Annotated in this window: 70 protein-coding genes (2 of these 70 only partly in view); 34 read left to right on the top strand and 36 right to left on the bottom strand. The window is 67.0% G+C overall.

Going from position 1 to position 53,930, the window contains the following annotated elements:
• The 26 genes from K8P10_RS09975 to K8P10_RS09850 all read right to left on the bottom strand — a co-directional run.
• Positions 1 to 385, bottom strand: partial view of a phage major capsid protein gene (locus K8P10_RS09975; protein ID WP_224778776.1) — the 5' end (the start) only. 839 nt of this gene lie to the left of the window's left edge; 385 of the gene's 1,224 nt are visible here — the first part of the coding sequence; it begins with the start codon at positions 383 to 385; the stop codon falls past the left edge of the window.
• Positions 386 to 443: 58 nt separating this feature from the next.
• A complete protein-coding gene (locus tag K8P10_RS09970; RefSeq protein WP_224778775.1) occupies positions 444 to 1,031 on the bottom strand; it encodes an HK97 family phage prohead protease in 588 nt (195 codons plus the stop codon).
• Positions 1,028 to 2,983 (bottom strand): phage portal protein, encoded by a 1,956-nt coding sequence (locus K8P10_RS09965; RefSeq protein WP_224778774.1) that lies wholly within the window; start codon positions 2,981 to 2,983, stop codon positions 1,028 to 1,030. The genes K8P10_RS09970 and K8P10_RS09965 overlap by 4 nt, the downstream gene beginning before the upstream one ends.
• Positions 2,976 to 4,409, bottom strand: coding sequence for a hypothetical protein (locus K8P10_RS09960; RefSeq protein ID WP_224778773.1), 1,434 nt, complete (start codon positions 4,407 to 4,409; stop codon positions 2,976 to 2,978). The genes K8P10_RS09965 and K8P10_RS09960 overlap by 8 nt, the downstream gene beginning before the upstream one ends.
• Positions 4,410 to 4,467: 58 nt before the next feature.
• Complete coding sequence (locus tag K8P10_RS09955) at positions 4,468 to 4,968, bottom strand: hypothetical protein (protein WP_224778772.1); 501 nt, start codon at positions 4,966 to 4,968, stop codon at positions 4,468 to 4,470.
• A gap of 120 nt (positions 4,969 to 5,088) precedes the next feature.
• Positions 5,089 to 5,385 carry an HNH endonuclease gene (locus tag K8P10_RS09950; protein WP_224778771.1) on the bottom strand — a complete coding sequence of 99 codons (297 nt, stop codon included), beginning with the start codon at positions 5,383 to 5,385 and terminating at the stop codon, positions 5,089 to 5,091.
• 3 nt (positions 5,386 to 5,388) lie between these two features.
• The gene (locus K8P10_RS09945; RefSeq protein WP_224778770.1) at positions 5,389 to 5,625 is read right to left on the bottom strand and encodes a hypothetical protein; all 237 of its coding nucleotides are present in this window, start codon (positions 5,623 to 5,625) and stop codon (positions 5,389 to 5,391) included.
• Positions 5,626 to 5,835: 210 nt separating this feature from the next.
• Positions 5,836 to 6,393 (bottom strand): hypothetical protein, encoded by a 558-nt coding sequence (locus tag K8P10_RS09940; protein ID WP_224778769.1) that lies wholly within the window; start codon positions 6,391 to 6,393, stop codon positions 5,836 to 5,838.
• A 9-nt stretch (positions 6,394 to 6,402) separates the two neighbouring features.
• On the bottom strand, positions 6,403 to 6,636 hold the full coding sequence (locus K8P10_RS09935; RefSeq protein WP_224778768.1) for a hypothetical protein: 234 nt from the start codon (positions 6,634 to 6,636) through the stop codon (positions 6,403 to 6,405).
• A 2-nt stretch (positions 6,637 to 6,638) separates the two neighbouring features.
• Positions 6,639 to 7,244, bottom strand: coding sequence for a hypothetical protein (locus tag K8P10_RS09930; protein ID WP_224778767.1), 606 nt, complete (start codon positions 7,242 to 7,244; stop codon positions 6,639 to 6,641).
• Positions 7,245 to 7,289: 45 nt separating this feature from the next.
• Entirely contained in the window at positions 7,290 to 7,580 is a 291-nt protein-coding gene (locus K8P10_RS09925; protein WP_224778766.1) for a hypothetical protein, read from the bottom strand.
• Complete coding sequence (locus K8P10_RS09920) at positions 7,552 to 7,962, bottom strand: hypothetical protein (protein WP_224778765.1); 411 nt, start codon at positions 7,960 to 7,962, stop codon at positions 7,552 to 7,554. The genes K8P10_RS09925 and K8P10_RS09920 overlap by 29 nt, the downstream gene beginning before the upstream one ends.
• A complete protein-coding gene (locus K8P10_RS09915) occupies positions 7,955 to 8,437 on the bottom strand; it encodes a hypothetical protein (RefSeq protein WP_224778764.1) in 483 nt (160 codons plus the stop codon). Before K8P10_RS09915 ends, K8P10_RS09920 begins: the two co-directional genes overlap by 8 nt.
• Positions 8,434 to 8,916, bottom strand: a complete 483-nt coding sequence (locus K8P10_RS09910) for a hypothetical protein (RefSeq protein WP_224778763.1) — start codon at positions 8,914 to 8,916, stop codon at positions 8,434 to 8,436. Before K8P10_RS09910 ends, K8P10_RS09915 begins: the two co-directional genes overlap by 4 nt.
• Positions 8,916 to 10,028 (bottom strand): hypothetical protein, encoded by a 1,113-nt coding sequence (locus K8P10_RS09905; RefSeq protein WP_224778762.1) that lies wholly within the window; start codon positions 10,026 to 10,028, stop codon positions 8,916 to 8,918. The genes K8P10_RS09910 and K8P10_RS09905 overlap by 1 nt, the downstream gene beginning before the upstream one ends.
• A gap of 43 nt (positions 10,029 to 10,071) precedes the next feature.
• Complete coding sequence (locus K8P10_RS09900) at positions 10,072 to 10,335, bottom strand: hypothetical protein (protein ID WP_224778761.1); 264 nt, start codon at positions 10,333 to 10,335, stop codon at positions 10,072 to 10,074.
• The gene (locus tag K8P10_RS09895; protein ID WP_224778760.1) at positions 10,332 to 10,583 is read right to left on the bottom strand and encodes a hypothetical protein; all 252 of its coding nucleotides are present in this window, start codon (positions 10,581 to 10,583) and stop codon (positions 10,332 to 10,334) included. The genes K8P10_RS09900 and K8P10_RS09895 overlap by 4 nt, the downstream gene beginning before the upstream one ends.
• A complete protein-coding gene (locus K8P10_RS09890) occupies positions 10,580 to 12,196 on the bottom strand; it encodes a DNA cytosine methyltransferase (RefSeq protein WP_224778759.1) in 1,617 nt (538 codons plus the stop codon). Before K8P10_RS09890 ends, K8P10_RS09895 begins: the two co-directional genes overlap by 4 nt.
• Positions 12,189 to 12,425 (bottom strand): hypothetical protein, encoded by a 237-nt coding sequence (locus K8P10_RS09885; RefSeq protein WP_224778758.1) that lies wholly within the window; start codon positions 12,423 to 12,425, stop codon positions 12,189 to 12,191. The genes K8P10_RS09890 and K8P10_RS09885 overlap by 8 nt, the downstream gene beginning before the upstream one ends.
• Entirely contained in the window at positions 12,422 to 12,766 is a 345-nt protein-coding gene (locus tag K8P10_RS09880; protein WP_224778757.1) for a hypothetical protein, read from the bottom strand. Before K8P10_RS09880 ends, K8P10_RS09885 begins: the two co-directional genes overlap by 4 nt.
• A gap of 205 nt (positions 12,767 to 12,971) precedes the next feature.
• Positions 12,972 to 13,346: a hypothetical protein gene (locus tag K8P10_RS09875; RefSeq protein WP_224778756.1), complete on the bottom strand. Its 375-nt coding sequence runs from the start codon at positions 13,344 to 13,346 to the stop codon at positions 12,972 to 12,974.
• Entirely contained in the window at positions 13,343 to 13,819 is a 477-nt protein-coding gene (locus K8P10_RS09870; protein ID WP_224778755.1) for a hypothetical protein, read from the bottom strand. Before K8P10_RS09870 ends, K8P10_RS09875 begins: the two co-directional genes overlap by 4 nt.
• Before the next feature lie 190 nt (positions 13,820 to 14,009).
• Positions 14,010 to 14,339: a hypothetical protein gene (locus K8P10_RS09865; RefSeq protein ID WP_224778754.1), complete on the bottom strand. Its 330-nt coding sequence runs from the start codon at positions 14,337 to 14,339 to the stop codon at positions 14,010 to 14,012.
• Positions 14,336 to 14,653, bottom strand: coding sequence for a hypothetical protein (locus K8P10_RS09860; RefSeq protein ID WP_224778753.1), 318 nt, complete (start codon positions 14,651 to 14,653; stop codon positions 14,336 to 14,338). The genes K8P10_RS09865 and K8P10_RS09860 overlap by 4 nt, the downstream gene beginning before the upstream one ends.
• 28 nt (positions 14,654 to 14,681) lie before the next feature.
• Positions 14,682 to 15,296, bottom strand: a complete 615-nt coding sequence (locus K8P10_RS09855) for a hypothetical protein (protein ID WP_224778752.1) — start codon at positions 15,294 to 15,296, stop codon at positions 14,682 to 14,684.
• Between the two features lie 408 nt (positions 15,297 to 15,704).
• Positions 15,705 to 15,932, bottom strand: a complete 228-nt coding sequence (locus K8P10_RS09850; RefSeq protein WP_224778751.1) for a hypothetical protein — start codon at positions 15,930 to 15,932, stop codon at positions 15,705 to 15,707.
• Positions 15,933 to 16,053: 121 nt separating this feature from the next.
• Between K8P10_RS09850 and K8P10_RS09845 the strand changes: the two genes are divergently transcribed.
• Positions 16,054 to 16,659, top strand: coding sequence for a hypothetical protein (locus K8P10_RS09845; protein WP_224778750.1), 606 nt, complete (start codon positions 16,054 to 16,056; stop codon positions 16,657 to 16,659).
• Here K8P10_RS09845 and K8P10_RS15470 read toward each other — a convergent pair.
• Entirely contained in the window at positions 16,654 to 16,896 is a 243-nt protein-coding gene (locus K8P10_RS15470) for a helix-turn-helix domain-containing protein (RefSeq protein ID WP_224781263.1), read from the bottom strand. The genes K8P10_RS09845 and K8P10_RS15470 overlap by 6 nt on opposite strands.
• A 109-nt stretch (positions 16,897 to 17,005) precedes the next feature.
• Between K8P10_RS15470 and K8P10_RS09835 the strand changes: the two genes are divergently transcribed.
• Together K8P10_RS09835 and K8P10_RS09830 are read left to right on the top strand one after the other, a co-directional pair.
• On the top strand, positions 17,006 to 17,302 hold the full coding sequence (locus K8P10_RS09835; protein ID WP_224778749.1) for a helix-turn-helix domain-containing protein: 297 nt from the start codon (positions 17,006 to 17,008) through the stop codon (positions 17,300 to 17,302).
• 187 nt (positions 17,303 to 17,489) lie between these two features.
• The gene (locus tag K8P10_RS09830; RefSeq protein WP_224778748.1) at positions 17,490 to 17,987 is read left to right on the top strand and encodes a hypothetical protein; all 498 of its coding nucleotides are present in this window, start codon (positions 17,490 to 17,492) and stop codon (positions 17,985 to 17,987) included.
• A 10-nt stretch (positions 17,988 to 17,997) separates the two neighbouring features.
• Here the strand turns inward: K8P10_RS09830 and K8P10_RS09825 are convergent, their stop codons facing one another.
• Genes K8P10_RS09825 through pepN form a run of 3 tightly spaced genes read right to left on the bottom strand, consistent with a single transcriptional unit; the run spans position 17,998 to position 21,926 of the window.
• Positions 17,998 to 18,435: a globin gene (locus K8P10_RS09825; RefSeq protein ID WP_370631848.1), complete on the bottom strand. Its 438-nt coding sequence runs from the start codon at positions 18,433 to 18,435 to the stop codon at positions 17,998 to 18,000.
• Positions 18,432 to 19,346 carry a mechanosensitive ion channel family protein gene (locus K8P10_RS09820; protein ID WP_224778747.1) on the bottom strand — a complete coding sequence of 305 codons (915 nt, stop codon included), beginning with the start codon at positions 19,344 to 19,346 and terminating at the stop codon, positions 18,432 to 18,434. Before K8P10_RS09820 ends, K8P10_RS09825 begins: the two co-directional genes overlap by 4 nt.
• Positions 19,347 to 21,926: an aminopeptidase N gene (gene pepN / locus K8P10_RS09815; protein ID WP_224778746.1), complete on the bottom strand. Its 2,580-nt coding sequence runs from the start codon at positions 21,924 to 21,926 to the stop codon at positions 19,347 to 19,349.
• Positions 21,927 to 22,050: 124 nt separating this feature from the next.
• On the opposite strand from pepN, the gene K8P10_RS09810 reads away from it, so the two are divergent.
• The 12 genes from K8P10_RS09810 (at position 22,051) to K8P10_RS09760 (ending at position 29,963) form a co-directional block, all read left to right on the top strand.
• Entirely contained in the window at positions 22,051 to 23,019 is a 969-nt protein-coding gene (locus K8P10_RS09810) for an aldo/keto reductase (protein WP_224778745.1), read from the top strand.
• Positions 23,020 to 23,052: 33 nt separating this feature from the next.
• Positions 23,053 to 23,655, top strand: coding sequence for a DsbA family protein (locus tag K8P10_RS09805; protein ID WP_224778744.1), 603 nt, complete (start codon positions 23,053 to 23,055; stop codon positions 23,653 to 23,655).
• Positions 23,656 to 23,681: 26 nt separating this feature from the next.
• On the top strand, positions 23,682 to 24,173 hold the full coding sequence (locus K8P10_RS09800; RefSeq protein ID WP_224778743.1) for a ribose-5-phosphate isomerase: 492 nt from the start codon (positions 23,682 to 23,684) through the stop codon (positions 24,171 to 24,173).
• Positions 24,173 to 25,168, top strand: coding sequence for an Fpg/Nei family DNA glycosylase (locus K8P10_RS09795; protein ID WP_224778742.1), 996 nt, complete (start codon positions 24,173 to 24,175; stop codon positions 25,166 to 25,168). The genes K8P10_RS09800 and K8P10_RS09795 overlap by 1 nt, the downstream gene beginning before the upstream one ends.
• A gap of 38 nt (positions 25,169 to 25,206) precedes the next feature.
• The gene (locus K8P10_RS15465) at positions 25,207 to 25,434 is read left to right on the top strand and encodes a dihydrofolate reductase family protein (protein WP_370631847.1); all 228 of its coding nucleotides are present in this window, start codon (positions 25,207 to 25,209) and stop codon (positions 25,432 to 25,434) included.
• Positions 25,431 to 25,748: a dihydrofolate reductase family protein gene (locus K8P10_RS15460; protein WP_370631846.1), complete on the top strand. Its 318-nt coding sequence runs from the start codon at positions 25,431 to 25,433 to the stop codon at positions 25,746 to 25,748. Before K8P10_RS15465 ends, K8P10_RS15460 begins: the two co-directional genes overlap by 4 nt.
• 124 nt (positions 25,749 to 25,872) lie before the next feature.
• Entirely contained in the window at positions 25,873 to 26,220 is a 348-nt protein-coding gene (rplS, locus tag K8P10_RS09785; protein WP_224778741.1) for a 50S ribosomal protein L19, read from the top strand.
• 139 nt (positions 26,221 to 26,359) lie between these two features.
• Positions 26,360 to 27,055 carry a signal peptidase I gene (lepB, locus tag K8P10_RS09780; RefSeq protein WP_224778740.1) on the top strand — a complete coding sequence of 232 codons (696 nt, stop codon included), beginning with the start codon at positions 26,360 to 26,362 and terminating at the stop codon, positions 27,053 to 27,055.
• Positions 27,045 to 27,722, top strand: coding sequence for a ribonuclease HII (locus K8P10_RS09775; RefSeq protein ID WP_224778739.1), 678 nt, complete (start codon positions 27,045 to 27,047; stop codon positions 27,720 to 27,722). The genes lepB and K8P10_RS09775 overlap by 11 nt, the downstream gene beginning before the upstream one ends.
• Positions 27,719 to 28,561 (top strand): glutamate racemase, encoded by an 843-nt coding sequence (gene murI, locus K8P10_RS09770; RefSeq protein ID WP_224778738.1) that lies wholly within the window; start codon positions 27,719 to 27,721, stop codon positions 28,559 to 28,561. Before K8P10_RS09775 ends, murI begins: the two co-directional genes overlap by 4 nt.
• Positions 28,562 to 28,605: 44 nt before the next feature.
• Entirely contained in the window at positions 28,606 to 29,364 is a 759-nt protein-coding gene (gene rph, locus K8P10_RS09765; protein WP_224778737.1) for a ribonuclease PH, read from the top strand.
• Positions 29,361 to 29,963 (top strand): non-canonical purine NTP pyrophosphatase, encoded by a 603-nt coding sequence (locus K8P10_RS09760; protein WP_224778736.1) that lies wholly within the window; start codon positions 29,361 to 29,363, stop codon positions 29,961 to 29,963. The genes rph and K8P10_RS09760 overlap by 4 nt, the downstream gene beginning before the upstream one ends.
• A 72-nt stretch (positions 29,964 to 30,035) precedes the next feature.
• Here K8P10_RS09760 and K8P10_RS09755 read toward each other — a convergent pair whose 3' ends face one another.
• Positions 30,036 to 30,293 carry a hypothetical protein gene (locus K8P10_RS09755; RefSeq protein ID WP_224778735.1) on the bottom strand — a complete coding sequence of 86 codons (258 nt, stop codon included), beginning with the start codon at positions 30,291 to 30,293 and terminating at the stop codon, positions 30,036 to 30,038.
• Positions 30,294 to 30,473: 180 nt separating this feature from the next.
• On the opposite strand from K8P10_RS09755, the gene K8P10_RS09750 reads away from it, so the two are divergent.
• The 9 genes from K8P10_RS09750 (at position 30,474) to K8P10_RS09710 (ending at position 39,418) form a co-directional block, all read left to right on the top strand.
• Positions 30,474 to 32,954: a LuxR C-terminal-related transcriptional regulator gene (locus tag K8P10_RS09750; protein ID WP_224778734.1), complete on the top strand. Its 2,481-nt coding sequence runs from the start codon at positions 30,474 to 30,476 to the stop codon at positions 32,952 to 32,954.
• Positions 32,955 to 33,170: 216 nt separating this feature from the next.
• Positions 33,171 to 33,914: a hypothetical protein gene (locus K8P10_RS09745; protein WP_224778733.1), complete on the top strand. Its 744-nt coding sequence runs from the start codon at positions 33,171 to 33,173 to the stop codon at positions 33,912 to 33,914.
• A gap of 31 nt (positions 33,915 to 33,945) precedes the next feature.
• The gene (locus K8P10_RS09740; protein WP_224778732.1) at positions 33,946 to 34,524 is read left to right on the top strand and encodes a hypothetical protein; all 579 of its coding nucleotides are present in this window, start codon (positions 33,946 to 33,948) and stop codon (positions 34,522 to 34,524) included.
• The gene (locus K8P10_RS09735; RefSeq protein ID WP_224778731.1) at positions 34,521 to 35,171 is read left to right on the top strand and encodes a hypothetical protein; all 651 of its coding nucleotides are present in this window, start codon (positions 34,521 to 34,523) and stop codon (positions 35,169 to 35,171) included. The genes K8P10_RS09740 and K8P10_RS09735 overlap by 4 nt, the downstream gene beginning before the upstream one ends.
• A 95-nt stretch (positions 35,172 to 35,266) precedes the next feature.
• Positions 35,267 to 35,776 carry a hypothetical protein gene (locus K8P10_RS09730; protein WP_224778730.1) on the top strand — a complete coding sequence of 170 codons (510 nt, stop codon included), beginning with the start codon at positions 35,267 to 35,269 and terminating at the stop codon, positions 35,774 to 35,776.
• Positions 35,773 to 36,480 carry a hypothetical protein gene (locus K8P10_RS09725; RefSeq protein WP_224778729.1) on the top strand — a complete coding sequence of 236 codons (708 nt, stop codon included), beginning with the start codon at positions 35,773 to 35,775 and terminating at the stop codon, positions 36,478 to 36,480. Before K8P10_RS09730 ends, K8P10_RS09725 begins: the two co-directional genes overlap by 4 nt.
• Entirely contained in the window at positions 36,477 to 38,177 is a 1,701-nt protein-coding gene (locus tag K8P10_RS09720; RefSeq protein WP_224778728.1) for a hypothetical protein, read from the top strand. Before K8P10_RS09725 ends, K8P10_RS09720 begins: the two co-directional genes overlap by 4 nt.
• A 29-nt stretch (positions 38,178 to 38,206) precedes the next feature.
• Positions 38,207 to 38,728 carry a signal peptidase I gene (locus K8P10_RS09715; RefSeq protein WP_224778727.1) on the top strand — a complete coding sequence of 174 codons (522 nt, stop codon included), beginning with the start codon at positions 38,207 to 38,209 and terminating at the stop codon, positions 38,726 to 38,728.
• Positions 38,729 to 38,761: 33 nt separating this feature from the next.
• Positions 38,762 to 39,418: an MBL fold metallo-hydrolase gene (locus K8P10_RS09710; RefSeq protein WP_224778726.1), complete on the top strand. Its 657-nt coding sequence runs from the start codon at positions 38,762 to 38,764 to the stop codon at positions 39,416 to 39,418.
• Positions 39,419 to 39,436: 18 nt separating this feature from the next.
• On the opposite strand, the gene K8P10_RS09705 is transcribed toward K8P10_RS09710, so the two are convergent.
• On the bottom strand, positions 39,437 to 39,763 hold the full coding sequence (locus K8P10_RS09705) for a putative quinol monooxygenase (protein ID WP_224778725.1): 327 nt from the start codon (positions 39,761 to 39,763) through the stop codon (positions 39,437 to 39,439).
• A 232-nt stretch (positions 39,764 to 39,995) separates the two neighbouring features.
• Between K8P10_RS09705 and K8P10_RS09700 the strand changes: the two genes are divergently transcribed.
• From K8P10_RS09700 to K8P10_RS09680, 5 genes are read left to right on the top strand one after another with little or no spacing between them, the layout of a single operon-like run.
• Positions 39,996 to 41,006, top strand: coding sequence for a hypothetical protein (locus K8P10_RS09700; protein WP_224778724.1), 1,011 nt, complete (start codon positions 39,996 to 39,998; stop codon positions 41,004 to 41,006).
• Between the two features lie 12 nt (positions 41,007 to 41,018).
• A complete protein-coding gene (locus K8P10_RS09695) occupies positions 41,019 to 42,455 on the top strand; it encodes a hypothetical protein (protein WP_224778723.1) in 1,437 nt (478 codons plus the stop codon).
• A 56-nt stretch (positions 42,456 to 42,511) separates the two neighbouring features.
• Positions 42,512 to 43,204 carry an ABC transporter ATP-binding protein gene (locus tag K8P10_RS09690; protein WP_224781261.1) on the top strand — a complete coding sequence of 231 codons (693 nt, stop codon included), beginning with the start codon at positions 42,512 to 42,514 and terminating at the stop codon, positions 43,202 to 43,204.
• On the top strand, positions 43,201 to 44,430 hold the full coding sequence (locus K8P10_RS09685) for an ABC transporter permease (protein ID WP_224778722.1): 1,230 nt from the start codon (positions 43,201 to 43,203) through the stop codon (positions 44,428 to 44,430). Before K8P10_RS09690 ends, K8P10_RS09685 begins: the two co-directional genes overlap by 4 nt.
• A 20-nt stretch (positions 44,431 to 44,450) precedes the next feature.
• Positions 44,451 to 45,647 (top strand): MFS transporter, encoded by a 1,197-nt coding sequence (locus tag K8P10_RS09680; protein ID WP_224778721.1) that lies wholly within the window; start codon positions 44,451 to 44,453, stop codon positions 45,645 to 45,647.
• On the opposite strand, the gene K8P10_RS09675 is transcribed toward K8P10_RS09680, so the two are convergent.
• Entirely contained in the window at positions 45,644 to 47,563 is a 1,920-nt protein-coding gene (locus tag K8P10_RS09675; protein ID WP_224778720.1) for a transcription antiterminator, read from the bottom strand. The genes K8P10_RS09680 and K8P10_RS09675 overlap by 4 nt on opposite strands.
• 117 nt (positions 47,564 to 47,680) lie before the next feature.
• Between K8P10_RS09675 and K8P10_RS09670 the strand changes: the two genes are divergently transcribed.
• From K8P10_RS09670 to K8P10_RS09655, 4 genes are read left to right on the top strand one after another with little or no spacing between them, the layout of a single operon-like run.
• Positions 47,681 to 47,998, top strand: a complete 318-nt coding sequence (locus K8P10_RS09670) for a PTS sugar transporter subunit IIB (protein ID WP_224778719.1) — start codon at positions 47,681 to 47,683, stop codon at positions 47,996 to 47,998.
• 43 nt (positions 47,999 to 48,041) lie between these two features.
• Positions 48,042 to 49,625 (top strand): PTS mannitol transporter subunit IICB, encoded by a 1,584-nt coding sequence (locus tag K8P10_RS09665; RefSeq protein ID WP_224778718.1) that lies wholly within the window; start codon positions 48,042 to 48,044, stop codon positions 49,623 to 49,625.
• On the top strand, positions 49,622 to 50,053 hold the full coding sequence (locus tag K8P10_RS09660; protein ID WP_224778717.1) for a PTS sugar transporter subunit IIA: 432 nt from the start codon (positions 49,622 to 49,624) through the stop codon (positions 50,051 to 50,053). The genes K8P10_RS09665 and K8P10_RS09660 overlap by 4 nt, the downstream gene beginning before the upstream one ends.
• Positions 50,053 to 51,198, top strand: coding sequence for a mannitol-1-phosphate 5-dehydrogenase (locus K8P10_RS09655; protein WP_224778716.1), 1,146 nt, complete (start codon positions 50,053 to 50,055; stop codon positions 51,196 to 51,198). Before K8P10_RS09660 ends, K8P10_RS09655 begins: the two co-directional genes overlap by 1 nt.
• Here the strand turns inward: K8P10_RS09655 and K8P10_RS09650 are convergent.
• Genes K8P10_RS09650 through K8P10_RS09640 form a run of 3 tightly spaced genes read right to left on the bottom strand, consistent with a single transcriptional unit; the run spans position 51,180 to position 53,364 of the window.
• Positions 51,180 to 51,806, bottom strand: coding sequence for a hypothetical protein (locus K8P10_RS09650; RefSeq protein ID WP_224778715.1), 627 nt, complete (start codon positions 51,804 to 51,806; stop codon positions 51,180 to 51,182). The two genes, K8P10_RS09655 and K8P10_RS09650, sit on opposite strands and share 19 nt — an antisense overlap.
• Positions 51,803 to 52,603: an endonuclease/exonuclease/phosphatase family protein gene (locus K8P10_RS09645; protein WP_224778714.1), complete on the bottom strand. Its 801-nt coding sequence runs from the start codon at positions 52,601 to 52,603 to the stop codon at positions 51,803 to 51,805. The genes K8P10_RS09650 and K8P10_RS09645 overlap by 4 nt, the downstream gene beginning before the upstream one ends.
• Positions 52,600 to 53,364, bottom strand: coding sequence for a glycosyltransferase family A protein (locus K8P10_RS09640; RefSeq protein WP_224778713.1), 765 nt, complete (start codon positions 53,362 to 53,364; stop codon positions 52,600 to 52,602). The genes K8P10_RS09645 and K8P10_RS09640 overlap by 4 nt, the downstream gene beginning before the upstream one ends.
• Positions 53,365 to 53,465: 101 nt before the next feature.
• On the opposite strand from K8P10_RS09640, the gene K8P10_RS09635 reads away from it, so the two are divergent.
• Positions 53,466 to 53,930, top strand: partial view of an aminoglycoside 3'-phosphotransferase gene (locus K8P10_RS09635; protein WP_224778712.1) — the 5' portion only. 270 nt of this gene lie beyond the right edge of the window; only the first 465 of its 735 coding nucleotides appear in the window; its start codon is at positions 53,466 to 53,468; its stop codon lies off the right edge, out of view.

Here is a 53,930-nt window from a genome sequence, read left to right as displayed (position 1 = left end):
TGATCTCCTGTTCGAGATCCTCGGGGACGAGGATCTCGCCGGCCGCGTTCTGCACGAGTGCGCGCTGCTCCGGGGCGAGCGCGCCGCCGCGGACGAACTGCATGAATGCCGATCGGCGCTCCTGCGAGCGCTGCTCGTCACCGCTACCGCCGGCTCGCTGCGCGGAGCCGTCGATCGCCTGGCCGAGCTCGGCGTTGCGGCGCTCCTCGCCCTCGAGCCGGTTGATGCGCTCCGTGTAGTCGCGGAACTCGGTCTCGCCCCGTTCGTACGACTGCCGCTCTTCGGCGGTGAGGTTGCGGTTTTCGTTCTCCGCGGCCTCGGTGATCGCCCGCAGCGCCTCGACGGTGCGTGCACGCTGCGTGCGCAGCTCAACAGAGTTAGCCATCTGGCCACTCCTTCCTTGTTGTGGTGAACCCGCACCGTCGGCACGGGGGTCTTGCGCGTCAGAGCTCGGCGAGAAGCTCGAGCTCCCTGACGCGGTGCTGATCGAGCGCGAGCGGTCGCCCGCGCTCCTGGTCAAGTCGCTTCCGCGCGAGCGATCGCAACTCCGCCGATGTCTCGGCGTAAGCGGGGAATGTCACCGGGGACACGTCGCCGCCGTCGAGGTCGAACTCGCGAACCTCGTGAAGCGAGCCGGACCACGAATCGTTCGTGATCCAGAACCCGAACGACATCTGGTTGAGATCGCCGCGCTCGACGAGCACCGCCAGATCGCGCGCGTAGCTCACATCTGCCATGTCGGCATCGACGAGCACGCCCTCGTCGTCCTCCGTGAGACGGAGGGTTCCGGACGCGGTGCGCCCGAGCAGCATGTTGGCGTCGTGGTTCAGGAGGAGACGCACGTCGGGGTTGCGCTGCAGCGTGCGCGTCGCAGCCCCGGGGCGGATCACCTCCTGCCAGCCGCCGAAGTCTTCCGACAGGGAGTCGTAGACGACGGCGCGACCAGTGAAGTGCAGGCGCGCCTCGGAGTCGTTCGCGGATCGGATCTCAGGGTTGGCGAGATTGAATGCTCGCCGTTCGAATGTTCTCAAGTCAGGTCCTCCTCGTACTCGAACATCACGGAGCAAGTGCAGCCGGCGACCTCATCGACCCCGCCGGAGGGGTCGCACGGCCACATGCAGCCGTTCGAGAACGGCTCGTCGATCGAGACCGTCTCGCGAGCCATGGCGGCGTGCGAGGGTCTCGGGTTACTGGAATTGACTACCCACGTCTTCATGCGAGCGCCGTTCTGCGCGGCGCCCTCGTGGCGACCGAATCCGCCGATGGCATTCACCACGGTCGCGGCGACGAGCGCAGTCTCGGCGGCGCGTCCCTCGAAAAACGTGCGGAGCGCATCGAGCACGGAGGTCTCACCGAGGTCGGACAACACCCGCTCGAGCGATTCGAACAACGAGACGTTGTAGGAATGCGCTTGGCGGCGCGCGGCGGCGAGTACCCAGTTGGTCGTCTTGCCGCTCGCGAATGTGCCGCCTACCTGCGACGCCGCGCGCTCTCCGAACTCGCTGACGATGCCCGCGAACACGGGTTGCAACTGCTCGGCGAGCAGCTCCTCCCACACGTCGCCGTCGATCTGCGCCAGGGATCGGAGGTTCCGCTCGGCGGCGAGCGCCGCGGCTACCTCGTCCCGGAACTCGTCGAGGTAGCCGACGAGGACGGTCGTGATCCGGGCGGACCACGTGGGCGACTCCTCGGCGGGTGCTGCTCGGCGTTCGATCGCTGCGCGGTATTCGGTGGGTGCGAGCGTGGGGATCTGCGCGGGGGAATTGCCAGCGCGTTGCACGGTGGTCTGTCCGGCAGGGATCATATTGATCGGCTCGAGGTAGACATCGCCGCCCTCGATCGGGTCTTTGTCCTCGAGTGCGCGGATGTCGTTCGCGGAGAGGTAGCCCCACTGTCGCCCGGTGGCGTACGACTGCGCCTGTGTCGCGGTGTCGCCCCGCATCCGACCCTTCGTGTCGAACTTGATCTGCATGTCGTCGTCCGCGAACAGGCTCGCGGTGACGAGCTCGAGCCGCCGGATCGGCGGGAGGAGACCGTCCTGCACGAACTCGATCGACTGGTGTTCGATGTTCGAGAAGGTGGCGTGCTCGAGGTCGCCGATCTTGTGCGGCGGAACTCCATAGATCGATGCGATGTCGGATCTGGTGAGCTTGTAGATGTCGAGGAACGCCGCGTCAGCGGGGGAGAGCGAGACTCGCTCGAGCTTCGCGCCCCCCTCGAACACTGCGAGGTTGTGAGACTTGTCGAACCCCTGGTGACGGTCCTCGAGCTGATCGAGAAGCCGGTCGTATTGCTCTTCGGTGAGGTTGCCCTGCGTCGTGACGACTGTCTCCGGCGTCGCGTCGCGCTCAAAGAACCCGCCGACGTACGCGGTGGCGGCGTGGGAGATCCCGATCGTCTGACGGGCTACCCCGATGGGGGAGAGACCCTCAGTGCCGAGCCCGAACCACCGGTAGTGCAGCACCTCGAGGTGCGTCGCGACGTACCCAGGTTCGACGGGGAGCCAGCAGTCGCGCTGGTCGTGCGAGAGCTTGTAGGCAAGGACTCCGGTGGGCGTGCGCAGGACCTTCACCATCGTCGGGGGGATCGGCCACAGGGCTTGAACGTCCCCGTTGCCGTCGCGCTGCACGTACGCGTACGCGTTGCCCCGGAGCAGCATCCAGGCGGTCAGGAGTCGCCAGAACTCCCCGGCGTCCATGGTGGGGTTCGGTGCGATAGTGATCAGTCGAGCTGTCCGAGCGTGCGCTCCCGAGGGTGCTCGGCGGCTTCGGCCCTGTTTCTTCACGACCGAGACCGGGAGACAGGCGATCGCCTCCGAGACGAGGCGCACCGCGGAGTAAACCGCGTTCACCTGCAGCGCGAGCTCCGGCGTGACCGTGACGCCGGCGAGAGTGCGCGATCCGCCGAGAGACGGCATCCGACGGCGGGAGCGCTTCTCACTCGGCGTCACGAGCGCGCGGAATGCGTTGCTGACCCTACCCACGTGACCTCCTCCTGAGTGTGCGTACCCGGGGCACCGAATTGGCCGGCGGGTTGTTGAGCAACCAGTACGCGCCCGCGACCGCTGAGATCGGAGACGCGTCACCTGGCGAGTTCTTGCGATCGATCACGTGCCCGTCCCCGAGTTGCTTCGTCACTGCGCTGCCAGCGGCGACATCGAGGAGCGGCTGCTCGCGATGGAAGACCTTCCCCAGGTTCACGCCGTCGAGAAGTTGACCGGTAGCTCGTCCGAGATCCGGGCCGCCCCATTCCGTGACATTGAGACGGGCCTTGTCGAATGCGCCGACCAGTGACGAGACCGGAGCGCCTTTCGTCTGGAAGGTGATCCCCGCCGGGGTGAACGTTCTTTCGTCGGCGGTGAGCCACGGAACGATCCAGTCTGTGCCGGGGCGCGACGCCATGATGCCGACGTGGGCGTTGCCGTCCTCACGCCAGGCCGCGAACCCGATGTGCGCGAGTTGCCGGTTGTGGGACACCTCGATGCAGATGTACACCTCGGCACCCTCGGCACGCCGAGACAGGATGTCGAGCCCGTCCTGCCACTTGCCCGGCTGGAACGGCCCCATCGACGCGGCGTCGATGAACAGGTTCCCGACCTCGGATTGGAAGACCGGCGCCGGGTCCGTTGACCACGCGTTCTTGATCGCGTCCTCGGTGATGAGGTAGCCCATCGACGGGTTCGAGTAGGCCCATGCCTCCGGGGTATCGAGCGGCATCCCGTCCGGAGGCGACCACCAGAACAGGCCGACGCGCGTAGTCGGATCGGCGAGGTGCTTGATGGCTTCGTCGTGCAGGTGCTTCTGCACGATCGACGTGACATCGCCCGTGTTCGACGCGGCGATGAGCTGCGGTCGCGGCCGCGCCAACGTCGTTTTCGAGAGCGCCGACCACGCGGCCCATGTCTTGTGCTTGAGGATCTCGTCCACGAACACAAGGTCGAACGTCAGGCCGCGGCCGCCGTTCTCAGCAGAATCCACCCAGTAGCGTTGACCGTTGGTGAGTTCGAACCACAGCTCGCCGCCGACCCGTGACTCGCGCTCAAGTTCTTGTTTGAGCCGCGGGATCACCGAGATGATTTTCATGGCGTGCTCGTATGGCTTCTTGGCCGTCGCGAGTTTCTGCGCAACTCCGATCGCGATGCAGTCGGCGTCGATGTACATGCGCCAGAGGATCAGCAGAGCGGAGAGGAACGTCTTACCGTTCTGCCGAGCGACCCACAGCAGGACCGTCGTGAAACGGAAACTGTTGTCGGGCATGAGTTCGAGCGCATGGATCAGGAACCACCGCTGCCACGGGAGCAGCGGGGGCGCGTACTTCTCGAACTGGGTTCCCTTGAGCTGCGAGTGCAGCCATTCGGCGAACTGGATCGCGGAGAACCCGGCCGAGGTTTTGGGAGTGAGTGGTCGCATTGGCCGGGTGTAGACCCGGGGGCACTCGTGACCGTAGACCCGTTTCGCCGGCGGGCGACTACGCTTTCCGGCGCTGCCGCGAGCGCTTCGGTTTGTCGTCTTCCGCGGGGCCTTCCGGATCGTGGGGTTCGCCACCCGGCACCTCCCCGAGATAGAACGCCTTGCGCATCTCATCGAGTTCGTCGCGTTCCACTGGCCTCGCTGCCTCGAGGATGCGATCGAGCACCTCGAGGTACTTGGTCGTGATCGACGCCCGCTGCGGGACGTTGAACATGCCGTCGAGATCCGTCGCGAGTCTGTAGAGCACCGGCACGAGCGGTTTCACTCGCGCGGGCACCTCGAGATCCGCGATGAGTGCGCGAGCGGCCGCGGCATTCGAGGTGGACTCGTCCGGCGTCTCTGGCGCGTCTTCGGGCGCCTCGTTTGTCCGCGGAGTGTCCGCGGCCCCGAGACCGATCCGGGGGATCTTGTCGCCGGTCTCCGTGCCATGTTCTCCCGCGCGCTTCTGCCGCTTTCGCTCGCGGTCGCGCCGGCGTCGTTCCTCGTCCGAGATCGGCACGATCGCACCTCCTCGTGGACATGTCCGCGGACATCGCCGTCCAAGGGGGGAGAGATCACTGCCGGTGGGGTGCCGGCCGGTCGGGCGTAGAGATTGAGACCCCCCTCCCCATGGGGAGAGTCACCAGACCTCGGAAGGATCACCGAGTCCGGGGCGTTCGTCGCCTGAGCTCTTGTTCTCGTTGCACCGCTTGTGGGAAGGCTGCCCGTTGGATGGCACGTCCGCCAACTCCGGGTGCGAGACGATCGATTTCTTATGGTCGTATGCGAAGGCTTCGGGGTCTCGCCAGTTGAGTGTGGTGTCGATCGGCTGACCGCATAGCGCGCACGGCAGGTTGTGCTCGGCGGTCTTGCGCTTGAGGTTCGCGCGGTTCCTGCGGTGCGCCGCGGTAGTGCGGCCGGGAATGCCAGCCGCCACCGGTTATTCCTTCGGCTTCGTGGCGTCAGCCTTCGACGGCGCGCGACGCGTCGCGGTGCGCTTGGTCTCCTGCTTCTCCGTGGTCCGCTCTTCGCCGGGCTCGTCTCGAACAGCGAGCGGTCCGTCTACGCGGTAGCTTCCAGCGTGCGGTCCGTCTCCGATCGTGAACCCCGTCGTTCCACTCGGCAGGTTCACCGTGTGGCCCGAGCTGTCTACCAGCGCTACTCGTGTGTGCTTCATCGTTCGCCGTTCTCTCGTCGGATACGCGAAAGGCCGGCCCGCTGAGCGGTACCGGCCTAAGTATTCAGGACACACATTAGGGGGGTGCGATGGAGCAGTGTCAAGATGCGGGCAAACTTTCCATTCTGAGGTGGTGCGATGAGCCCTTGTCAAACACTCGCCAAAGCACGAGAGCCCCGCACGGCGTCGTGCGGGGCTCTCTGGTCTTGACTATTCGGTCGCGAACTCGACGGGTTCCTCAGCCGGGGGTGCGTATACGTAGAAGACGCCGGTGGTGTCGGCGTCGATCTCGTACAGTGCGTCGCCAGTGATCTCGCCGCCCGTGGTGAGTTCTTCGTACGTCAGCTTGTTCTCGCCGGGCGTCGTGCCGAACGTGGTCCACAGCGAGGAGACTGAACCAGCGCTGTCTGGGATGTAGTCGACCTCGACCTCGGAGTTATCGCCGATCCCCTCGCCAAGGTACTTCATCGTCACGTTGAGGATGGCGAAGTGCCCGCCCTCCATCGGGACATCCGTCTCGCCGGAGGCTGCGAACACTTCGTCGTCGGCGTTCGGGTTCCACGAGTTGATCGTGATCTCCCAGTCGCCGACCTTCTGCGCGGTGCCGAGCGCGACGACATCAGCCTCGGCCGGCTCCTCGGGCGTTGCCGTGACTTCCTCGACGACCTCCTGCTCCGGCTCGACGGTGGCCTCGGGGGCTTCATCGCCCGAAGCACACCCGGTCAACAGCAACACAGCCGCAGCAGCGGCAACCATCAGTTTTCGCATAGCTTTACCCTACTCTGCGCCGGGTTTCGTCAAACCCTCGGGGCGTCGTTGCTGATGAATCGGCCACCTCCGGAGTCGCTCGCGGTACTCGGCGAGCAGCACCTCCTCGGCGACAACGCGGCGGGGAGGTATGGCATCATCCCAGCTCATCGCCATGCCCTCCCGCCGCCACCGCTTGATCGTCGATTCATCGCGGCGGACACGGCGCGCAGCGCCCGCATACGTGTACCGGGTCTCGGCCACGGTCATCCCCGTTTCGCGCGATCACCGCAGGAGTCGCACACGTACCCGGTAATCGTGTCATCTACCCATTCAGGCATCATCGTCCGCTCGTAGCAGGTCGCGCACGGCCAAGGACGATAAGCCTTGAAGCGATAACCCACCTCGTGCGGAATCCGACCGAACAGCGACTCGATGCGATCGACGAGCTCATCAACCGGATCCACATAGTTCGGTCCGAGCGCGAGCGACCACGCATGACGGATGAGCCATTGTGACACCTCGAGGGCGTCGTCGTAGATGCGCTGCTCGTCGCTCGTCGCGAACCCGCGAACCCTCGCCACCGATCCGACTCGATCGATCCACTGGCGACGGAGCAGCGCCGGCGCAGTCTCTCCACTGCGCTCGGCGAACTCCTCGACGAGGGAGCACACCATTGCCCACAGTTCATCCGCTTCGTCGAGAGGGTCGATGTTCAGCGGGGCGGCCGCAACGTCTTTGGACCCAGATACCCGCCCTTCGGCTCTCGGTTGCAGGCCGGGAACTACTTCTCTTCGGAGGTGCCCGATGATGGCGGGCACCTTGGCCAGGTTCTCGATCAACCAGTCGGGCCGATCCAGTGCGCTCTGCATAGATTCTCTCCTCGGCGGCGAGCGCCGCGGTCGTGGTGGGTTGGGTTATTCGGTGATGACGATGAGGTCGATGGGTTTGTTGAAGTCCACGGTCATCATGTGTGGGCCTGCGTTGCGAGCGACAGCTATGCCTGAGAGGTACGGTTGGGGGGCGTGGCCACTGTGCGTGCTCTGTGTGTGGATGGTGGCGCCGGGGTTGACGTAGCCGATGATGCGAACGTTCCGGAGCCTGATGACGGATGCGTCTGCGGGCAGATCGTCGATGCGTTGCTCGGCGTCGCCGTCGATGAGGGTGACGATGGTTCCCTCAACGGAAGGCTGGATGCTGTGGTGCACCGTTCATCCCTCCCATCGAGATCGCGCCCGTGAAGCCGGGATAGCTCATCGCCTCCCGCTTGCATGCGCCGCAGAGACGGACGCCGCCGCAGCGCTGCACCGGAACCGTCGGTCGTGCACCCACGACCGTCACACCCGGGATCGGGTGCCCGTGCGAGGTCCACGGCCCCGACTCCTCCGGCTGAGGATCCGCATCATCCGGTGCCGGCGTCGATCGCGCCGCGGCGGCCGCGAGAGTCCGGCGGAGATCCTCCGATCGCTCGAGCTGCTTCTCGCAAAGCAGCGCGGTCTCCTTCCACGCTCGCGCCTCAGCGATCGCATTCTCCTTCGCGCGGCGCTCCCGCTCGAGCTGCGCCTGCACTTCACTCTTCGTGCTACTCACCTTCGTGTCTCCTCTCATCTTCGATCCAGAACTGCGGACGTGCCGTCGCAGGGTCCAACCTCATCGGTGGCGCCGGGAGCGGGCCGCCGTTGTCGTACCGGGGAGGGCGGTGTGTGCCCGGATGATGCACACCCACGCCCGGCGCCGAGCATTGCGTCCGCTCGAACGCTGCCACTTGATCGGTGAGGATCCGCAACAGCCCGTCACCCCGCACCACAGGCGCCAGCCGACCGCCCACGATGCGCAGCGCGACAGGGCGATCCGGGAGGCCCGCCCAATCCCGACGCCGGATCCGCCGATCCAGCGCACGCGAATGCTCACATTCCCGCAGATCTGCGTGCGTCTTCACACAGTGTTCCGAATGCAGCACGAACACGCGACGTTCCGCCCGCACCAGGCGGCCGATATGCATCACCTCGTGACGATTCGCCCCGACGATCTGCTCGATCTCGCTACGTGGCACCAACTCGCTCATGAGATTCCGCCTCTCGCAGGTTTCGGTAGCTGCGTGAAGTGGAGGTGCGGGCCGGGGGCAGGTACAGTCCCGATCTGCGTCATCTGGCCCGGTGGAAGGCTGCCGTCAGTCTGTCCATCAGGCGGCCAGGCAGACATGCCGTATCGCCCGCGAAGCTCGTCGAGTTCACGATGAGCGCGAGCCGTATACCAGTCACCCAGCGCTGCGGCGAGCGCGGTCGCGTCATTGCCATAGCGAGACCAGAGCACCTCGAGTGCTTCCTCGTCGGTGATGTCTGACGCGTGACCAGCACGAATGCATGCCAGCACGCGTGTGTATCTGCGTTCGGCATCGATCGCTAGCTTGAAGCCTTCACCGAGAGCGTTTATCGCTGCGGCGGCGACACTCGCAGTGCGGGCTAGTGCCGTCCCGATCTCTCGATATTTCGAAGCAATGCTCGCCTCCACCGACTCGCTCACTTCTCTCTCTTCCTGAACCACTAGAACAACCTCCGTGCTTCCTCACAGTTGAATGAACCGTGCTCCATCTGGTGCAGATCCTCGGAAGTGACGGTCGCCTTCGCTGCGATCCTCACGATCACCTGCACGAGCTCATCCGAGACCGAGACCGCGGCGAGCATGGTCGCCTGTGCCAATCGTTCGCGGATCGCCGAGTCGTCGAGACCGAGACCGCGGAGCTTCTGCACCGCCTCCGCAGCGATGTGCGCCGAGGCCGGGGCCGCGAGAGCATCGAACACCTCTGAGGCCACAGACCAGAACTCGCACCTAGGCGACCCGCACTCGTCCATTGCGAGCATGTTGCCGGTCTCGGAGTGATGCCGCGCGTGGAGATCACTCAGCATGTCGTCCTTCGTCCAGTGCTCGGGCCAAGCATCGCGATCGGCACTCGGTGCGGGCGGGGCGGCGAGAGCGGCGCGCACGTTCTTTACCGGCACACGCACCCACTTCCGCAATTCCTCGTCCGCGAGGTCGCACTCGGCGATCAGCTTCTCGCGGTCGGTGCTCGGAGCGGGCTCAGGCTCGCAGCCCGCGTGATGCTCGCCGCTTGGGAGGTCGAAGCACCAACACTTCGTCTCGCTCGGTGCGGGCGTGGTGCCTGTTACCGTTGCCGCATGACCCTCGGACTCGGACTCAGCATCCTCGGCCTCGCTCTCGCGGTCGCGGTGCTCGTCAGTGTCTTCCGGGACCGTCGCCGGCGCTGACGGAGGGGCCGCAGCAGCGAGAGCCATGGTCATTCGGTGTCTGTGCACAGCCTCAGACAAGGCGTCCGCGTCCAATCCGTCTCTACGTTCCTCGACCGTGGCATAGAGGTGGCCGCATTCAGGGCAGACGTACTCTCTGAACTCGTCCCCTCGGCACCCAGCATGGGCCTCATACGCGATCAGCGCCCGTTCGACCTGCACGTCGGTGGGTGCGCCCTCGACGAGCAGACCAGCCGCACGGAGAGCGGCACGAAACGTACCCCGCGCCCAAACCTTGTCCCCGTACTCACCCCAAGGCTCGTCGCGGTAGTTGCCGTGGATGATGCGGGCTCCGGCGTCGATCTGCTCGGGTGTGTTCCCGCTCTGGTCGCGGGTCTCATCGGTGGTCATGAGTCCTTCATCTCCATTCGTTTCGCGCGAGCCGCGAGGATCTTCACGGCGTACTTATCGAGCCACTCCCACGCCTGCGCATACGTGGCCGCATACGTGAACGGGCGAGCGAGAAGTACGCCGTCATCTGGAACGAGGTCATGTCGCCATCGCCGATGTGTTCGGGCTGGCAGAGCACCGGCACACCATCAGTCATCTCGAGCAGCAGCGCTGCGGCCTGGTGCCCGGTCATCTGGAACCCGGTCACGCCCGCCCTCGGGAACTCCTCGCTTCGCTTCAGCACGTATCGCATCCCCTGTTCATTCACTGCGCGCCCCTCTCCTGGAATCTCTTCTGTGCTGCCTGCTTCGTCACACCCAGCGCCCGGCCAATGTCAGACCACGACGACCCCGACGCGCGCATACCCTGGACGCCGGCTTTGATCGCCTCGTCGACCTCCGCCGAGATCTCCACCAGCGCCTGCAACTCCGGCTCGTCACCCTCAGCTACGCGACGACCGGCGGCGCGCACCATCCGGCGCAACATCGCCATGAACTCGGGGGTTTCGACGCTCATGCCGCGCTCACCGCCTCTCGCGATTCAGCGTCAGCTCCGAGTTGACCCTCTGCGGCGAGCGCGGCGGTGTCGTGGGGTTGGGTCTGTGAGACGGCGAGGAGTGTCCGGTACGCGGCGAGTGCCTGGGGTGGGACGACACCGTTACCGAGGATGCGGAGGATCGCCTCTCTCGTCTTCCGGGCGGTCAGGTGGTCTCCGTAGTCGATGTCGGTGACCCATCCCTCAGCGAGGCACATCATCCACTCGACGAACCTGGGGGCGAGTTCCGGGTTGCCCTTCGTATTCGGCTGAGTAGGCGCTGCAGGGGTGCGGCCGAGCATGAGCGCGTGGCGTTCGACCGCCGCCTCATACTTCCCCCACTGGGCGACTCTCTGCGCCTCAATCGCGATACCGCCGAGGAGGAGTTCATCCTGACGGTCCCCGCTGCGGCTGCGCTGCCCGCCTGTCGCGATCGCGGCCGACGGAGTGGGGAGCAGATCGAATGCGACAACATCCGAGAGGGCCACGGAGTGCCCACCCTCTCGACGCTTCTCCGGATCCTGCACGCCGCCCCTTGCGCCCTCGTATGCGTAAGGGGTTGGCAGGAGAGCGACGGCGGTCGTGAGATCGTGCCCGCCTGACTGGTCCCGGCCCTGGCGCGCGTAGTCCGGGCCAGAGGTCGCGAGCTTCGCCTCCGGAGTCGGGAGCAAGTGACGCTCGTTCTGCTTCGTGCCGAACTCCGTTCGAATGACGGCATCGGTCAGGGTCACATGTGACGCGTGGTTGCCACCGGATCCGGTGTGGTCACTGGCGGTCGGCGTCGGGAGCTCCTGGACCGCGATCGCGAGAGGCATCCCCATTCCGTTCCCGTTGATGCCGCGCGCCTTCACGCGCTCGCGACGAGCACGCCAAGTCTCTATGCCCTCCCCATCGTTCGCAGCCGACGCGTCGGGAGTGGGGAACAGTGCCCCCTCGGCGACCGCCTGCGGCAACGTGACCGAACGAATCGCACCATCCCGCATGACTCCTGCGGTCGGCAACTTCTCCGTCCACGGCAGGCGATCCCCGAACAGGTCCTCGTCAGCCTCGAGCCACCCATCAGCACCCGCCACGGCGAGCACGCGACCCGACGCCGGTGCAGCATGCTCGACCGGCTGCGCGTAAATGAACAGGCGCTCTCGACGATGGCAGGCGCCCACGGCCGAAGCCGACAGGATCCGCCAAGCGACCGCGTAGCCCATGCCGTCGAGATCGTGCAGCACTTGATCGAACCCGAGAGAGAGGTGACCGCGCACGTTCTCGAGCAGCACGTGACGGGGCCGCATGACCTGGATACCCTCAGCGATCGACGGCCATAGGTGGCGCTCGTCGTCCTCTCCCTTGCGCGCGCCGGCGAGGGAGAACGGCTGACATGGGTACCCGGCCGTGAGCACGTCGATCGGTGCCATGATCCACCACGGGATCCGCTTCACGTCTCGCACGTTCGGTACACCCGGGAACCGCTGCTCGATCACCATGGAGGGTGCATCGTCGAACTCGGCACACCAGACCATGCGCGAGTTCAGGAGCGCCTCAGCGGCGAGGTCGAGCCCGCCCGCACCGGTGCAGAGTGACGCCGCTCTGAGATCAGCCACGATCCACCGCCAGACCCTCCGCCGCGATCTCGGAGAGCGTCGAACGCTCGCCGACTGTGAGGTGCTGCGCGTCGCACTCGGCGATGTGCTCCGGCGATGCTGCGGTGCCCATGAGAGGACGCCATCCCGAACGCTCCTCGAGCTCACTCTCTGCTTCGCGGATCGACTCACCGACCATCAGGATCGCGCCGCCCCGGGCATCGGGGTTGGCGAACACGAACGCCTTCATCGTTTCCCCAACTTCGTAATGCCGATTGCGCGGCGTTGATCTTCTCGGTACAGATCCCGTTCCCGCTTCTCGTCCTGACGTTTCGCCTGAACCCACGCCTTTCGCGCGCGCTTCGGAGGTCGGCGATCGAACAGGATCCGGAACAGTCGAGGCGGAATCGGACCCATCCCGAACCTGAACGTGTAAGTGCCGCCCACCGGGAACGGCTGACGCCACGCCTGTTCCACGGGCGGATCCCCGAAGTCGATTCCCGTGTGGAAGCCGATCGGTGTGAAGGCGCTCGCATCCGTGGGGTCTGAGCCGACTGGTGCGTAGAACACTGTCGCTTCGTCCGTAGTCATCAGCTCGTCTCCGTCCTGCGGCGAGCGCCGCGGCGTTGTGTGGTGGGGGTGGGGTTGGGGTGGCGTCGTGGGTGCCAGGTGTGTCCGCAGGTGCAGCGGTGGGGGCCGGTGTGGGCTTGCCCTTGGGTGCAGGTGTGGAAGTAGGCGCGGCCGGTGCCGTTGCCGCGGCATCGGCCGCGGTCGGTGCGTGTGCAGGTGGTGGCCATTAGCGGCCGCCGAGGTTGTCTTGGCATCCGCATGATCCGTCACAGTCGCCGCCGTGCTCGTGGGGGCGGATGACGCCGCACGATGTGTCGTCACAGAGGGGGGTTTCCTCTTCGACAGTCGCCGTGCGGATCACTTCCCCTTCGATGCTGACGATGCTGATGTGGGTAGCGAAGGCGTCGAGGCTGGCGATGTTAATGAGGTCGTTGTAGAGGAGCGTCTCCGCGATGTTGGTGGCGAGGTTCATCTCTTCCGGGGTCCTCGCCATCTCTCCCTCGACGAGGTTCGCGATACGCGAGCGGTGCTTAATCCACTCGCGCGCAGTGAACCGAGGCTGCTCCTCTTGGAATGAGCCCGTGGTCTCGTTCTCGCTCATAGGTGCCTCGACGCCTCCAAACGGGACTTGATCCGCAGCTCTTCGAACGCGTCGAGCGCGGCGGCGATCTGCTCTGGCTCGTAGTCCGGAGGCCCGCACGGTTCGAGTTGACCGTCTACCGTCTGCAGGAACCAGCCATAGGCCATGCCGAACGCGTCGATCCGGAAGATCGGGGTAGTCGCCGGATCCGCCCACGACGGCACCGCATACCCCAGCACCGTCGCCTGCAGGATGTTCGTGTGCACCCAGTTGTGCTCCTGCGTCGTCCCCGTGCCGAGGAGGCCCACCAGATTCGCCGGTGAGTCGTCACCGCCTCGGCTGCGGAACTTCCGATGATGGTGAGACCAGCCGAACCCCGACTGCTTCGGCACGTCCGACAGTGCAGACCGATCACGGTCCCGCATATCGACCGCCTCGCGCGCATCCTGATAGCGCCACGCGCTCGGGTCGAGCATCTGCTCCGAGGTCATCATGCTCTCGGCCTCCTCTTCTGATCGAGCTGCGACAGAACGCGCTCCAACTTCGTAATCCACGGCTTCCGCACGGACGACTTCAACGACACGAGTTCGATGTCGTCGCCAGCCAGCGCGCGCACGCGCCACTGAGACCCATCGGTCAGAGTGAGTACGTCGTCGCGACGAGGCCGGCGGATCTGCAGCACGCTCACGGCTTCCCCCTACTCGCCAGGTTCCCGATCATCGCGGCGATCAACTTCGATGCGGCGATGACCTCTCGTGCGAGCGCGAGCTCCTGCTCGAGACTCACAGCGATCGACCGTGCGCTCTCGAGCTGTCGCCGGAGTTCGGCGATGTCGGTCTCCTCCGACACTTCGGACCACTCCGGACGGCTCAGCCCGAGAGAGACCATCCCCTCGACCACTTCGGCCGGCGCCTTATTCGACTCCGCCGCGATCTCCCGCAGTCGAGAGAACTCTGCATGCGGAATCGCCACCTGCAGGATCCTGTACGAGAGGAGCGGACCCTCGGCGGTCATTTCTTCGCCTCGTTCTTGTCGTCGCCGCGGAGGTTGTCGAGACCCTGGTCGATCCACTCTCCGATCGTCGCCACGCCTGGCGGCAGGGGAGCGATCTCTCCCGACTCGAGATTGATCGAGAACCCGCCGGCGGTCTCACCGGCTGCGAGCTTCTGCTCAACCATCGGCCGGATCCGCTCGCGGAGCATGGCGTCGATCTGCACCTGTGCCTGTCGTTCCCGGCGGCGAGCGCGGCGCGCGGCTCTGAGGTTCGCGACGGCCGCCGCCGCTGCGAGGGCGGTTACCGCTCCCGTCATTACCTGCATTGCTTCCATCGGCTCTACTTCCTCTCTCCATGGCTGTTCACGTGCACTCGATACGTCCGTCGTCGGTCACGTACTCCTCCGGGTCCGCCCGGTCGTCCGTTCGCTCTCCGCCGAGCTCGGGAAGCGGCACGCGCCGTGCGGCTTCCTGCCAGATCTCGTGTGCCATCCGTGCAGTTCCGCAGGGACCGCACTTCTTCTCCGTGCCGAACGGTTGATGTCGAGAGCAGAACGGGGAAGGGGGGAGCGGTCCGTCTTCGTGAGAGGTTCGTGAAGGTTCCCCCTCGGTGCTCGCCCCGCCCGCGCGCTCCCGCTCGCTCGCGCTCTCGCCCGCCCACACTCGCCCTCTCTCTACAGCCATGAAGGTTTCGTGAGAGCCTCGTGAAGGCTTCGTGAAGCCGTCGGGGGGTGGGAATCGCGACGGCTTCGGGTGCTGCACCGGCGGCCACATCCTGATCTGAAACAGGGTGATTTTCTCCGCGACGTACAGCCGCAACCATTTCGCCTCGTCGAGCATCAGTAGGTGCTCCTGCATCCGCTCCGAGGTCATCGACTCGTCGTGCTCGTACAGCTCGCCGACCATCAACCGCGGACGTACCTGCTCGCGACCCTCGTCGTCCGCGTACATCCTCAGGCCGCTCGCCGTGAGTCGCACCTCCGGAGGGAGCGAACCGATCTCCGGATCGGTGAAGTCGTTTGCGGGCAGCAATCGCTGCCGATTCATCGGCATAGGGGGCCACTCCTCGGAAGAACGCCGCCAGGGCGTCCCACATTTGATCGTTCGTCTCTACTCGGAAGCACTCGCTGAACCCTCGGCCGCCCGGGAGCAACCACTCCGCCTCTCGCTCGTCATTGAATGCGGGGAGGAACCTCTCGCGCAGCGCGCGCAGCGCGCCTGTCTCTGCGGCGCGGATCTGGTCAGGCCGAAGGATGAGCAGACGCGCACCCCGGCGGATGAGCGATCGCACTCGCTTCATGCGGTGCGCGCGCCCCACCTTGAGCACACCGAGGTCCTTCCACCACACGACATAAGTGATCGCGAGCGGGTTGATCTCCTCGCCGCTCATCGGCGCGCGCTCCAATCGGCGAATGCTGCGACCGCTCGCAGGAAACCGAGTGCCAAGGTCGGGATCACGACAGCGGCCAGCAACAGCGCGCTCGACATCACGACGGCGGCGAGGGGGGTGAACACGACGACGACGACCAGTAACGCCCAAGTGCGCTCGATGCGGCCATACCAGTCGGTGTTGCGCTCGCGCCGCGTCGGCGCTGGGAGCGTGTGAATCGACATAATTTCTCCGTTTTCGGGTATGCGGCAGCCAGGAGTAGACGAGTTGGGGGGGGAGAGATCTGGCTTCCGAGTGAGAGTGATTCCCTAGCAGGTGGGCTTTCGCGGCCAGTAGAGTCGGAGCGTGGATTTTTGGACAATCTTGGGTGCAGCAGCCTCGGTAGTTGCTGCCGTCGGCGTGACCATCCAGCTAACTGTGGCTGCCTTCACGAGGAAGCACGGTCAAGTGGGGGTGTCGGTCAGCCGAGTCCCCGATGAGAACGCGGGAGAGCTACCAGAAGGCGCGGTAAGCTTCATGTTCGTTGTTCGGCCAATGGGCAATGCGGTCCTCAGTGATGTGAACTTCGTGGCCAACCCGTATATCGACATGGACAGCACCGCGCCGGAGGCGCATCTCGACGCGAATTCGGAACCGGTAGTGCGTTTCATCCTCTTTCCAGAGGAGCTCCCTGAGCCTTACAAGGGCTACGCGAGGGTGATTTGCTATTGGGTAGCGCATATCGGTGCGAAGCCTCGACCACTCGCGCTTCTTCTCGCTCTCGATCCCAAGACAGCGAATTTTGAAGTGTTCGATCTGAGGCGCTCTCGATTCTTCGGCCTCTGGAGGGTGTGGAGGCCGCGGAAGCTGAAAACTCATCCCTCTCTCGTGCGCGCAACTGGTCAGACCGATGCGCCAGTGAGAGCGATCGAGAAGATGATCCGAGATCGCGGGATAACGGCTGCGTCATGATTCACCCCCACCGGGGCGCGGGAGTTCCTGGGGACCAACCTCGCCACAGACTTCCTTGCGGAGCAGCGCGATGACATCGCCGCGGTTGAAGCGGCGATGATTCGTTGGGGTTCGACGGGTGGCCAGTGTGCCCGCTCTCGAGTACCGACGTATGGTGTCTACTGAGACTCCGAGCAGCTTCGCGGCCTCCGCAACGGTGAGAAGTTCGTCACCATCTTGAGAATGCGTAAGTTCCATGCGGTCAAGTATGCATACATCGTTAAAGTTACGCAAGCTCAACTTTGAGTCATAATGTCTTTATTTTCGACACTTGCGCACCTTTGCCCAACTCTGCATAATAAAGACCATGAGAGCACAAGCAAACCACGCACCGAAGCCGGGCATGATTCCCGTGTGGGAGTTCAGTGACAAGATCCGCAAAGCGCGCGACATCGCTGGTTTCGGCCAGCGTGAGTTCGCCGAGCAGGTCGGACTGACGGCCAGCACACTCGCGGCATATGAGACCGGGCGCTCTACGCCACGATTCAAAGATGCCCCGGGGCTCGCTAAGCGACTGCAACTCCTCACGGGGATCCCCGCGGACTGGTTCCTCGTCGTCGATGACCCGAACCCTGCAGCGCCGGATTTGCGCCCAACGGATTAGAAGGCCGATGCTCTATCCACTGAGCTACGGAGGCGACCATTCGAGGGTACACCGTCGGCGACCCGCCCCCGTTGCACGGCGACCTCACGAGTCGTAGGATGGTGCGGTCGTGCGGAGAACCCGCGCGATTTCAGCTGTTTCAGGTTTTGTGATCGACATATCAGGTCGATCGTCAGGAGAGGTGCCGATGAGATCCTCGGTCATCGTTCGGGGCGATGTGCTGCCGCAGTACGCGGAGCTGGCATCGGAGTGCGGCGATCCGCAGCGTCCTACGGGGTTGCTGTGGGGGGTCGACCTGCACGCGTGCGCGTCCCGCAAGGAGGCCAAGACGGAGTGGCGGAAGGCGGTCGCCGGCATTCGGGCGGCGCTCGACGAGTTCCCGTCTGTGCGCCGAGTGTGCGTGGCGGGGCGTCGTCCTGACGACTCGAGTCGTCCGCTGGCACCGGTGAAGCGGGTTCCTGGTGGACTTGCGCTCCAAATCCATAACGACCTCGAGCGGGATCGCGGGCGCTTCGTGCAGACCCTCGTCCTCGACGTCACGGGCTGCGATCAGCCGGACAAGCTGACCGATCGCCTGGCTGAGACGTTCGATGCCCGATCGACCGGGTGGAGCGACCTCACCCTCACGTGGAACGACATCTCCGACCGCGGGTGCGAGCAGGCATGGGAGGCCCAGGCGCTCTAGTCCGAGCGGTCTACTCCAGCCGGTTCACCATCGCCTGGGCTGCGCGCTCGACGTAGTCGCGGAACGCTGCATCGTGCATCGGCGGCAGCGCCGCCTCGTCGAGTGCGTGGTGCATGTGGTGCAGCCACCGGTCGCGCGCTTCTGGCGTCACGGCGAACGGCTGATGCCGCATGCGGAGCCGCGGGTGACCCCGCTGCTCGGAGTAGGTCGTGGGCCCGCCCCAGTACTGCTCCAGGAATGCGCGGAGCCGCCACTCGGCGCCCTCCCAGTCGTCCGCCGGATACATGGGGGCGAGCACGGGGTCTTCGCGCACGCCGGCGTAGAAGACTCCCACGATGCGCGCGAACGTCTCGGTGCCGCCGACCTGGGCCCAGACCGTATCGGTGACGGCCGGGCCCTGGTCGCCGAGGCGCAGGGTCAGGTTCGGGCGTGCCGGTTCGTCGGTCACTGCGCACCTCCCGGGTAGTTCGGAAGCTCGGCGGCGAGCGTGATGCCGGCCTCGGAGAACTTCGACTTGATGCGGGCGCGGAGCGCGCGCTGCACGCCCCACTGCGCCTCCGGCCTGGTCATCATGACCATGCGGAGCGTGGCGCGGTCGCCGTACACGCTCTCGAGACCCCAGATCTCGGGCTCTCCGGTGATCTTGCGGATGTACTCAGGATCGTGCGCGACCTCGTGGGCGGCCTCGGTGGCGACGCGCTCCGCGAGTTCGAGGTCGTTGTCCGCGTCGATCGTGATGTCGACGAGGGCGCGACCCCAGCCCTGCGAGGCGTTGCCGAGGGTGAGGACCTCGCCGTTGCGGACGAACCACAGCGTGCCGTCGAGCGCGCGGAGCTGCGTGACGCGGATTCCGACGTCTTCGACCGTGCCGGTGATCTCGCCGATGGTGACGAGGTCGCCGACGCCGAGCTGATCCTCGAACACCATGAAGACGCCGTTGAGGATGTCCTTGATGACGTTCTGCGCGCCGAATGCGAGACCGGCGGCCGCGACGCCCGCCGATGCGAGGATCGCGGTGAGGTTGAAGTTCAGCTGTCCGAGCACCATGACCGCCGTGATGATGACGATCACCCAGGTGATCAGACTGCGACCGATGCCCCCGAGGGTGCGGGTCCGCTGCACGGCGCGCGCCTTCACGAGCGGCGACGCCCGGATCTCCGTCGTCGCCTCGACGTTCTGGTTCTTCTTGACGCCGGTGACGACGCCATCGATGAAGCGCTTCAGCAGCCTCCGCAGCACCCAGTGGATGACGAAGGCGAGGATCAGGATCACGGCGATCCGGATCGGCACCTGGAACTCATCGATGAACGCGAGGATCGCGCCCCACACTCCGTCCGTCATCTGCTCGACCTCGTCCAATCACACCTCCTGATCCGCGCGCTGCGCCGCGAGCGCTCGCTCGACGCCCGCGAGGTGCTCGCTGACGAGCCGGCGGAGCGCCGCGGGGGCGTCGCCGTGCGCGTCGAGCCACTCGCGCGTGGCCTGCTGCAACCGCTCGTCGGCGAGCGGTGACGGGAAGAAACCGTCGATGAGCTCGTCGGCTATGGCGTAGCTGCGCGATGCCCACACGTCCTCGAGCGCCGAGAAGTAGCGGTCGACGAAGGGCTCGAGCACGGTCAGGTCGTGGGCTCGGGTGAACCCGAGGCCCGTCGCGCGCACGATGAGGTTCGGCGCGCTCGCGTCGGCGAACACCGAGTCCCAGGCGGCCTGCTTGTCCGCGGCGGCGGGCAGCGCGGCCCGCGCGTGCGCTGCGGACTGCTGGCCGCTGGCGGTGCGATCCTCCGCCAGCCTGGCGTCGATCGCATCCCCGTCGACGCGGCCCCCTGCGGCCAGCGCGATGAGCAGCTCCCAGCCGAGGTCCGTGTCGATGTCGAGTCCGTCGATCAGCGAGCTGCCGTCGAGCAGGCGCGCCACGGCGTCGAGCTGCTCCTCGGTGCCGGCGACCTGCGCGAACGTCTTGACGAACTGGAACTGGCGGTCCGATCCCGGCTCGGCATCGATCGCGAGCTGCCACAGCGCATCGGCGACGCGCTCGAGCGTCGGGGTGCGCCGGTCCCGCGCGACGTACGAGGAGGCGGCGAGCACCAGCTGACCGAGCAGGGTGCGCAGCGTCGTCGAGGCGGACTCGGCGGCGACGTGGCGCAGCACGAGGTCGACGAAGTGCGAGGGCGGGAACTCGCCGTCGCGCGTCGCGTCCCAGAGCGCGCCCCACATGAGCGAGCGGGGGAGCGAGTCGTCGAGATCGCCGAGGTGCTCGGCCACCGTCTCGAGCGAACGGTCGTCGAGACGGATCTTCGCGTAGGTGAGGTCGTCGTCGTTCAGGATCACGAGCGCCGGGCGGCGCTCGCCGACGAGCTCGTCGACGGAGGTCGAGGCGCCGTCGATGTCGAGCTCGACCCGCTTCACTCGGCCCAGGGAGACCCGGTCGCGGTCGCGGTCCTTCTGCAGTTCGTAGAGTCCGACCGCGATGCGGTGCGGGCGGAGCGTCGGGTGGGAGTCCGCAGCCGACTGCTCGATCGTGAACGACGTGAAGCGTCCATCCGCGTCGACGCCGAACGCCGGGCGGAGCGTGTTGACGCCGGCGGTCTCGAGCCAGAGCTTCCTCCAGTCCGAGAGGTCACGGCCGCTGCGCGCCTCGAGCTCGGTCATGAGGTCGGGCAGCTCGGTGTTGCCGTGGTGGTGCTTCACGAAGTAGTCGTGCACGCCCTGCATGAACGGTTCGCGCCCGACCCAGGCGACGAGCTGCTTGAGCACCGATGCGCCCTTCGCGTACGTGATCCCGTCGAAGTTCACGAGCACGTCCTCGAGGTCGCGGATCTCCGCGACGATCGGGTGGGTGGAGGGGAGCTGATCCTGACGGTACGCCCACGACTTCTCGGAGGCGACGAAGGTCGTCCAGCACTCGGTCCACTCGGTGGCCTCGGCGACGGCGAGCGTCGACATGTACTCGGCGAACGATTCGTTGAGCCACAGGTCGTTCCACCAGCGCATCGTGACGAGGTCGCCGAACCACATGTGCGCGAGTTCGTGCAGGATCGTGACGACGCGGCGCTCGCGCATCGCATCGGTCACCTGGCTGCGGAAAACGTACGCCTCGGTGAACGTGATCGCGCCGGCGTTCTCCATCGCCCCGGCGTTGAACTCGGGGACGAAGAGCTGATCGTACTTCTCGAACGGGTATGGGTAGTCGAACTGCTCCTCGAAGAACGCGAAGCCCTCGCGGGTCTTCTCGAACACGTACTCGGCATCGAGGTGGGGGGCGAGCGACTCCCGGCAGAACACGCCGAGCGGAATCGTGCGGCCGTCGCGGCTCGTCAGCTCGCTCCGCTCCACGTGGTACGGACCAGCGATGAGCGCCGTGATGTAGCTCGACATGACAGGAGTGGGGGCGAACGTCCACGTCGCGAGCGCCGCTCCGTCGCGCTCGCCGGCGGGAACGGGCTCTGGCGTCGCCTGGTTGCTCACGACCTGCCAGCGGGCAGGCGCGGTGACGGCGAACCGGAAGGTGGCCTTGAGATCGGGCTGCTCGAACACCGCGAACACGCGTCGTGAATCGGGAACCTCGAACTGGGAGTAGAGGTAGACCTCGTCATCTGCAGGGTCGACGAAGCGGTGCAGGCCCTCACCGGTGTTCGTGTAGAGCTGCTCGGACACGACGGTCAACGTATTCTCCGCGGCGAGGTCGGGCAACGCGATGCGGGAGTCGGCGAACGCCTCGGCGGGGTCGAGCTCTGTGCCGTTCAGATCGATCCGGCTCACCTCTGCGGCGATGAGGTCGATGAAGGTCGATGCTCCGGCAGTCGCCGAGAAGCGGACGGTCGTCTCTGCTCCGAACCGCTCGGGCCCGCGGGCGAGGTCGAGTGCCACCTCGTAGCTGTCGACGGTGACGGTCGAGGCGCGCTCCTGCGCCTCCACGCGGGTCAGGTTTTCTCCGGGCACGATGCTCCTTACGGACGACTTCGGGTCGACTTCGATGTGACTGCTGCACGATAGACCCGAACAGCCTATGCCTCTCGCCTCAGAACTCGCAGCATGCGCGACGGGAACACATAGGGTGAAGGTCATGACGCGCACCCTCGGACACTCAGGACTCGTGGTCTCCACAGTCGGCCTCGGCTGCAACAACTTCGGGCGGCCGGGGTCTCCGACGGAGGACCAGGGCGCAACCGATGCCGTGATCGGAGCCGCGATCGATGCCGGGATCACGCTCTTCGATACAGCAGACATGTACGGGTACGCCTTCGGTCGCAGCGAGAGCATGATGGGCGACGCCCTCGGGTCGCGCCGCGACCGGATCGTCCTCGCGACGAAGTTCGGGCACCCAGGGGTCGACTCGCCGTATGCGAACGGCGAGGCACGTGGATCGCGCCGGTATGTGCGTCAGGCCGTCGAGGGCTCGCTCACTCGATTGCGCACCGACTGGATCGATCTGTACCAGCTGCACATGCCTGACCCCCTGACGCCGATCGCCGAGACCGTCGTCGTGCTCGACGAACTCGTGCGCGAGGGCAAGGTGCGCTACCTCGGGCACTCCAACCTGTCGGGGTGGCAGATCGCCGAGGCCCACTTCGTCGCGCGGGAGCTCGGGTGCTCCGCCTTCATCTCGGCGCAGAACGAGTTCAGCCTCGTGCAGCGCGAGAGCGACCGCGAAGTCGTCCCGGCGGCACGCCATTTCGGGCTCGGCCTGCTGCCCTTCTTCCCGCTCGCGAACGGACTGCTCACCGGCAAGTTCTCCCGGGATCGGTTCCCCGCAAACACCCGCATCATGCGGCAGCGGCCCCACGTCGCCGAGGGAGCCGACTGGGACGCCCTCGACGGGTACCGTGCGCTCTGCGACGAGTGGGGCGTCACCATGCTCGAGGCGACCTTCGGCTTCCTGCTCACCCACGAACCCATCGCGAGTGTGATCGCCGGTGCGACCACGCCCGATCAGGTCGCGCAGAACGCCGCCGCCGGCGACGCTTTCCGGCCGACCGCCGAGCAGCGCGCCGCCATCGACGCCCTGTTCCCTCCGCCGGGCACGGGGGCTTGACTCCGGTATTCGCGGCGGGTCTACACTGGCGGCATGAGTAGCACGCCGAAGGTCGAGTTCTATTTCGATACCATCTGCCCCTGGTGCTGGATGACCAGTCGATGGGCCGCCGAGGTCGCCGAGCTGCGCGGTTTCACCGTCGAATGGCACCCCATCAGCCTGAAGATCCTGAACGAGGGGCAGGACACCGGCAGTCACGCCGACTCCCACCTGAAGGGCCTGCGCATGGGCCGCGTGATCGAGGCGGCGCGTCGCGAGCACGGAGAAGGCGTCGTCGGCCAGCTCTACACTGAGTTCGGCACGCGGGTCCACCCGGGCGGTCGTAGCGACGCCGACGGCGTGATCGCGGAGTCGCTCGCGGCCGTGGGACTCGAAGCATCCTTCGCGGAGGCCGCTGACGATGAGCAGTACGACGCGCAGCTGCGAGAGAACACCGATCACGCGATGGAGATCGCCGGACCCGACGTGGGGGTGCCGATCATCTCGATCGACGGGGTCGCCTTCTTCGGTCCTGTCGTGACGCCTGCGCCGACCGGCGACGCGGCGCTCCAGCTCTGGGACGGCATCGCCGCGGCAGCCGCAGTTCCCGGCTTCTACGAGCTCAAGCGAGGCAGGACGAAGGGCCCCGAGTTCTGAGTCGTTCGGCGCTAAGCTAGGGACTCATGCGCATTCACATCGCCACCGACCATGCAGGCCTCGAGTTCAGTCAGCAGTTGCAGCGGCACCTGAGCGAGCAGGGTCACGAAGTCATCGATCACGGTCCAGCGGAATACGACGCGCTCGATGACTACCCCGCGTTCTGCATCAACGCGGCGCTCGGGGTCGCTCGGGATCAGCGGGACGGCACGGAAGCGCTCGGTGTCGTGTTCGGCGGGTCGGGCAACGGCGAGCAGATGGCGGCGAACAAGGTCGAGGGAATCCGCGCGGCTCTCGTGTGGAGTGACGCGACCGCAGAGCTCGCGCGCGAGCACAACGACGCGAACGTGATTTCCATCGGCGCGCGCCAGCACCCGGTGGAGGACGCGATCCGCTTCATCGACCGCTTCATCGCCACCCCGTTCTCGGGTGACGAGCGGCACGTGCGGCGTATCGGGCAGCTGGGCGAGTTCGAGCGCACCGGCGCGATCACCGATCGCCACGTGGATCGCCCGTAATGCCAGAGGGGCATTCCGTCCACCGCATCGCGCGCCAGTTCGCGGTGAACTTCGTCGGGCAGGCGCCCGAGGTCACGAGCCCCCAGGGCCGGTTCACCGAAGGGGCGGCGCGGATCAGCGGTCGCGAGATGACCGACGCCCGAGCCGTCGGCAAGCAGATGTTCCTCGAGTTCGACGGCAGCGACTGGTTGCGAGTGCACCTCGGCATCTACGGGGCATGGGATTTTGCCGGAGACGTGAGGATCGACCCGAGCATCCAGTTGCACGCGTCGAAGTTCGGCCGAGGCCGGCTCGGCCAGACCGGCATGGCCGGTGTCGTGGAGGCCGTGGATCGCGAGGGTGAGGACTCGGTCGCGTCGATCGGTGCGCCGCGCCGTGCCAGGCTGAATATGGCGGAGCACGATCGCGCGGGCGAGATCGCCGAGGCGTTTCCGCCCGACCCGGTGGGTCAGGTGCGCGTGCGCCTGCTCACTGACGACGTCTGCGCCGACCTGCGAGGGCCGACGGCCTGCGAAGTGTTGACTGCTGGCGAGGTCGACGCCGTCGTGCAGAAGCTCGGCCCCGACCCCGCGAACGCGAACACGCCTGAGGAGCGTGCGCGGTTCGTCGCGCGCGCCGGGAAGAAGCGCACCCCCATCGGCCTCGTGCTCATGGACCAGTCGGTCGTCGCCGGCATCGGTAACGTCTACCGGGCGGAGATGCTGTTCCGCGCCGAGCTCGACCCGCACGCCCCGGCGAACACCCTCGACCGCGCCGTGCTCGAGGCGCTCTGGGACGACTGGGCGCACCTCCTCGAGATCGGCATCACCGTCGGCCAGATGATCACGATCGACGGGCTCGAGGGCGAGGCCTACCAGCGGGCGCTCGCGGAGCGCGACGAACGCCACTGGGTGTACAAGCTCGAGGGCACACCGTGTAAACGGTGCGGCACGAATATCGTGCTCGAGGAGTTCGGCGCCCGCAAGCTCTACTGGTGCCCGGGCTGCCAGCACTGACCGGTGCCGATGTCAGAGGTCGGTGAGACACTGCGCGCATGACGCAGATCGTGTACCGCACCGCCACCACGCTCGACGGCTTCATCGCCGACCCCTCCGACTCGCTCGACTGGCTGCTCAGGCAACCGCAGTCGCCCGAAGGCGAGGCGCGCTTCGAGACCTTCATGGCGGGCGTCGGCGCGCTCGTGATGGGTCGACCACCTATGAGTGGGTGCTCGAGCATCTCACGGACGGGTGGCCGTACACGCAGCCCACATGGGTCATGACGCACCGAACGCTGCCCGAGCGGCCAGGTGTTCGATTCGCGAGCGGACCCGTCACCGATCTCCACGCTGAGCTCCTGCGTGCAGCGGGGGAGCGGCAGGTGTGGGTCCTCGGGGGAGGGGACTTGGCGAGGCAGTTCGCCGACGCGGGTCTCCTTGACGAGGTCGTGACCTCGATCGCCCCGGTCACGCTGGGCGAGGGGCGTCCGCTGCTCCCGCGCCGACTCGACCTCGAACTGCTGGGGATGCTGCCGAACGGTGCGTTCATCGACGCCCGCCATCGCGTTGTAGGAGCGCAGCGCCCGCGTATGGCATAATTGATCCTTGTGCCACGGCGCGACGCTGCCGCGAGGGTTTCGCACTGTCCGTGAAGGCACGACTCATACTTTTGAACACGATATCCGCGTTCCGACTTGCGGCGGGCGCAGAGAGAAGACGATCATGCAGAAGCTCGACCACGTCGATGCCGCGTCGCTCAAGAGCGACATTCCCGATTTCCGCGCCGGCGACACCGTCAAGGTGCACGTGAACATCGTCGAGGGCAACCGCTCCCGCGTGCAGGTGTTCCAGGGCGTCGTCATCGCCCGTCACGGTGAGGGCGTCCGCGAGACGTTCACCGTCCGCAAGATCAGCTTCCAGGTCGGTGTGGAGCGCAAGTTCCCCGTCCACTCGCCGGCGATCGACAAGATCGAACTCGTCTCGCGCGGTGACGTGCGTCGCGCGAAGCTGTACTACTTGCGCGGTCTCACCGGCAAGAAGGCGAAGATCAAGGAGAAGCGCGAGGTCTAATCCCCGCTTCGATAGGCTCGATCCGAGCCTGTGACGCTTTCAGGCTCCCCCCGGCCACGGGTGGGAGCCTGAAGTGTCTCACCCCGATACATTACGATCTCTTGCTCCGGTCAGTGCCGTGAGCCGACAGGAGCCTTCCATGAGTGCAGCACGGTCCGAGAAGCGTCGCGGTGGGGTGCTGGGCTTCCTCCGCGACCTCGTGGTGATCCTGCTCCTCGCGTTCCTCATCTCGTTCCTGCTGAAGACGTTCCTGGTGCGCAGCTTCTTCATCCCGTCGAGCTCGATGGAGGACACGCTGCAGGTCGACGACCGGATCCTGGTGAATCAGCTGGTGCCGGGTGTGATGGATGTGAAGCGGGGCGACATCGTCGTCTTCCAGGATCCTGGCGGGTGGTTGAACGCGCCGCCGTCCGAGCCGCCGACCGGCTTCGAGTGGGTCCTGCAGTCCGTCGGCCTTGCAGCGGACACGAGTCACGAGTACGTAGTGAAGCGCGTCATCGGTGTGGGGGGCGACCATGTCGCCTGCTGCGACGCGAACGGGAAGATCACGGTCAACGGGGTGCCGATCGACGAACCGTACCTGAAGCTGCCCGAGGGGGCGCCCGCGTCCGAGCTCGAGTTCGACGTGACGGTGCCCGAGGGGTCCGTGTGGGTGATGGGCGACAACCGGAACGCGAGCAAGGACTCCCGGTACAACCAGGACCAGCCTGGCGGTGGCTTCGTGCCCGAGGAGGAGATCGTCGGGCGCGCATTCCTGCTGAACTGGCCGCTGAGCCGGTTCGGGGTGCTGCACAACCCGGAGAGCACCTTCACGGGAGTCGAGAGTGCCGGCTGAGCAGATCGCGGCTGCGCCGGTCTCGAAGGAGCCGACGCTCGACGTGGAGCGGGAGTATTTCTCCGGAGGAGCGGTGTGCGTCATCGGCATCGACGAGGTCGGACGCGGAGCCATCGCCGGCCCGGTCGCCGTCGGAGCGCACGTGGTGCTCGGAGACGGTGTGCCGTTCCCCGAGGGTCTGCGGGATTCCAAGCTGCTGAGCGAGAAGCGCCGCGAGGCGATTGCTCCGCTTGTTGAGGAGTGGGGTTCTGGTGCGGTCGGGTACGCGAGCGCCGAGGAGATCGACGCGCACGGCATCACCGCCATGCTCGGCCAGGCCGCTCGCCGCGCGCTGCTGCGCCTCCACGAGGCCGGGGTGCCGGTGGATCGCGCCTTGATCCTGCTCGATGGCGCCCATGACTGGTTGACCCCGGTGCTCCGGTCGCCTCTGCGCGTGCAGACGCGGGTGGGGGCGGATCGCGCCTGCGCGAGCGTCTCCGCCGCCTCGGTGCGGGCGAAGGTGGCGAGGGATCGCCTGATGCGCGAGGTCGACGAGCTCCACCCGCACTACGCCTGGGCAGCGAACAAGGGGTACGGTTCGCAGGCTCACTACGCCGGTATCGCCGAGCACGGCCTCACCGAGCTCCACCGCGCGACCTGGATCAGGGAGAGTAGGCTGGCACGGTGAGTTTCCGCGAGCCTTCGCCCGAGGCGCCGATCGGGGTGTTCGATTCAGGCGTCGGCGGTCTGACGGTCGCCCGAGCGATCCGGGATCAACTGCCGAACGAGTCCATGATCTATGTGGGGGACAGCGCGCACACCCCCTACGGGCCGCGCCCGATCGCCGAGGTGCGGCGCTTCGCCCTCGAGATTCTCGACGACCTGGTCGCGCAGGGTGTGAAGATGCTCGTCATTGCCTGCAACACCGCCTCGGCTGCCGTGCTGCGCGACGCCTACGAGCGTTACGACGTGCCCGTCGTCGAGGTCATCGGACCTACGGTGCGAAGCGCCGTGTCGCTGACCCGCAACGGCAGGATCGGCCTCATCGGCACGCAGGGGACCATCCAATCGCGCGTGTACGACGACATGTTCACCATCAGACCGGACATCTCGCTGACGACGCGCGCGTGCCCGCGGTTCGTCGACCTCGTGGAGGAGGGGCGCACCTCGGGGCCCGAGGTCCTGCAGATCGCCGAGGAGTACCTCGCGCCGCTCGTCGACGACGGCATCGACACCCTGGTGCTCGGCTGCACCCACTACCCGTTCCTGCGCGGTGCGATCCGCCAGGTCGTCGGCGGCGACGTGGCACTGGTGTCGAGCGACATCGAGACGGCGAACCAGGTGTACCAGGTGCTGACCGAGCAGGAGCTGCTGCGCCCGGCCGACGCCGGGCCGGGGACTGTCAGGTACGAGGCGACGGGCGACGACACGGTCGAGTTCGTCGACCTCGCGCGTCGACTGCTCGGGATCGGCATCGACGCCGTCGACCACGCGCCCACGGGCGCGATCCGTATTCCCGGGGCCTGACTCCGGGCGACCACGATGCGCGGTACGCGCACGAGAGGAGCATCATGACTGAGACGAAGCGAGCGGACGGCCGCACGGCGGCAGACCTGCGGCCCGTGACGATCGAGCGCGGGTGGAGCGCGCAGGCCGAGGGCAGCGCCCTCATCTCATTCGGCCAGACGCGCGTGCTCTGCACCGCCTCGTTCACCCCTGGCGTTCCGCGCTGGCTGAACGGCAAGGGCACAGGCTGGGTCACCGCCGAGTACGCGATGCTGCCGCGCGCCACGAACGACCGTTCGCAGCGCGAGTCCGTCAAGGGCAAGATCGGTGGGCGCACGCACGAGATCTCTCGGCTGATCGGGCGCAGTCTGCGCGCCGTCATCGACACGAAGGCGCTGGGCGAGAACACGATCGTGATCGACTGCGACGTGCTCCAGGCCGACGGTGGCACGCGCACGGCGGCCATCACCGGAGCGTACGTCGCACTCGCCGACGCGATCGACTGGGCCCGCGCGCACGGCCACATCGCGAAGAAGGCGCAGCCGCTGAAGGACAGCGTTGCCGCGGTCTCGGTGGGCATCGTCGGCGGCGTGCCGATGACCGACCTCGCCTACGTGGAGGACTCCCGCGCCGGAACCGACATGAACGTCGTCATCGCCGGGTCCGGTGACTTCATCGAGGTGCAGGGCACCGCGGAGGGAGCGCCGTTCAGCCGCGATGAACTGAACCAGCTGCTCGACCTCGCCCTCGTCAGCGGGACGGAGCTCGCCGACCTCCAGCGCACCGCGCTCGCGGACGCGCTCGAGCCGGGGGGTCTCGCGTGACCCAGCGCGTCGTCCTCGCGAGCCACAACGCGCACAAGCTCGAGGAGCTCCGCAGGATCGTCGGCCCCGCGCTCCCGGGAATCGAACTCGTCGGGTACGACGGGCCCGAGCCCGTGGAGAACGGCGTGACGTTCGCCGCCAACGCGCTCATCAAGGCGCGGGCGGCGGCTGAGCACACGGGCCTCCCCGCCATCGCCGACGATTCCGGAATCGCGGTCGACGTGCTGGGCGGCTGCCCCGGCATCTTCTCGGCGCGCTGGGGCGGTCCCGCTCGCAGCGACACGGCCAATGTAGATCTGCTGCTGTGGCAGCTCTCCGATCTCGCCGACGAGCATCGTGCGGCGCAGTTCGTCTGCGCCGCTGCACTCGTGGTCCCCGGGGCTGCCGATCCCGAGACGAGCGTGCTGGGCGTCTGGCCGGGGTCCGTCCTGCGGGCTCCCGCAGGTGCAGGCGGGTTCGGGTACGATCCGATCTTCCGGCCGGACGGGGAGACCAGGTCCGCTGCCGAGCTCAGCCCAGCCGAAAAGGACGCGGTCTCGCATCGCACACGCGCGTTCACCGCGCTCGCTCCGGAGATCCTCGCCCGCGTGGGGGAGTAGTGCGATCAGCCGGCCAGGGTGCTGCGCGCTTGAACCGGTGGCGGAACGGACGTGATGAACAGGCGACCACGATCACGACCCGGCGGTCGGCGGATGTCGCCCCGGCCGGAAGGAACTGGCTGAGCAGCGCGGTGAAGAAGATGAGCGCTCTCGGATTCGCACCGAGGTGACGATCCAGAGCGCATTCCCGGTCATGATGCCGAGTGCGCCGAGCACCGCGGGCCGCCGTGCGCGCACGCCGAGTCTCAGCAGCAGGAACATGTCGGGGCCTGGGCTTGCCACAGCGACGATCCACGCGATCATCGGGGACAGCCATGCGGCGGTGGTCATGTGGCTCTCGAACACCGCTCCAGCATGCAGGTTTCCCGTGGTCGCCGGTCGTGCGCAACTACTGCAGATCGCCGCCATTGCGCAACGGGTGTGGTGCAGTTTTCTGATGGGTGAGAATGAGTAGTGAGGGAGGTGATCAGCCCCGCCGGGGGTAGTGCGCAATAACGAGAGAGGAACCGCATGTTCGCCGACGAGATCGCTGCAGCAAAGGCTACGCTGAGGAACGGATGGAGTGTCCGCCTCATCGGTGATCGCGGGGGTGGGAAGTCTCTCGTGGCGAACGAAGTCGCCACTTTCCTCGAACACACCGGAGTGACCGTGCTGCGCTCCGCCGGTGAACGCATCGCACGAGACCAGCCGCTGTACACGTTCAGACGTCTCGCCGCTGAGCTCGGGGTAGCGATGCGCCCCCGGGATCCCGAGCTTCCCCTCGATGTGCTGATCGATGAGATCGCCAGGCGGATCCAACCGACCGCGGTGCTGGTGATCGATGACGCGCACCGCATGGATGCGCTTTCGGTTCGAGCGTACGCCACCTTGCGGGAGCGGCTGAATCTTCGTGCGATCATCACCGAGGTGACCGGGGGAGAGGAGTATCGGGTGATGCCGATGCACTGGCCGGAACGCGTCATCACGCTCCGCCCACTCGACCTCGTGTCGACCGGAGCGTTCGCGAGAGACGTGCTGGACGGGCCGCTGGCTCCCGCCGCCGTGACGCGCGTGTTCAGCAAGACCGGAGGTTCACCTCTGCTCGTCACGGCGCTCCTCCAGAGTGCGCGCGAACGGGAATTGCTCGAATTGCGATCCGGCATGTGGACACCTGTGAACTATTCGCTCTGGAACGACGATCTCGGCCCGCTCATCGACGAGTTCGTGAGCGAGGCGGGGGACGATGTCAGGGCGCTGGTGGAGTATCTGGCGGTCGAGGGGATCTGCGCGGTGTTCGCCCTCGAGGACCGCTTCGGAACGCGTACCGTGGCTCGTGCGCAGCGACGCGGTTTCATCCGCCCGAGAACCTCGACCGGGCACACGGAGATGATGGTGTGGCCGCCGATTCTCGGGGACCGCTACCATCGGCAGGGCGCGCAAGCGCTGCTCAGCGGGCCGGCATCGAAGGAAGGGTACCTGCCGAGCGGGGATACCGAGGTCCTCGCTGCGCACACACGAAGGTTCGTTGACCGCGCCGTGCAGGACGCGCGCGAGGCCTATCATCGATGGTCGGAGCAGCAGACACCTCGCAATGCCGTCGCATACTACGCTGCGGCATCCGGTGACATTCGGCAGCAGGAGCAGCTGCATCGGGTGCTCGCAACGACGGCATTCAGCGATGAGGGGAGCATCGATGACTTCTTCTTCGTCATGGCGCGGGCACAGTGGTTGGCGATTCAGGAGCATCGAGTCGACGCGGCCGTCGACGTGATGCGCGAGTACGGGACGCGGCATCCGGACTGGGCGCCGTCTACGGAGGCCGCCGAACTGCTGATCGTCATGACGGCGGGTGGCGCGCTCACCGACGGGTACGACTCGGTCCTCGAACCCCGCGATGATCCGACCGGAATTCGGAGTGCGGTCGCTCTGCAGTACCTCCTCATCAGCGGACGGATCGCCGACGCACGGACGTATGTGGACACGATACAGGGGCAGCAGCGACGCTCGGTGGTGTGGTCCTGGCAGATGCTGCAGTTCCTCGAGGGGGATCCCCGTGGTGCGCTGCAGACCGCTCTGGCGGAGATGGCGGCTGCGGAGCACAAGCTCGATCGCACTCGATTCGCTGCGGCCGCCTACACCGCAGCGATGTGCTGGCACCACCTCGGCGACTATCGTGCCGTGCAGCACTACGTCGATGCAGCGGTGCTCGTGGGGCGGCCGGTGCTCGAGTACACCCCGCTCTACGCTGCGTGCCTGAACATTCAGGGCCTGATCGCCGTCTTCAGCGGGCGTTCCGAAGCGAAGGATACCTTTCTCAGCGAGTCGATGCTGCTCATGCCGAAACCGGGTGGGTACCTCGGGATGGGTGTCGACTCGTTCCAGGCGATCATCGATCAGACCGTTCCGAGCGCGCAGTTCGACCGTGCGGCAGCTGAAGTAGCCCGCCTGCGCATCGATCTCGGGTACATCACGGCTGCGACGCAGACCGCCGTTGCTTCGTTGGTCATCGGCTACGGGCCGCAGCTCGCGGCCGTGTTCCGCGAGGCGATGGACATTCAGTCGATTCCGGCCTATCGCGCCGCGGCCGAGATCGTCGGACTGCTCGAATCGGAGGCAACGATCGAGAAGTTGGCGGTAACGCTCGGGCGTCTGGGTGCGGGCCCGCACGACAGCCAACTGCGCCTCATCCTTCGCGGCGCCGTCCGCTACGCGCGGTCGTCGGGAGACGATGAGCGGGGCGACCGTCTCGAGGAACTCTCGCAGCGAGCCTTCAGCAACGTGTTCCTCGCGTCAGCGGAGGTGGTCCGTCCGATCGAACGGGCGGACTCCGTGCACCTGACCCCGCGCGAGCGCGAGGTTGCGCTGCTCGCCGGGACGCTGACGAACCGCGAGATCGCCGCGCGACTCGGGTTGAGCGTGAGAACCGTGGACAACCACCTGACGCACGCGATGCGGAAGACCGATGTGCGCACGCGCTCGGAGCTATTCAGGATCGTGGAGTCCGGCAGCTGACCAGGGCGGGATCATGCGCTCGAGGCGGAACATGCACGCATGTGCGTCCCACGTACTCATTTCTCTCGTAGTGACTACTCAGGTCGATATGTACTGCCCTTGAGCAGGTACTCAACTACCTGACACGCATCCACGCTGGGTGATGCGGCGCTCTTCAGTGCTGCCGTCTGCGGCGTCGATCGAGCCGCGATGACGTCTCAACAGCAAGGGATTTTCATGAACGACTCGCAAGACATCAGCGTGGACAACGGCTCGACCGAACCCGTCGATGCGCTCCAGACTCGGCGGCGCAAGAGCAAGAAGCGGGCGATGCTCGCGACCGGTTCGCTGCTGGTTGCTGGAGCACTGTTCACCGCCGCTTCGATGAGTGACTTCGCGATCCTCGACCTGTTCGGCGCAGGCGGTGCCGGCGGCGAGAAGTTCGACATTCAGGTGTCGAAGCAGCAGGAGAACAAGCTCGAAGAGGTGAAGACCTGGGTGCAGGCGAACCCGCAGGCGGAGACGCTCGAGATCCCCGATGCCGCGGGGCTCGTGCCCGGCGGCAAGGCTCGCTACATCCGCATTCCCGTGAAGAACGTCACCGAGAGCGTCGACGCGAACATCAAGTTGACGTTCCAGAATACGACCGATGGCTCTGCGGCCGATGCTGCGTACGCGGACCTCATGCGCTTCGATTACACGATTGTCGACGACGCAACTGAGCTCCCCGCTGCACTTCCGGGCAGCGTCGACTCTGTTCCGAGCGGCTTCACTCGCGTTCCGAAGGGGAACTTCGCGAACACCAAGGGAGGGGAGACCTCTCAGGTGAACCTCGGCTCGTTCCCGGCGGACGGCGGGCACGTGCTCGTCGTCAGGGTCCAGCTCGAAAACGGGGCGGACCAGGATGCCACCAATGCTGCGAACGGCGGCCGCGCCGTCGTCCAGGCTCGCCTGGACGCCTCCAGCCTCGACAAGCAGTAGTCCGGCACGGTCTCGAACGAGGAACCTCACTGTGAGATCAACTCCCTCCCGTATTCGCAGAACTGCGAGTCTCGGGGTACTGCTGAGCGCGGCGGCACTCGCAACCGCCGCGCTCAGCATCCTCACCGCAGACGTCATTGCGGAGATTCGCGCGGGCGACGGTCACGACTTCAACATCCAGGTGGCAGCCGCAGAGGTACCCGTCGAGTGGTTCTCGAATTCCGCCGACCTCGCGCTCGCGTGGACACCGGAGGCGAGTGCCTGGCAGGAAGGGAATCCGATCCCCGTCGAGGTCGGCGCTCCAGCTGCAGACCAGCAGACACGTGTGTATGCGGTTGCCGTACGCAACGCCAGTCCTCAGCTTTCCTCCGCCCTGTGCCTGTCGCTCGATGCCGCGGAGAACGCCTCGCAGTTCGACGATCTGCGACTCACGCTCGTCGGTACCGAGGGCCAGCTCGTTGACGCTCAGGGAGTCGAGCGGCCACGAGTCTGCAGTGATGAGGAGATCACACCCGGTGGTACAGCGGCGTTCGCGTTGCGCATCGCCGGTGGGGATCCGGCGGCTGCCGAAACGTTCGTCCGCCTTCGAATTGACGGAGCACAGCGATGAGTACAGAGAATACGCGGTCATTCAGGATGCTCTGGAAGACGGGTCTCCCGATGGGCGTCCTGGTCGGAGCACTCGTGCTCGCGATCTGCATCCCGCTCACCGTTGCACAGTTCAGTGCCGGTTTCTCCGGGGCGGTCGGTGCGTCTGGGGCGATCGACATCGCGCAGACGAAGATCGGCGATGCGGGGCAGCACGCCACTGCGGAGTCGGCGAGTGAGCTGGAGAGCAACGGTCTGGCGATCGCGCAGGTGGCGTCGGCAACCTCGGGTTGGCCCGCCCGCGATACGGCGACGATAGAGATTCCAGTGCACAATCGCTCGGATGGGTCGATCTCGTCTCGGGTGCGCATCGCGGTAGCTCAGGCGCCCGGACAACTCGCTGACTTCCTCCTGTTCGGCGCAAGCGTGGATGGAACACCCGTGATCGATGCTCCGGTGACTGCGGCGTGGTTCGATCAGCACCCTGACGGTCTGCAGCTGGCGGAGTCGTGGTCGGCGGAGGCCAACCACTCGGTAACCGTCAGTGTGTGGCTCGCGAGCGATGCTCCGGACGGGATGCTGGGCCAGGAACTTGAGCTTGAACTCGAAGTTGTCGGAGAAACCCGGGCCGGCGACGAACCGGTCCTCGTGGAAGGAATTTGGAAGTGAAACCATTGTGGGTTGCGGCATGCGCCGTGCTCGCTCTGCTGTGTCTCGCCGAACCCGCTACCGCGGCGCCTCGTCTGGACCCGCAGGAGCATGTTGTGCGTGTCGAGACACCTGCGCCCGGCCACACCTCTGAGTGGACGATGCGTGTGCGTGCAGACAGCACTGGCCTCGCGCGGCCGGGCATCACCCTGCGAGAAGCATCCGGAGATGCGCTCGAGGGGCCACACCCGCTGGAACTCGAGGTCGTGGCCCCGGGGCGACACAACTCGGAGCGCGAGAGAACGGTACTCGCACACGGAACCGCGGATGACTTGCTCGATCGCCTCGTGCCGTTGGATCAGCCCGAGGCAGCAACCGCTGTCGAGGCGGGTTGGATCACGGTGCAGGGGAGGGCGACGCTCCCCAGCGGGGCGGGTAACGAATACGGCGGGACAGGGGCAACGCTGCGATTCACCTTCAGCGGGGAAGTGGACCGGAATCTCGCAATGACCGGCCAGGCCCCGATGACGGTCTGGGTCATCATCGCGGCCGCTGTCGGTATCGGGCTCGGCACTCTGCTCGGTCGTCGTCGGTCCGCTCGTGAGACGGAGAGGAATCTCGCATGACGGAACCGCCATTGCGCCGGCGTGCTCAGCGCCGACGAGTTACCGCACGTCAGCGGGTTGTGCGCAAAGGCATCGCTGCGAGCGCCGCGTTCAGTGTGCTGGTGGGTGTTCTGGCAGGTGCGCAGGCGCTCGCCGCACCCGGTTTTCAGGACCGGGCAGCGCTCGTATCCGACTGGGGCGCGAGCCACTTCGAGCTCGCTCTCCTCGATGACTCCGGGCGTATTCGTTCGGTCGTCAGCGATGGCGCCGAGACGATTTCGTTCACCCCGGCAGCGGACATCGTTCCCGGTTCGACGGTTCAGATCCCAGTGACGGTTGCGAACAACGGGCCGTTCAACGTGGCACCGAGCCTGGGGTTCAGCGTCGAGTCGAACGAGGTTGACAGTATCGCTGAGCTCGTGCGGCTCACTGTCGTCGAGCAGTCCGCCTGCGTGCCGGGTGAACAGCCGGCCCGAACGTTGATCGGCGATCCGTCGAAACCTGCGCAGGGCGTGGGTCTCGCCGGGATCGAATCGCTCTCCGGGACTCAGATGCCGGCTCGGAGCGGTGGCCGGCAGCAGGTCGGCGCCTCGTACTCCGGTGGCGACGCCGCATGCCGCAACTACCTCGTTCTTGCGCACCTCGCCGACGACGCATCGCTCCGGGCGTTGAGCTCCGCGGCTTGGACTCTTGATATGACTCTCGAAGGAAGATCAGCAGAATGAAACGGACTCGTGCGCTCAGCGCCGCGATGGGACTGGGCTCCCTCGCGCTGGTGGGAGCGCTGCTCGCTCCCGACCTCACATCCGCGGGATACACCGACTCGACCTTTGCTCGGAGCTCGCTGAGCACCGCGGCCATTCCGGAGAGGTCGCACTCCGCATCCGACCTGTCGTCGGCTTCCGCGCTGGAACTCAGCGAGGCCGGAGAGCTGTACGTCACCGGCTATCGTGGCACGGGCGACGGGAATGGCAACGTCAACACCGCGCCCACCGCCGACCCCACCCGCGTGAAGTTCCCTTCTGGCGTGCGCATCGTCGACGCGGGTGGATCCACGAACGACTTCAGTGAGGCGACGTTCCCTGGCACGACATCCTTCATGGCGCTCGACAGCGACGGAGGCGTCTGGACATGGGGTGCGCCGTACGGTGGACGCAACCTGCTCGGTCGAGGATCGCTCTCGGTCGGAGATTCGGCGCGTGCCGGCCGCGTGACGCAGACGACGACCGGGGAGGCGCTCCCGCCGATCGTATCGATGGCGCGCATTGAGAACCAGTTCCTGGCGCTTGACGCAACCGGCACGCTCTGGGCTTGGGGGTACGGGGGTGAGAACCTTCCCTACAGCAAGGGGGCGATCAGTCAACCTCTGCCATTCCCGGTGCGTGAGAGCGGGGAGCGGATGGGAAACTCGGGTTGCCACACCGCAAGTGGAAGCCGAGCCAATGCGGGCGAGGTGGCCTGGCGATCGATCTGGGGCGGCTCGAACGGCGCGGCAGGGGTCGGGCGAGATGGTCTGGTCTACTCCTGGGGTTTCGACTCCTCGGCTGGCACACCCGGCTCGACATATGTGCACACCCGTTGCCCCGCCTTGAACGAGGGAGCGAATCGTGCGCTCTTTCAGCGTTATCCGGATGTTTACCGCACCGCGAACGGCGCGGTCTACGATGAAAGCTCACTCAGCACGGAGGAAGCGCGAACGCAGCGATACCTCGAGATCGTCTCAGACATGCGAGGGTCTGTGATCCCCTCGTGCGACGGATCGCTGGGGGTCTCCCAGATCGACGACTCTGGGTGCCCGGTGCGCCAGTTCGGTGTCGATGCCCGGCACTACCGAATGCTGACGTCGCAGGGCGAATTGCTCACCTGGATGACTGGCGCGCGCAACGGGTACGGCACCAAGTTCCTGGGGCGGACACCGTCTGAGACGACGCCTGAGGAGGTGCCGGCTCCCGTCGCGGGTGATCTGAAGATCGACCGAGTCGCTGCTGGAGTGAGCTCGATGGTCGCGCTCGGCGCCGACGGAGTCGTCTACGGGTGGGGCGACAACAATGCGTGTCAGGCAGTCGGAGCGCCGACCATCAACGGTGCGGTGACCGGCGGAACCTGCGCGAGTGTCTCGAACGTCGGTGCGGCGAACACCCGATACTGGGTGCAGCAACCGATGCCCGTCGCCGACATCCCGGCAGGCGTCCGTGTGACGGCTATCAGCTCGGCCGCGTGCAGCACCTGGGCATCGACCGCCGACGGAGCCGAGTATGCCTGGGGCGGGGGATTGGTGAGCGGGTATCTATTCAACCGCTGCAGCGTCCCCGGGGGTGCGGCGGCCGGCTACAAGATCTACGAGGCCAACAAGGCGACGATCGACCAACCGTTCGGCAGTCCGATTGCGGACGCTGCCACCGGTACCGTCCGAGTGAAATGACCGTGAGAGACACCTCCGAGAGGCTCATTATGACTGTTCTCCGCATCATTCGTAGCGCTGTACTCTGGTGCTCAGCCGTCGTCGGCGTCATCAGTATCCTCGCCTTCGCGGTGGTCATGCTCTTCGGACTGAAACCGGCCGTGGTGATCTCCGGTTCGATGGAACCGACGCTGCCGGTCGGGTCGCTGATTCTCACGCAGGCGACGGCCGCATCACAGGTCGATGTCGGTGCCATCGTCACGGTACCGCGCGACGATGGCACGCTCGTGACGCACCGAGTGGTGGACATCGATCGCCCGGATGATGGTCCATTCGCACTCACGTTGCGCGGCGACGCGAACGAGAGCAATGACGCGGCGCCGTACCTCGTGACCGAGGCGGGCACGCACGTGCTCACGATTCCCGTGCTCGGACACATCGCGATGGCGGTGCGTACGCCGATCGGTCTCCTGGCGATCATCGGCGGCCTCATCTGCGTCTTCCTGCTGTCGTACTGGACGCCGCGGCTACCAGTTCCTCAGCATGAGCCCGCACCGGTCGCCGTGAGGTGACGTGATCGCTCGTCGTGCGGGTAGGGTGAGGGCATGGCCGCCGAACTGCTGCACGACCGAGAGACCTTCACCGTCCGCAGGACGCACGTCTCGGACATGGACAATGCCGTGTACCTCATCACCGCGAAGGCGTCGGGGGAGCAGATCCTCATCGACGCAGCGGACGACGTCGAAGCTTTGGAGACGCTTCTGAGAGCGGGGGCGGAAGATGCCGAGCAGCCGGCATCCCTCAAACTGATCGTCACCACGCACGCGCACTGGGATCACACCCGCGCCACCTCGGAACTCGCCGAGCGCACGGGCGCCGACGTCGCGATCGGCGATGCCGATGCGGAGCAGCTGGCCGAGGAACGCGGGGTCACGGCTCAGCGCCTCGCGCACGGTGATCGCATCGGCGTGGCAGGCGTCGAACTCGAGGTGATCGCCCTGCGCGGGCACACGGCCGGCTCGATCGCGCTCGCGACTCCTGATGAGACCCCGGTGCTCCTGTTCACCGGTGACAGCCTGTTCCCCGGCGGCATCGGCAATACGTGGAAGGATCCTGCGCGTTTCGCGCAGCTGCTCGGCGACGTCCGCTCTCGCCTCTTCGAGCGGTTCGACGATGCGATCGTCTACCCGGGCCACGGCGACGGCACCACGCTGGCAGAGGAACGCCCCGCCCTCCCGGAGTGGGAGCGACGGGGCTGGTAGCTCGCGTGCTGGGGCGGGTCAGTTTTCGATCTTGAGTTCGCCCATCTCGTCCCACCCCGACCCCTCGACCTTCCGCGACACGATGCGCGGCGTCTCCGTGATGAGCGGGCGCAGCGTCTCGATGCCGCGAGCGAAGTGATCCGAACCCACGTGCGCCGCAGCCGCGTCATCGTCGGCGAATGCTTCGACGAGCACGAACTCGTTCGGGTCCTCGACGCTGCGCGACCACTCGAACCACAGGTTGCCCGGCTCTGCCCGGGTAGCGGCGGTGAACTCGGCATTTCGCTCGATGAAGCTTTCAGCGATCTCGGGCTTGGCTTGATACTTGACCACGATGAAGTACATGCCTTCAGGGTAGCGCGGGCTGTGGCATCGGCGTCCTGATCTTGAGAACTGAGCCAAGGTGTCACGTTTGCGTGGTACTTGGGTACCGTTCTTGTTACGAAGCCCGAGAAAGAGGCGTCCTTCGCGTCCGCCCGGGGGAGTTTCGGGATAGATTATGCGCAGGTTACGTGATGCCACGGAACCTCTATGTCGGCTGCCCGTCTCCGGGTCAGAGCACACTGAGGATAACAGTATGAAGAACGCCCGCACGATGACGGTGACGGCCCTGACGATGACGTTGGGGCTTGCTCTGACCGGATGCGCGGGGCAGGGAGGTGGCGACGATGAGCTCGGCCCGCTCGACGCCTACCTCGAGCAGTCGCTCTGGGGAGACTTCGACGGTGAAAACTGGGCGAAGACCGAGATGCAGCGGCAGAACGACGTCGAGAAGGTCGTCGCGGAGTGCATGACCGAGCAGGGCTTCGAGTACATCCCCTACGAGTACACCGAGGAGGATTTCGGCTTCGGTTCCGCCGACGATGACGCAGATGCGGAAGTGGAGTGGAATCCGGTCGAGGATGCGAAGAAGACCGGGTACGGCATCTCATTCATGTACGACGACTCGGAGGAGGCCCTCGACATCGAGGAAGATACCTGGGTGGACCCGAACGGCGACTACCTCGAGTCACTCAGCGAGTCGGACATGATGGCGTATCAGGAGGCACTGAGCGGCCCGATGCCCGCCGACGACGCCGACGAGGAGGAGTGGACGAACTGGGAGCCCTCCGGCTGCCAGGGTGAGGCCGAGGAGACGGTCGGCGGGGGCATGGATGCCGGAAGCGAGGTCTACGAGGATCCCGAGTTCACCGACCTGATGACCGCCATCGACAACCGTTACGAGGAGGTCGAATCGGCGCCCGAGCTGGTCGAAATCCAGCGCGAGTGGGCCAGCTGCATGGACGATCGCGGGTTCGGCGGCTACACCAATTCCACGGAGCCGATGGAGGAGCTGAACGCCGAGTACGCCGAGCTCATGGGCTGGGATGACGAATCGGGCGGGGAGATCATCGAGCTTGATCCCGAGACCGAGCAGGCGTTCCAGAAGAAGGAGATTGAGACTGCCGTAGCGGATTACGAGTGCCAGGAGCAGGCGGGTATCGACGACGCCTGGACGGCCGCCGACCTGAAATCGCAGGAGAAGTTCGTCGAGGCGCACCGCGATCAGCTGGACGCGCTCGTCGCCAAGTACGGCTCGCAGAGCTAGGGGCCGGCCGCAATGGCTCGCTGGTTCACGAACCGCGGCGCGACCGAGCACAACGAGCTTGAGGACGCTGACGCCACGACCGCGCCGAAACCGGGGTGGAGGGGGACGCGCCTCGTCGCCCTGATCGCTGCCGTGGCGATCGTCTCACTGCTCCTCGGAATCGTCATCATGCAGTTCATCGTCTCACCGGCTGAACTCGCCGCGCGGACGGCAGCCCCCGAGGCCGGCCCGGTGACGGCCCCGGTCGAGGAACGGGTCATCGAGAACACCGTCGTAACCCGGGGTGAAGTCACCTACGCGGGAGCGGTCGACGCGCAGATCGAGGTCGCGGGTATGGAGGAGCGCCCCGTCGTCACGGGACGCGTGCCGGAAGCCGGCGATGAGCTGAAAGCCGGCGATGTTGCTCTCGAGGTCGCGGGCCGACCGGTGATCGTGCTCCCGGGCGCATTGCCCGCGTACCGTGACCTGCGCGTCGGGCTGCGCGGTCCGGACGTCACCGAACTCAAGAAGGCGCTTGCGGGCTTCGACCTCTGGGCCGGGGACCCCGGCACCGATGTCTACGACGCCGATACGGCGATCGCGGTCGGGGCGCTCTACGACCGTGTCGGGTACGCCGCTCAGACCGGTGGAGACGAAGCGCAGGAGGCGTTGCGGACGGCCGAGCGCGGTGTGCGAGATGCCGAGGTGACGCTGGGCGGGCTCGGCAATCGGAGCGGAGCAGAGGTCACCGCGGCGAACGACGCGCTCTTCGACGCGCAGGAAGCGCTGGCGAAGGCGCAATCCGACGTGCTGCCGTCGCTGCCCGCGAGCGAGGTGCTCGTGCTCAGCGAACTCCCGCGGCGCGTCGACGACGTGAGTGTCGCGCGCGGGGATGTACTGCAGGGGTCGGCGATGCAGGTCTCCGGGGCGACGCTCGCTATCACGGGCACCGTCGGCAAGCAGGACGCAGACCTGATGAAAGAGGGACAAGCCGCGACCTTCACCGGTCCTGACGGTCAAGAACTGCCCGCGAAAGTGCAGTCCGTCGCAGCACCCGAGAAGGGCAAGAAACCGGATCAGGGTGGTGAAGACGGTGAAGACGGTGAGGACGGTTCCGGTGGCGACGGCGGCGGTGAGTCAACCGATGCGTCGCGGTTCACCGTGACGCTGATCCCCGAGGATCTGAGTCCGGAGCAGGTCGACGTGTTGCGCGACACCAACGTGCGCCTTCGCGTGCCTGTGGAGTCGACCGACGGTGCGGTGCTCGCGGTACCGATCGCGGCGCTCTCAGCAGGTCCCGGTGGGGAGGACCGCATCGAGCTCGCCCTCGACGAGGCCGACCGCAAGGCCGAGGGAGCCGATACCGTGACGATCGACGTGCAGGCGGGGCTCGCCGCCGACGGATTTGTCGAGATCGCCTCCGACGACGACCGCGTGATCGTCGGGGCGAAGGTCGTGGTGGGCACGTGAGGCTGCGGTTCCGCCCGCGCCGCCACAGGTCCCCGTCAGCTGACGGCACGCGTCCGATCGGCGATCCCGAGTACTCAGGACCCATCATCCGGTTGGACGACGTCACCCGGATCTTCCCCGGTGCCCCGGCCGTCCACGCGCTGCGCGGCGTCGACCTCTCCGTCGGACGCGGCGACTACCTCGCGATCGTTGGGCCCTCAGGTTCCGGGAAGTCGACGATGCTCAACACGCTCGGTCTCCTCGACCGCCCGAGCACGGGCACCTTCGAGTTCGAGGGGATCGATACGGGGGAGCTCGACGACGACGATCGTGCGGCACTGCGCGGCGGGGCGATCGGGTTCGTGTTCCAGTCGTTTCATCTGCTCGCCACCCGAGACGTGCTCGGCAACGTCATGCTCGCTGCGGCCTACGCCGGTGTTCCGCGCGAGGAGCGCGAGGAACGCGCGCGGTCGGCGCTCGAACGCGTGGGTCTCGCGCATCGCACCGGTTTCTTCCCCGGCACGCTCTCCGGGGGTGAGCGGCAGCGCGTCGCCATCGCGCGCGCCGTGAGCACGGAGCCCCGACTCCTGCTCGCCGATGAGCCGACGGGCAACCTCGACCGAAAGAACTCCGAGGCCGTGATGGAGCTGTTCAGCGACCTGGGCGCCGGAGGGTTGACGATCGTGATGATCACTCACGACCACGGGGTCGCGGAGGCCGCTGCTCGTCGGGTCAGCATCAACGACGGCGTGCTCTCGGAGCTCGTATGAAACGCGGCGCGCGGGGCTTCACGCTCGGGGACCTCGTCCGCGAGTCCCTCGAGGGCGTGGGATCCCGGCCGTCCCGACTCTTCATCACGCTCGCGGGGACCGTACTGGGTATCGCCTCGCTGATCATGACGATCGGCATGGCGCAGACCGCAGCGGGGCAGATCTCGAGCCAATTCGACGCCGTGGCTGCGACTCGCGTGACGGTGGAGCCGGGGACCTCCGGGGACAAGGGCGAGACCGAGGGCAAACCGAAGGCCAGGGTTCCGTGGGACGCGCCTGAGCGCGTCGCCGGCTTGGCGGGCGTTGCAGATGCGGCGCTCGTCGGGCAGCTTCCCGAGGGGGTACGAGTCGAGGCCGTGCGGGTGCACGATCCGGCCGAGGCACCTGCGGCGCCGCCGCCCGTCGTCGCGGGATCCGCCGACCTCATCGACGTGGTGCAGGGATCGATCGCGACGGGCCGCTGGTTCGACTCGGGGCACGAGGCCCGCGCGGATCGTGTGGTCGTGCTCGGCGCGAACGCGGCGGAGAAGCTCGGGATCAACCGGGTGTCGAGCCAGCCGGCGATCTTCATCGACGACCGTGCGTACACCGTCCTCGGCATCCTCGGCGACGTCGGCGCGCGCAAAACGCTGCTCGACACCGTGATCATGCCGGTGTCGACCGCGCGCGAGCAGCTCGGACTGCGAGCACCGTCCAGTCTCGACATTCGCATCGATGTCGGCGCGGGGTCGGTCGTCGCGCGGCAGGCGCCGATCGCGGTCGACCCGAACAATCCCGATGGCTACAAGGTGTCGGCCCCGAGCTCCGGAGGGGCGCTCCGGGAGGGCATCGAGTCCGACATCAACGTGCTGTTCGTGGTCATCGGAGCAGTCGCACTGCTCGGCGGCGGAATCGGGATCGCCAATGTGACGCTGCTCTCGGTCTCTGAGCGGCGAGGCGAAATCGGTCTCAGACGCGCACTCGGGGCGAGAACCCGGGAGATCGCACGGCAATTCATGCTCGAGTCAGTGACTACGGGTCTGCTCGGCGGCCTCATCGGCGTCGCGGTCGGTCTCTTCGGACTTCTCGCGGTGTGCCTCGTGCAGCAGTGGACGCCGGTGCTCGCGCCGTGGGCTGCGCCCGCCGGGGTGCTGCTTGGAGCTGTCGTCGGCTGGGCCGCTGGCACCTACCCCGCGCTCAAGGCCGCACGCATCGAACCCGTCGACGCACTGCGGGACGTCGGATAGCCCCGATAGACTCAGCGGTTGTGCCGCCTTTCGCCTCATCCGTCTCGCCGTCGCTGTCCCGTCGCCGCTGGGCGCTGTGCATTCTCTTCATGGTGCCGGGCGTCGCGCTGGCTTCTTGGGTGACCCGCACCCCGGCGATCCGCGACCTGCTCGGGGCGTCCACGGCCGAGATGGGGCTCGTGCTGTTCGGCCTATCGACCGGTTCCATGGTCGGGATCCTGGCCTCCGGACCCCTCCTCGGCAGGTGGGGCGCGCGACCGCTCATTGCCATCGGCATGGTCGGGATCATCGCGAGCATGCCGGTCATCGCGTTCGGGGCGGCGCTGCAGGTGAACGTCGCCGTAGCCGTCGGTCTCGCGCTGTTCGGGCTCGGGATGGGCGGCTCCGAGGTGGCGCTGAACGTCGAGGGCGCAGACGTGGAAGTGCAGTCGGGTCGGACGTTCCTTCCGCTGCTGCACGGTTGCTTCAGCCTCGGCACTTTCATCGGCGCGGTGCTCGGCATCGTCGCCACCGCAGTGGGGTTCTCCGTGATCGTGCACCTGATCGCGGTCGGCGTTCTGGCGCTCGTCGCCGCGCTCGCGAGCGTGCGTCACCTGCCCTCGCACACGGGGCGTCGCGCAGCTCCAGAGCCGGGAGTCTCGATCGAGCGCCCCGTGCCGGTCTGGCGAGACACGCGTCTGCTCTGCATCGGATTCATCGTGCTGGCGATGGCGCTCGCCGAGGGCACCGCGACCGATTGGCTTCCGCTCATCATGGTCGACGGGCATGGACTCGATGCGGCGCTCGGCTCCGCCGTCTTCGCCGTGTTCGCGGCCTCGATGACGATCGGCCGCTTCTGCGGCGGGCCGATCGTGCACCGGTTCGGGCGAGCTCCGGTGCTCGCGGTGAGCGCGTCGAGCGCGGTCGCCGGTCTGCTGCTCGTGTCCCTCGTCGACCACGAGGTCGTGGCCGGGGTCGCTGTAGTGCTCTGGGGGCTCGGAGCGTCGCTCGGGTTCCCAGTGGCGATCTCCGCTGCGGGAGCCTCGGGGGAGCGCCCGACCGCGCGCGTCGCTCTGGTGACGGTCATGGGCTACCTCGCGTTCCTCGTGGGGCCGCCGGCGCTCGGCTTCATCGGCGAGCACGTGGGGTTACGGACCGCCCTGCTCGCGCCGATGATCGTGGTGCTCATCGCGGTGTTCATGTCCCCGGCGACGCGGACGAGGCGTTCGCCGAACTAGCCGTCGATCACGGCCACGAGCTCGTCGAGGAACCGCTCGAAGCTCGTGGCGGCGCGCACGATGCGCTGCGCGCTCTCGGGCTCGCTGAAGACCTCGACCAGCTGCTCGAAGACGGTCTGGAATGCTCCGCGGTCACTCTCGCTGAATGCGACGAGGGCGACGACCTGCACGCGCGACGGGCCCCAGGCGACGGAGCCGTGGGCGATCCCGATGCTGATGGCGGTGCGCTTCGCGGTCATGCGGAGCGCGTGGGGCACGGCGAGCGCCTCCGTGAACGCCGTCGACGACATCCGCTCCCTGGCGATGGTCCGGTCGACGTACGCGTCATCGATGAGGTCAGCGGCGCGGAGCGGAGCGGCGAGCCGGCGGATGATCTCTTCGTCCCCGGCGTCGGGGAGCGGCACGACGAACGCCTCGGGGGAGAAGTAGCGTGAGAGCTCGTCGCGGAGGCGAGCGAGGCGACGTGCGCGGCGCCTCCTGGCTGCGGCGACCTGGATGCGGTCGACGTCTGACTCCGTGAGGAACGGAGGGATCCGCACCACCCGGTCGGAGGCTCGGCCTGGATCGATGGTCGAGAGAACGAGGTCGGTGTCGATGGACTCCCAGTCCGGATCGACGCGGGTGTCGACGCGGGTGATCTCGATGGTGGTGCCGAGCGAACGGTCGACGCTCGCCCTGAGCAGTTCGCGCATCTCGGAGTATCCCGGGCAGATGATGGTCGCCGTGAGGGCGGTGTCGGCCGCGCGGCTCCGTTCGAGCCGGCCTCCGACGTGCATCGCGATGTACGCGATCTCGTCGTCGTGGAGTCCGACGCCGAGCCGCTCCCTGAGCCCGCTGGCCATGGCGACGGCGATCTCGAAGATCATGGGGTACGAGGTCTTCAGCGATCGGGTGAGCGGGTTCCGCGACCACGACTGCTGGGCGATGCGCCGCTGCAGATTCTGCACGTGCAGGGCGAGGCGCAGCACGAAGGCGTCGTCGACGAGGTCCACCCCGTAGTCGCGCGACGCGCGTTCGACCGTGGTGCGGACGGCTTCGAGTACGGGTGATGTGATGCCCTCCCGTGCGACACCAGTGGTGTCGCGATCGGGGGTGACGACGCGCGTGAGCAGGAGCGCTGCGAGGTGGTCGCGGTCCCCGGCGCCGAGCGTGATGCCGAGGTGATCGGTGCACAGTCGTCCGACGAGCAGGCCCAGTTCCCTGACTTCGGGCGGCGCGGTGTCGTCGCCGCTCTCGACGTCGAGGGCGCGGCCCGACGCGACGCGGTCTGCGGCGATCACGATGTGCAGCAGCACGTCGGTGATCGCGAGCTCGTTGACGAAGTAGTCGAGTTCCTGCAGCTCACGCACGAGGGCCGTCTTGAACGGTGCGACCGCCGCGTGCGGGATCGAGCTGTCGACGAGCACCCTCGGCACGGCGGAGGGGAGGAGCGATCCCGCCTCGATCTCGTCGTGGACGAGCTTGCTGAGCAGCGCGCGCTCGGCTTCCTCGCTGCCGCGCAGGCGCACCAGGTCGCGCTCGCGCTCGAGTGCGAGCTCGGTGCCCTCCAGCAGTGAGCGGACGCGCGAGAGGTCGGCGTCGAGCGTCGCATCGCTGACGTGGAGCTGCGCGGCCGTCTCGTGGACGCGGATACCGTCGGGCGTGTGCAACAGTTCGCGGACGATGCGGTGCAGGCGGTCGCGCGGCGTGGCCTCGGTGCGGGTGTCGAGCGCTCGGTGCGCTGCGGGACCGGCGCGGTAGCCTGCAGGACCGGAGAGGACGGCGTCGCCAGAGGGGACGCGCGCGTTCACCGCTGAGACGTAGGAGCGGATGCTGCGGGGCGTCACGCCCATCACGTCTGCGAGCTGTCCCGCCGTCGCCCAACCGTCGCGTCGCAGGAGATCCGCGAGCAGCTGATCCTGGCGTCTGCGCGACATGAGCCCCCTCCCGGCATCCCCTCTATCCTCTCATCCTTCCGCCCCTGCGAGGGGTTTCCGCGGGGGCGGAAGGGAATGTGGTGGCGGCGACGGCCCGCGATTCCCACAATGGGTACCGTGGGAGAGGCATCAATGAAGATCCTGGTGATGTGCGGCGCCGGTGCGTCGAGCACGTTCATCGCGCAGCGACTGCGCCGCGCCGCCGAGGCCGCCGGCCTCGACTGGAGCACGGTCGCCGGCGGCGAGCTCATCATCCGGGATCATCCAGACGCCGATCTCGTGCTGCTCGGACCGCACCTCGCGGATCGCGCAGCCGAGCTGCAGCCGTCCGGCTCGAGCGCGCGCTTCGCCGTGCTCGAGTCGGACGTTTACTCCGACCTCGACGGTTCGCGCACGCTGGGCTGGGTGCGCACGCTGCTGCGAGGAACGGCATGACCGCTCTCCCCATCCACGCACACCATCGAATCAGGAGACTGACATGACAACGACGTCCGCGTCGGAGGAGGCGCACCCGCGCACCGGAGGGGTCCGTGTGCGCGTGCAGCGCTTCGGCACCTTCCTCTCCGGCATGATCATGCCGAACATTCCCGCACTCATCGCCTGGGGCATCTTCACGGCGTTCTTCATCGACGTGGGGTGGACCCCGAATGAGGGACTCGCGACGATCGTCGGCCCGTTCATCCACTACCTGCTGCCGCTCATCATCGCATACACGGGCGGATACATGGTGTACCAGCAGCGCGGCGGCGTTGTTGCGACGATCGCGACCATGGGAGCCATCGCGGGCTCCGACCTGCTGATCGCCGACTTCAACGCGGAGCTGCTCGCCGCAGATCCGAATGCCGCCCCGCTCGGCGAGGTGCACATGTTCATCGGCGCGATGATGCTCGCCCCGCTCGCCGGCTTCACCATGAAGTGGCTCGACAAGCTCTGGGCAGACAAGATCAAGTCGGGCTTCGAGATGCTCGTGAACATGTTCTCGGCCGGCATCTGGGGCTTCGTGCTCGCGATCGTCGGGTTCTACCCGATCGCCTGGGTCGTGAACGGGCTCATGAGCGCGCTCAGCACCGCTGTCGAGTGGCTGGTGGCGAGCAACCTGCTCCCGCTCACGAGCATCCTTATCGAGCCCGCGAAGGTGCTCTTCCTGAACAACGCCGTGAACCACGGGGTGCTCACCCCGCTCGGCACGCAGGAGGCAGCGGACTCCGGCTCGTCGATCCTGTTCCTCCTCGAGGCGAACCCAGGTCCCGGCCTCGGACTGCTCCTCGCGTTCGCGATCTTCGGGATCGGCGCGGCCCGTGCCTCGGCACCCGGTGCGGCGCTCATCCAGTTCGTCGGCGGTATCCACGAGGTCTACTTCCCGTACGCCCTCATGAAGCCGACCCTCATCATCGCGCTGATCTTCGGCGGAATGACGGGAGTGACCACGAACATGCTCCTCGGCGGTGCGCTCCGCGCGCCTGCGGCCCCCGGCAGCATCATCGCGGTGCTCGCGCAGACGGCGAGCGGCTCGTACTTCGCGGTGATCCTGTCGGTGATCCTCTCGGCGGCCGTGACCTTCATCATCGCCTCGATCATCTTGCGGGCCTCCCGCAAGCGCGATCTTGCCGCCGCGTCGGCAGGGGGAGACGCGTTCGGTGCGGCGATCAGCCAGACGGAGCGGAACAAGGGCAAATCCTCGTCGGCGCTCAGCGGTCTCCGCACCGAGTCGGGCGAACCGACCGCAGCCCCCGCCGCGTCCACGGCGACCGTCACCGCCGACACGCCGATCGACACCATCATCTTCGCGTGCGACGCGGGTATGGGCTCCTCCGCCATGGGGGCGAGCGTGCTCCGCAACAAACTGAAGAAGGCGGGCGTCACCGACGTCAGTGTGACGAACAGCGCGATTGCGAATCTCACGACCGACGTCGACCTGGTCATCACGCAGCAGCAGCTGACGGATCGGGCGCAGGAGAAGACTCCGGACGCGATCCACGTGTCCGTCGACAACTTCATGAACTCGCCGAAGTACGATGAGGTCGTGGAAATGGTCCGCAAGAACCGGGAGGAACAGCAGTGAGCGTACTCGATCTCGACCGCATCAAGATCCACGAGGGCAGCGCGACCCGTGAGGAGGCGCTGAAAGAGGCCTCCGACCTCCTCGTCGCCGCCGGCGCCGTGACCCCCGAGTACCTGGACGCCATGCGCCAGCGTGAGGAGACGGTCTCGACGTTCATGGGGAACGGCCTCGCCATTCCCCACGGCACCAACGACGCGAAGGACGCGATCCTGGCCTCCGCCCTGTCCGTCGTCCGGTATGACGGCGGCGTCGACTGGGGCGGGGAGCGCGCCACGTTCGTCGTCGGCATCGCGGGGAAGGGTGACGAGCACCTCGAGATCCTCTCCCAGATCGCCGTCCTCTTCTCCGAGGAGGACGAGGTCGCGAAGCTCAACGCGGCGGCCACGCCAGACGAGTTGTTCGCGCTGCTCTCGGCGGTGAACGACTGATGCACGCCGTCCACTTCGGGGCCGGGAACATCGGCCGAGGCTTCGTCGGCCTGCTGCTCCACCAGGGCGGGTACGACCTCGTCTTCTCCGACGTCGCCGGCCCCCTGGTGGACGCCGTCAACGCCGCTGACCGGTACACCGTCCGTGAGGCGGGACCCGGCGGCGTCGATCACGAGGTCACGGGGTTCCGCGCGCTCAACAGCGCCGAGGATCCGGAGGCCGTCATCGAGTCCATCGCGACCGCGGACATCGTGACGACCGCGGTAGGCGTGACGGTGCTCCGCTTCGTGGCGCCGCTCATCGCGGCCGGGATCGAGCGGCGCGCGTCCGATGCGGCACCGCTCGTCGTGATGGCCTGCGAGAACGCGATCCGCGCCACCGACCAGCTCCGCGACGAGGTCGCCGGAGCGATCAGCGACGTGGCTCTGCTCGACCGGGTGCGCTTCGCCAACACCGCCGTTGATCGGATTGTGCCTGCCCCGCAGGGCGGTTCAGGCATCGACGTGACGGTCGAGCCCTACTTCGAGTGGGCGATCGAGTCCGGGCCGCTCGCCGATGTCTCGGTGCACATTCCCGGGGCGCACTTCGTCGATGAGCTCGGGCCGTACATCGAACGCAAGCTGTTCACGGTGAACACCGGTCACGCTGCGACGGCGTACCTCGGAGCCCTCCGCGGGTACGAGCGAATCGCCGAAGCACTGGGCGACGAGGCGGTAGCGTCGGCCGTCGAGGCCGCTCTGCGCGAGACGTCGGCGGTGCTGAGCGCCGTCCATGGCTTCTCCGACCGCGAACTCGCCGACTATCGGGCGACGATTCTGGAGCGCTTCCGCAATCCCGAGCTGCCCGATACGGTCCACCGGGTCGGTCGCCAGCCCCTGCGCAAGCTCTCGCGGAACGACCGGTTCATCGGTCCGGCGGCGATGGCCGCGGAGCGCGAGCTGCCGACGGAGGCACTGGTGGGTGCGGTGCGCGCCGCACTCGCCTTCGAGGACGCCGACGATGAGCAGGCGGTCGAACTGCAGGCGCTGCTCCGCGCCGAATCCGCTGAGGAGGTCACCGCCACGATCACGGGTCTCGGCGCAGCCCACCCCCTGTTCGGTGCCGTGCGAGATGCCGTGGCTGCGCGTCAGGCGGAACTGGGGTAGCGCTCGAACGCGAATGGCCGCACGGCGAACACGATCCCGACGAGGAGGGCCCCGAGCCCTCCTGCCGCCATGTCGCCGATCGTGTCGTCGTAAGTCGTGTAGATGTCCTCCGTGACGTACGCGAAGCCGACCCACTCGACGAGCTCCCACAGCGCGCTCACCGCGAGACCGATGAGCGCGCTGTGGACGATCGCGGTGCGACGCAGGAACGCCTCGTCTCCTGGAGCGGGCACGATGCGCAGGCGCGCGAGCAGCAGGTAGGCCATCGGTGCGAGCACCCCTGTGCACACCAGGTGCACGACCGTGTCCCAGCCGATGAACGTCCGGTACAGGTCGGCGACATTGCTCCACGCGGCGACGAGCACCGTCACCGAGAACACGATGTCGAATCCGGCGCGTGCGCCGACGAAGCGGGGCAGCATGAGCGCCGGGAGGATGAACGCGAGAATCCCCGCGTCGGTCGCAGAACCCCAGACGGCTGCGGCGCCGACACCGAGCACGCCCAGCGCACGCAGCCCGTCGGCGATCCAGTCGCCGACTCCGCTCGGTCGGCGCAGGAATCGCGCGCGCATGGTCTTCGGCGCGGTCATCGTCGGCGGTGCAGTCATGCGTCCGTCCCTTCCGGAAGCGCGATGCGGGCGTGCACCGGCAGATGATCTGAAGCCCACCCGCCCCCGACCGGGCGGAATGCGATACCGATACGCTCCACGGCGACATCAGGCGTCACCATGATCCAGTCGATTCGACGACCCGGGCGGGGTGCGCGGTATCCGGCGTAGGTGCCGAGCTCTGGGCTCTCCCATGCCCGGGCCGTGCGCCAGGCGTCGACGATGGCGCCGTCGCCGAGCAGCTCCGCGGCGGCGGGGGAGTGGGGGCCGTCATTGGCGTCCCCGAGCACGATGCCCGGCAGCCCGGCCTGGAGCGTCCAGTCTCGGATCAGCGCGGCGGACCGCACCCGCGACGTGGGGGAGAACGGGTCGAGGTGCGTGTTGACGACCTGGAACCGGACGGACGATGCACGATCCTCGAACACCGCCGACACCGCGATCCGGGGGAACGGGTTGCCCCAGGATCGCGACCCCGGTCGATCCGGGGTGTCGGACAGCGCCCCTTGCTGCCAGTCCACCAACTCGAGTCGGCGCTCGTCGAAGAAGATCGGACAGGCCTCGCCCGATCCGGATCGCCCTCGCCCCCGTCCGATGAACCGATACCCGTCGCCGAGCGCGGCCAGCAGGACCCGGCCCTGCTCCGGAACGACCTCCTGCGCGCCCAGGATGAGCGGCCGCTCGGCCCGGATCAGCGCCTCCAACCGGGGCTTCCGCACCGACCAGCGGTCCGCCGCACGCCAGGACCAGCACCCGAGCGGACGGCGGACGTTCAGCGTCATCACGTGCACTGTGCTCACGAGCGCTTCCCCCGCCTCAACTGCTGTCTGACCGCGAGGTGCACCCATCGCACCGGAGGGAAGTCGCGGGGCCAGTGCGTGAGCACCGTGCGCACCCCGCGGGCCACACGCCTCGCGAACGCCCCAGGATGCGAGAAGGGGCGCATCGACATGCCCATCACGTTCCCGTCGACTACACCGATACGCGTGCGCTCCCCGAAGTGGAACGCGAGATCGAGGTCGTCGTGCACCCACCGCGCGGCGTGCACGCGACCCCTGGCTTCCAGCCAGACGCTCCGCCTGAACCCGAGATTCGACCCGAAGACCGGGCGATGGCCGAGCGCCGGCAGCGTCGCCGCGGTGTACGCCCCCAGGTACGCCGCCGCCAGGACCCCGCGCAGCAGCCGCGGCCCGTCGATGAACCGCGCCCCGCCCGACACCACAGCGGTCTCGGGATCGTCGCCGAGCGCCAGCACCATCGTGCGCACCCAGTCCGGGGAAGGGACGCAATCCGCATCCAGGCGCAGCACCACCCCACCGACCGCGGCGTCGTACCCGGCGGCGCTCGCCGCAGCGATACCCCGCTTCGCGCACGGGACCACCCTGGCGCCCCACTGCTTCGCGACCGCCACGGAATCGTCGACGGAACCGTTGTCGACGACGATCACCTCGTCAGCTGCTCGATGCTGCTCGGCGAGGGCGGTGAGGCATCGCTCTAGGAGCGCCGCGTCATCCTTCACCGGGATCACCACCGAGACGCTCACCTCTCCCGTGCGTTCCATGCGGCTCCCTGCGCTCGTACCCGTGTGCCCCTACGGTATCGGTTGGGTTGAGGTCGGTTCGATTCGCGGGTGGTGGCGCGTCGCCGCTTTAGACTGGCGGCATGCCCGTCGCCAGCGTCCCAGGCCCCGACGTGCCGGTGCCGGCCGAGATGGCGCGCGTCGCAGGGGAACCCGTTGAGCTGGTGTGGCTGAACCAGGCTGGCGGACTGACTGGCCGCACGGCGGGGTCCGACGGGGTGTTCGTCAAGTGGAACCCGCCTGGGTCGAGCGAGTCCCTTCGCGCCGAGGCGGATCGCCTGGCGTGGATCGCCGGCAGGCACCCGACTCCGGTGGTCCTGCAATACACCATGAGCGATGCGGGGGAGACGCTCGTCACGCGTGCGCTCGCGGGGCGTTCAGCGGTCGATCCTCGGTGGCGGGAAAGGCCGGATGATGCGGTGCGCGCACTCGCCGTGGGGCTCCGCGCGCTGCACGCCGTGCCTCCGGAGACGTGCCCGTTCTCGTGGAGCGTCGCGACGCGCATCGCCGAGGCCGAGCGGGCGGGGCGGGAGGTGCCTGCTGAGTAC

The sequence above is a fragment of the Leucobacter sp. Psy1 genome, from assembly GCF_020096995.1.
Lineage (GTDB): Bacteria > Actinomycetota > Actinomycetes > Actinomycetales > Microbacteriaceae > Leucobacter.
The sequence above is the reverse complement of the archived record's forward strand: the minus strand, read 5'-3'. Positions and strand labels throughout refer to the sequence as shown.

Bases quoted from the DNA above. Each gene is read 5' to 3' on its own strand.
- K8P10_RS15470 (WP_224781263.1), bottom strand. From the start codon at position 16,896: ATGGAACTTACGCATTCTCAAGATGGTGACGAACTTCTCACCGTTGCG.
- K8P10_RS09905 (WP_224778762.1), bottom strand. From the start codon at position 10,028: ATGACCACCGATGAGACCCGCGACCAGAGCGGGAACACACCCGAGCAG.
- rplS (WP_224778741.1), top strand. From the start codon at position 25,873: ATGCAGAAGCTCGACCACGTCGATGCCGCGTCGCTCAAGAGCGACATT.
- K8P10_RS09750 (WP_224778734.1), top strand. From the start codon at position 30,474: ATGTTCGCCGACGAGATCGCTGCAGCAAAGGCTACGCTGAGGAACGGA.
- K8P10_RS15465 (WP_370631847.1), top strand. From the start codon at position 25,207: ATGACGCAGATCGTGTACCGCACCGCCACCACGCTCGACGGCTTCATC.
- K8P10_RS09755 (WP_224778735.1), bottom strand. From the start codon at position 30,293: ATGACCACCGCCGCATGGCTGTCCCCGATGATCGCGTGGATCGTCGCT.
- K8P10_RS09720 (WP_224778728.1), top strand. From the start codon at position 36,477: ATGAAACGGACTCGTGCGCTCAGCGCCGCGATGGGACTGGGCTCCCTC.
- K8P10_RS15460 (WP_370631846.1), top strand. From the start codon at position 25,431: ATGACGCACCGAACGCTGCCCGAGCGGCCAGGTGTTCGATTCGCGAGC.
- K8P10_RS09665 (WP_224778718.1), top strand. From the start codon at position 48,042: ATGACAACGACGTCCGCGTCGGAGGAGGCGCACCCGCGCACCGGAGGG.
- rph (WP_224778737.1), top strand. From the start codon at position 28,606: ATGACTGAGACGAAGCGAGCGGACGGCCGCACGGCGGCAGACCTGCGG.
- K8P10_RS09735 (WP_224778731.1), top strand. From the start codon at position 34,521: ATGAGTACAGAGAATACGCGGTCATTCAGGATGCTCTGGAAGACGGGT.
- K8P10_RS09810 (WP_224778745.1), top strand. From the start codon at position 22,051: ATGACGCGCACCCTCGGACACTCAGGACTCGTGGTCTCCACAGTCGGC.
- K8P10_RS09940 (WP_224778769.1), bottom strand. From the start codon at position 6,393: ATGCGAAAACTGATGGTTGCCGCTGCTGCGGCTGTGTTGCTGTTGACC.
- K8P10_RS09745 (WP_224778733.1), top strand. From the start codon at position 33,171: ATGAACGACTCGCAAGACATCAGCGTGGACAACGGCTCGACCGAACCC.
- K8P10_RS09915 (WP_224778764.1), bottom strand. From the start codon at position 8,437: ATGAGCGAGTTGGTGCCACGTAGCGAGATCGAGCAGATCGTCGGGGCG.
- K8P10_RS09870 (WP_224778755.1), bottom strand. From the start codon at position 13,819: ATGATGACCTCGGAGCAGATGCTCGACCCGAGCGCGTGGCGCTATCAG.
- K8P10_RS09640 (WP_224778713.1), bottom strand. From the start codon at position 53,364: ATGGAACGCACGGGAGAGGTGAGCGTCTCGGTGGTGATCCCGGTGAAG.
- K8P10_RS09705 (WP_224778725.1), bottom strand. From the start codon at position 39,763: ATGTACTTCATCGTGGTCAAGTATCAAGCCAAGCCCGAGATCGCTGAA.
- K8P10_RS09895 (WP_224778760.1), bottom strand. From the start codon at position 10,583: ATGAGCGTCGAAACCCCCGAGTTCATGGCGATGTTGCGCCGGATGGTG.
- K8P10_RS09695 (WP_224778723.1), top strand. From the start codon at position 41,019: ATGGCTCGCTGGTTCACGAACCGCGGCGCGACCGAGCACAACGAGCTT.
- K8P10_RS09795 (WP_224778742.1), top strand. From the start codon at position 24,173: ATGCCAGAGGGGCATTCCGTCCACCGCATCGCGCGCCAGTTCGCGGTG.
- K8P10_RS09960 (WP_224778773.1), bottom strand. From the start codon at position 4,409: ATGCGACCACTCACTCCCAAAACCTCGGCCGGGTTCTCCGCGATCCAG.
- K8P10_RS09830 (WP_224778748.1), top strand. From the start codon at position 17,490: ATGAGATCCTCGGTCATCGTTCGGGGCGATGTGCTGCCGCAGTACGCG.
- K8P10_RS09700 (WP_224778724.1), top strand. From the start codon at position 39,996: ATGAAGAACGCCCGCACGATGACGGTGACGGCCCTGACGATGACGTTG.
- K8P10_RS09865 (WP_224778754.1), bottom strand. From the start codon at position 14,339: ATGACCGCCGAGGGTCCGCTCCTCTCGTACAGGATCCTGCAGGTGGCG.
- K8P10_RS09685 (WP_224778722.1), top strand. From the start codon at position 43,201: ATGAAACGCGGCGCGCGGGGCTTCACGCTCGGGGACCTCGTCCGCGAG.
- K8P10_RS09725 (WP_224778729.1), top strand. From the start codon at position 35,773: ATGACGGAACCGCCATTGCGCCGGCGTGCTCAGCGCCGACGAGTTACC.
- K8P10_RS09860 (WP_224778753.1), bottom strand. From the start codon at position 14,653: ATGGAAGCAATGCAGGTAATGACGGGAGCGGTAACCGCCCTCGCAGCG.
- K8P10_RS09880 (WP_224778757.1), bottom strand. From the start codon at position 12,766: ATGACTACGGACGAAGCGACAGTGTTCTACGCACCAGTCGGCTCAGAC.
- K8P10_RS09850 (WP_224778751.1), bottom strand. From the start codon at position 15,932: ATGTCGATTCACACGCTCCCAGCGCCGACGCGGCGCGAGCGCAACACC.
- K8P10_RS09885 (WP_224778758.1), bottom strand. From the start codon at position 12,425: ATGAAGGCGTTCGTGTTCGCCAACCCCGATGCCCGGGGCGGCGCGATC.
- K8P10_RS09930 (WP_224778767.1), bottom strand. From the start codon at position 7,244: ATGCAGAGCGCACTGGATCGGCCCGACTGGTTGATCGAGAACCTGGCC.
- K8P10_RS09650 (WP_224778715.1), bottom strand. From the start codon at position 51,806: ATGACTGCACCGCCGACGATGACCGCGCCGAAGACCATGCGCGCGCGA.
- lepB (WP_224778740.1), top strand. From the start codon at position 26,360: ATGAGTGCAGCACGGTCCGAGAAGCGTCGCGGTGGGGTGCTGGGCTTC.
- K8P10_RS09675 (WP_224778720.1), bottom strand. From the start codon at position 47,563: ATGTCGCGCAGACGCCAGGATCAGCTGCTCGCGGATCTCCTGCGACGC.
- K8P10_RS09655 (WP_224778716.1), top strand. From the start codon at position 50,053: ATGCACGCCGTCCACTTCGGGGCCGGGAACATCGGCCGAGGCTTCGTC.
- K8P10_RS09945 (WP_224778770.1), bottom strand. From the start codon at position 5,625: ATGAAGCACACACGAGTAGCGCTGGTAGACAGCTCGGGCCACACGGTG.
- K8P10_RS09710 (WP_224778726.1), top strand. From the start codon at position 38,762: ATGGCCGCCGAACTGCTGCACGACCGAGAGACCTTCACCGTCCGCAGG.
- K8P10_RS09805 (WP_224778744.1), top strand. From the start codon at position 23,053: ATGAGTAGCACGCCGAAGGTCGAGTTCTATTTCGATACCATCTGCCCC.
- K8P10_RS09835 (WP_224778749.1), top strand. From the start codon at position 17,006: ATGAGAGCACAAGCAAACCACGCACCGAAGCCGGGCATGATTCCCGTG.
- K8P10_RS09800 (WP_224778743.1), top strand. From the start codon at position 23,682: ATGCGCATTCACATCGCCACCGACCATGCAGGCCTCGAGTTCAGTCAG.
- K8P10_RS09875 (WP_224778756.1), bottom strand. From the start codon at position 13,346: ATGAGCGAGAACGAGACCACGGGCTCATTCCAAGAGGAGCAGCCTCGG.
- K8P10_RS09715 (WP_224778727.1), top strand. From the start codon at position 38,207: ATGACTGTTCTCCGCATCATTCGTAGCGCTGTACTCTGGTGCTCAGCC.